Raw genomic sequence first — 57671 nt, 5'->3', positions numbered from 1 at the left:
AGAGCCGTCTTCACGCCATCATAGCCCATGCGATAGGGGTCCTGCACGACGAGGCCGGCCAGCACACCTTCCTTGAGGAAGCCGACGGTCTTGTCGTCGCTGTCGAAGCCGATCACCTTGATCTTGTCGCCGAGCTTGTTCTCGGCGATCGCCTGGCCGACGCCCTGCGCCATGATCAGGTTCGAGGCAAAAACGCCGACGAGGTTGGGGTTGGCGGTGATCAGATCGGTCATGATGTTGAGACCGGTCGTCGCCTGGCCGTCGGCATATTTGTCGGCGACCACTTTAAGCCCGGGATATTTCGTCTTGACCTGATCGAGAAAGCCTTCGCGGCGCTGGTCCAGAGAGCCGACGCCCGGAAGGCTGGTGATGATCGCGATGTCGCCCTCTTCCTTGCCGGTTGCCTCCTTGATGGCAGCAGCAAGACCGTCGGCGGCGATGCGTCCGCCTTGAACGTTGTCCGTGGTCAGGAACGACGTGAAGGCCTTCGAATCCGCGCCGGAATCAATGCCGATGACCGGAACCGACTTGGCGGCCTCGTCGACAGGTTTGCCGAGCGCCTTGAACTCCGTCGGGGCAATGACCACCGCTGCCGGCGCGCCCGCGACTGCATTTTCAAGGATCGTGATCTGGCCGTTGATGTCGGATTCCGACTGGGCACCGAGCTCCGGCACGTTGACGCCGAGGTCCTTGCCGGCGGCGCGCGCGCCCGCGAGCACGATCTGCCAGTAGAAGGACGTGGTGTCCTTGACGATGATGGGAATGGTGACGTCCTGCGCGAAAGAGTTCGCAGGTATCATTGCGGCAACGAAAGCGGCGCCGGCCAGGGCATTGAAGGCGCGGCGGGAAAGAATGCGCTTGGCTATGCTCATCGGGGTTCTCCTCTCAGTAACACCTTGTTCCGTTATCGGCACCGGGCCGCCAGGTGCATGCGGGTCCGGTTGCTTATGAAAGGTGACGGGCCGCCATGGCCGGCGGCGGGGCATCAGGCCCTTACCGCCTCCGGTCCCAGCTCGGGCGCGACAAGTGTGTGGGGATCGAAGCCCGCGTAATCCTCCGGCGCGATTTCAAAGCGCGTCAGCTCCATATTCCGCTTGAGGCTCTGCGGTTTGGCGGTTCCGAGCAGGACGGAGGCGACCTGAGGATTGGCCAGCGGAAACTGCAGGGCCGGGGCAGCGAGCGGCATGTCCTTTGCCGCAGCGATGCGTTCCATCGCTGCGACCTTGGCGCGCACCTCCTCGGTTGCGGGCATGTAATCGAAATGCGCTCCCTCGACGGGACCGGTCGCGAGAATGCCGGAATTGAACACGCCGCCGACGATCAGCGACGTGCGCTTATCCGCGCAGAGCGGCAGGAGCTCGGCAACCGCGGAGCGGTCGAGAAGCGTGTAGCGCCCGGCAAGCAGGATGCAGTCGATTTCGGCCCGGCGCATGACGTCGAGGCAGACCGGCACCTCGTTGACGCCGAGGCCATAGGCCGAAATGACGCCGCTCGACTTCAGCTCTTCCAGCGCTTTCAGGCCGGAGTCCAGGAGCTGCCGCAGGTAGACGGCATTTTTCGCCGCGCCGTGCGTATAGCCGCCGATGTCGTGGACATAGAGGATGTCTATCCGGTTGAGACCAAGGCGGGCGTAGCTCATCTCGACCGAACGCATGATCGCGTCGTAGCCGTAGTCATAGGTGACGTCGAAGTTCAGAGGCTTGACGTAGGAATAGTCCGGAACCTTGTCCTCCGGCACCGGATGAAGCAGGCGGCCTACCTTCGTCGACAGCACGAAACCGTCGCGCGGCTTGTCGCGCAGGAAATCGCCCACACGCCGCTCGGCAAGACCGAGCCCGTAGAAGGGCGCCGTGTCGAAATAACGGATACCTGCTTCCCAGGCGGCGTCGAGCGTTGCCATCGCCGCATCACGGGTACATTCGCGATAGAGACCGCCCAGTCCGGCCGTGCCGAAGCTGAGTTCGGTCACCGCAAGTTCGGTCCGTCCGATCCTTCTCGTCTGCATTCCTTGTCTCCTCCCCAAGGAAAATCTGCCCCTCACCCTAAAGCGTCGCCCCCAGATGCCATGGCACGAATTCGTTGTCACCGTAGCCGAAAAGCTCGCTCTTTGTCTTTCGGCCCGAGGCCGTCTCTATGATGAACTCGAAAATCTCCCGGCCGAGGCCGGCGATCGTCGCCTCACCCGAGGCGATGACGCCGCAGTCGATATCCATGTCCTCTTCCATGGCCCGATAGAGCGCCGTGTTGCTGGTGAGCTTGATCGATGGCGCCGGCCGACAGCCGAAGCAGCTGCCGCGCCCGGTCGTGAAGGCTATGACATTGGCGCCGCCGGCGACCTGGCCGGTTGCCGATACCGGATCGTAACCCGGCGTATCCATGAAGACGAGGCCCGGCTCCGTCACGCGTTCCGCATAACTGTAGACGGCGGTCAATGGCGAGCGGCCGCCTTTGGCGACCGCCCCGAGCGATTTTTCGAGGATCGTCGTCAGGCCGCCGCGCTTATTACCCGGCGAAGGATTATTGTCCAGCGAAGCGCCATGCATCGCCACATAGTCCTCCCACCAGGCGATAAGTCCGTCGAGCTTCACCGCGACTGTCTCATTGATCGCGCGGCTGCGCAGCAGATGCTCGGCGCCGTAGATCTCGGAGGTTTCGGATAGGATGGCCGTGCCGCCGGCGCCTGCGAGGATATCGACCGCCGCGCCGAGTGCCGGATTGGCGGTGATGCCGGAAAGCCCATCCGAGCCGCCGCATTGCAGGCCGACGATGATCTCGCTGACCGGGATCGGCACGCGCCGGGCGGTTGCCACCTCTTTCGCGATCTCGTCGAGAATGCCGAGTGCACGCTCGACCGAGCGGCGCGAACCGCCGGCCTCCTGGATGTTGAAATGCCGCTTCTCGGCTCCGGCCCCACTCTGGCCGTAGAGCGTCAGCTGATTGACCTCGCAGCCGAGGCCGACCATCAGCACGCCGCCGAAATTCGCGTGGCGCGCATAGCCGGCGAGCGTCCGGTGCAGGTTCTTCATTCCGTCGCCCGTGGACGACATGCCGCATCCCTGGTCGTGCACGATCGGCACGAAGCCGTCGATGCCTTCATATTTCGGCAGAACACGCCGGTTGGCCTCGTCGGCGATCGCGCGACAGACCGTGGTGGAACAGTTCACGCTGGCGACGATGCCGATGTAGTTGCGCGTTGCGGCACGGCCGTCCGCCCGGCGATAGCCGAGGAATGTGCGCGCCTTGTCCGTTGCGCTCGCGGCCTCCGGCGGCACGGGAGCGCCGATGGCGAGCCGGCCCTGGTCGAAGGCGAGGTTATGCGAATGAACGTGCTCGCCGGGGGCGATGGTCGATGTGGCCCGACCGATCGCCTGGCCGTATTTGACCACCGGCTCACCCGCATCGATCTTACGGATCGCGGCCTTGTGGCCTGCCTCGATCCGAGCAACCGCCGGCACGCCGCCAGCCAGCCGTTCGCCCGGCGCAATCGCGGCGGTGGCGACGACGACGTTGTCTTCCGGCGAAAGAAGGATCGAAGACGGTGCGGGCAATTCAAGCTCCTCGCATGTAAAAGCACCCTTCTGTCTTTTATCTACAATAGACAGATGTTCGTCAATGACTATTATGTGGCTATTGCGGCCGTCGCGGATTGGGAGCCCGGCGCGCCGTCACGACCAACCCGAGCCGGGCCGGATCTCGTCATGGCGAAGCAGAACACCGTCTTCAAGGATGCCTTCAACCGCTGCCTCGACCTCTTCGCCGAGACCGCCACGCTGCCCTCGGAACCGGAGCTCGGCCAAGCGCTCGGCGTCAGCCGCACAACCGTGCGCGCCATTCTCACTCGCTGCGAGGAACTGAGCCTCATCGCTTGGGACAAGCGTCTGAAGACCGTGCTGAGAAGACCCGAGCCCTCGGATTATTTCCCGACCGAGGAGACCGATTCGCTCGCCGAGCGAATCGAGCGGAGCTTCATGCGCCGGATTCTCGCGGGCGGCGCCGAGCCCGGCATGCAGATCAACGAGCTCGAACTTGCCCGCGAGATCGGCGCCGGCACGACGAGCGTTCGCGAATTCCTGATCCGCTTCAGCCGCTTCGGGCTGATCGAGAAACGGCCGAACAGCCATTGGGTTCTCAAGGGGTTCACGCGCGATTTCGCACTCGAACTGACCGAAGTGAGGGAGATGTTCGAGCTGCGATCGGCCGCCCGCTTCGTTTCTCTTCCCGAACAGGACCCGGCCTGGGAGGAACTGAAGACGATCGAGGCGGAGCATCGGGAAATCCTCGCCGACATCGACAAGCGCTACGGCGAGTTTTCAGAGCTCGACGAACGCTTCCACCTCCTGGTGCACAAATCGTCGAGCAACCGCTTCATCATCGACTTCTACGATGTCATCGCCATCGTCTTCCACTATCACTACCAGTGGAACAAGGCGAATGCACGGGAGCGCAACGCCCGGGCACTGGAAGAGCATCTCGACTATATCGCCGCGCTGCAATCGCGCGATCCGACGCTCGCCGAACAGGCCTGCCGGCGACACCTGAAATCGGCGCGCGAGACTCTGCTGCAATCGATCCCCTAGGGTCACGATGATTCAGTCGGACGACCCAGGACCATGAACATGATCGGGTCCAATGGAGCGCGTCAGCTTTCTGAAACGCTCCAGCCGGAAAAACCGATCAGTAGCCGGATTCACGTCTTATCGGTCCGGCTTCTCCAAGAAACTCCCGGCGCAACCGTTCCGTTGCGCTGACGAGAAGCGTCACATCGGTGCCGATCGCCAGGAAGTCGGCCCCAAGGTCACGATAGTCCCGCGCCTGGGCGGGATCGAGGGTCATGATGCCGCGCGCCTTGCCGGCGCGATGGATTCGCGCGAAGGCCTCGATGATGACTGCCCGCACCTCCGGATGGCCGGGATTGCCGAGATGGCCCATGTCCGCGGCAAGATCCGCCGGACCGATGAACAGTCCGTCGACGCCGTCCAGCGAAGCGATGGCGTCGATCGCCTCCAGCCCTGCCCGGCTCTCGATCTGCAAAAGCAGACAGATTTCGTCATTGGCGTTTTCGAGATAGTCGCCGATGCGGCTGAAATTCGTGGCCCGGCCCAGAGCGGCACCGACGCCGCGAATACCATGCGGCGGGTAACGCACGGCGCGCACGAGCTGCCGCGCCTGCTCGACATTGTCGACCATCGGGATCAGAAGCGTCTGGACGCCGGCGTCGAGAATCTGCTTGATCATGACCGTGTCGCCGACCGGCAGGCGGACGATCGGATGGCTGCCTCCGCCAGCGACCGCGCGATACTGTGCCGCCAGCATGGGAAGATCGTTCGGAGCGTGCTCGCCATCGATCAGCAGCCAGTCGTAACCGCTGCCGGCCACCACTTCGGCCGCATAGGGACTGGCGAGCGCCACCCAGAGCCCAAGCTGGAACCGGTTTTCGCGGATCGCCGCTTTGAAGGTGTTTTTCGGGGCGGGCATCGTCGGTCTCCTTTGGAGTGGGCTGCTTTACGCGGAATAGACGGCGGCCGCCCAAGTCCCCTCTCCCCGCAAGCGGGAGAGGGAGGGTGACGGCGATCCTCATCCTGCAACAAGAATCGATGACGAAGACTAATGTCTTCGCAACAAAAGAAAACCGCCCAGCGCTGCCGAGCGGTCTGTTTGATGGGGCTCCTGCTCAGGCAATACCGCCGAGGCAGACATATTTGATCTCCATGAATTCCTCGATCCCGTATTTCGAGCCTTCGCGTCCGAGGCCCGAAAGCTTGACACCGCCGAAGGGCGCCTCGGCCGTGGAGATCAGCCCGGTATTGACGCCGACCATGCCGTATTCCAGGGCCTCGGCCACGCGGAAGACGCGGGCGAGATCCGTCGCGTAGAAATAGGAGGCAAGACCGAACTCGGTGTCGTTCGCCTGCGCGATCACGTCCGCTTCGTCCTTGAAGCGGAAGAGCGGCGCCACCGGGCCAAACGTCTCTTCCCGTGCGACCGCCATCGCCTGGGTCACGTCGGCCAGCACCGTCGCCTCATAAAAGGTGCCGCCGAGCGTATGGCGACGACCGCCCTGCACCACGCGCGCGCCCTTCGAGAGCGCATCGGCCACGTGCTCCTCGACCTTCTTCAGCGCCGGCTGGTCGATCAGCGGCCCGAGAATGACACCTTCCTCCAGGCCGTTACCGGTCTTGAGCTTGCCGACGGCCTGGGCAAGCTTCTCGGAGAAGGCCTCGTAAACGCCGTCCTGCACATAGATGCGATTGGCGCAGACGCAGGTCTGGCCATTGTTGCGGAACTTGGCGATCAGCGCCCCTTCGACCGCCGCATCGAGATCGGCGTCGTCGAAAACGATGAATGGAGCGTTGCCGCCAAGCTCCAGACCGAGCTTCTTGATCGTGGCCGCGCTCTGGCGATAGAGCTCGGCACCGACCTCGGTGGAGCCGGTAAAGGTCAGCTTTCGTACGGTCGGATTGGAGGTCATCTCGGCGCCGATCTCGCGCGCGGAGCCTGTGACGACGCTGAAGAGACCCTTCGGGATGCCTGCGCGCTCTGCGAGGACGGCGATGGCGATTGCCGAAAACGGCGTCTGCGCGGCCGGCTTGAGGATCATGGCACAACCCGCGGCAAAGGCCGGCCCGGCCTTTCGGGTGATCATCGCATTCGGGAAGTTCCAGGGAGTGATCGCCGCGACGACGCCGATCGGCTGCTTCATTACCAGAATGCGCTTGTCCTTCTGATGGCCGGGGACGAGATCGCCATAGACGCGGCGCGCCTCTTCCGCGAACCATTCGATGAAGCTCGCTCCGTAGACGATCTCGCCTGTCGCTTCCGCAAGCGGTTTGCCCTGCTCCATCGTCAGGATTCGGCCGAGATCGTCCTTGTTTTCGATCATCAGCTCGAACCAGCGGCGCAGTACAGCCGAGCGCTCCTTCGCCGTTCTTGCGGCCCAGTCCTTCTGCACCCGCGCCGCAGTCTCGATGGCGGTGCTGGTCTCGGCGGCGCCGAGCTTCGGGACACGGCCGATGATTTCGCCGGTGGCCGGATTGTTCACCTCGATCGCATTCTTGGGATCGGCTTCGATCCAGGTATCTCCCACGAGAGCGGCCTGGCGAAACAGCGACGGGTCTTTCAGATTCATGGCGCGTCCCTTCCTCAAAATTCTACAGAACTTATACAACTTTTTTCGCCAGTTCGACAATCACATGATTGCCGTTTAGGGATCCTTCTCGCATGTGCTGAACTGAAGCGCACGGATGGCCATGCGTCACACAGATGCTATCTGCGAAAATAAGGATGTTTCGTTCGTGACAGAAATCAACCGTAGAAGAGCCGATCACCCCATCCACTCTGTTTTTCTGGAACGCTGGTCGCCGCGCGCCTTCACCGGCGAGGAGATTGAGGAAAAGGATCTGCTCGCGCTTTTCGAGGCGGCGCGCTGGGCGCCTTCGGCCAGCAATCTTCAACCCTGGCGCTTCGTCTATGCCCGCCGCGGCACCGAGGATTTCGGCCGTCTGCTGTCGACGCTCGACGAAGGCAACCAGCGCTGGGCTAAAAACGCCTCTGCCCTCGTGATCATCCTTTCGAAGACCCACAGAGCCACATCGACCGGCGAGCTGAGGCCGGCCTATACGCACGCCTTCGATACGGGAGCGTCCTGGTTCGCGCTCGCGCTGCAGACGCAGCTTGCCGGTTGGCATGCCCATGCAATGGCGGGAGTCGACAGGGAAAAGGCAATGCAGGTGCTCGGCGTGCCGGAGCACTACCGTGTCGAGGCAGCCGTCGCGATCGGCAGGATCGCCGATCCTTCCACCCTGCCGGAGGATCTGCGCGAACGGGAAAAGCCGAGCCAGCGCAGGCCTGTCGGCGAGTTCGTCTTCGAAGGACACTTCAAGGGCGAATGAGCCAAAGTCGCCGAACTTCGGCAACGACAAGAGCAGGACGGAAGTCGCCCTGCTCCTGTCGAGGTTGCGCAGCAGATAAACGCCCTAAGCGTCAGATATCGAGGTTGGCGACGCTCAGCGCATTTTCCTGGATGAAGTCGCGGCGCGGCTCCACTTCGTCGCCCATCAGGCGCGAGAACAGGCCATCCGCATCGGTCGCATCGGCAACCTTAACCTGCAGCAGCGAACGGACGTTCGGATCGAGCGTCGTCTCCCACAGCTGCTCGGCGTTCATTTCGCCCAGGCCCTTGTAACGCTGCATGGTGAGCCCCTTGCGACCGGCGGCGAAGATCGCGTCCAGGAGGGCGCGCGGGCCGCTGATCTCCTGCGTGCCGTCGCGGCGGCGCAGTACCGGGGGCGCACCGTAAACTTCCTTCAGCCGTCCCTTGAGCTGATCGATGTGGCGCGCATCGGAAGAACCGATCAGCGCCATGTCGAGCATGGCCGCTTCCTTGACGCCGCGCACCATGCGCTCGAGCTTCAGCCCGCCTTCGGCCGTAACCGTTGCCTCCCAGCCGCGCTCGGTCTCCTCGGCGATGACATCGAGCCGGCGGGCCACTTCGGCGGCGATCTGCTGGTATTCGTCGCGTTCGCCGTTGAGCTCAACGTTGAGCGCCCCGGCGATCGCAGCCTGCTCCACGACCGAGCGATTGTAGCGGGAGTGGAGCCCATCTATCAGCGAGCGCAGTCGCAGCGCGTCGTTGATGACCTCGCGAAGATCCTGGCCGGCGCGCACTTCGCCCGAAGCGAGTTCGAGCGACGCCTCCTCCAGGCCCATGCCGATCAGATAATCTTCGAGCGCCTTCTCATCCTTGAGATACTGGACGGATTTGCCGCGCGCCACTTTGTACAGCGGCGGCTGGGCGATGTAGAGGTGGCCGCGCTCGATCAGCACCGGCATCTGCCGGAAGAAGAAGGTGAGCAGCAGCGTGCGGATGTGGGCGCCGTCGACGTCGGCATCCGTCATGATGATGATCTTGTGGTATCGCAGCTTGTCGGCGTTGAACTCGTCCTTGATCGACGTTCCGAGCGCGGTAATCAGCGTGCCGATTTCCTGGCTCGACAGCATCTTGTCGAAACGCGCGCGCTCGACGTTGAGGATCTTGCCGCGCAGCGGCAGGATCGCCTGGTTTTCACGCGAGCGGCCCTGCTTGGCCGAGCCGCCTGCCGAGTCGCCCTCCACCAGGAAGAGTTCGGATTTGGCCGGGTCGCGCTCGGAACAATCGGCGAGCTTGCCGGGAAGCGACGAGATGTCGAGCGCGCCTTTTCGGCGCGTCAATTCGCGCGCCTTGCGTGCGGCTTCGCGTGCGGCGGCCGCCTCCACGACCTTGCCCACGAGAATCTTGGCATCGGAAGGATGTTCTTCGAGCCAGACGCTCAGGGCCTCGTTGACCAGACTTTCGACGACCGGGCGGACTTCCGAGGACACCAGCTTGTCCTTGGTCTGCGAGGAGAATTTGGGATCGGGAACCTTCACCGACAGCACAGCCGTCAGCCCCTCACGGCAATCGTCGCCCGTGAGCGATACCTTTTCCTTCTTGGTGACGCCGGACGTCTCGGCATAGGAGGTGATCTGACGCGTCAGCGCGCCGCGGAAGCCGGCCATATGCGTGCCGCCGTCGCGCTGCGGAATGTTGTTCGTGAAGCACAGCACGTTCTCGTGAAAGCTGTCGTTCCACCACATCGCCACTTCGACGGTGATGCCGTCCTTCTCGCCGCGGATCGACACCGGCTTGTGCACGAGCGGCTTCTTCGCCCGGTCGAGATAGGCGACGAAAGCCTCGAGGCCGCCGTCATACATCATCTCCTCACGGCGAATGTCCGAATGGCGCTTGTCGGTCAGCACGATGCGGACGCCGGAATTCAGGAAGGCGAGTTCGCGCAGGCGATGCTCGAGCGTGGCGAAGTCGAACTCGACGTTCGAAAAGGTCTGTTCGCTCGGCGTGAAAGTGACCTCCGTGCCGGTCTCGTCGCCGGCGTCTCCCGTCACCTTCAGCGGCCCGTCGGCAACGCCGTGGGTGAAGCTCATTTCGTGGATCTTGCCGGCCCGGCGAATCCTGAGCTTCAGCGACACGGAAAGGGCGTTGACGACCGAAACGCCGACGCCGTGCAGGCCGCCGGAGACCTTGTAGGAATTCTGGTCGAATTTTCCGCCGGCATGAAGCTGCGTCATGATGACTTCCGCCGCCGAGACGCCTTCTTCCCGGTGGATGTCGGTCGGTATGCCGCGGCCGTTGTCTGTCACGGTCACGGATCCGTCGGGATTGAGCGTCACCGTGACGATGTCCGCGTGCCCCGCCAGAGCCTCGTCGATCGCGTTGTCCACCACCTCGTAGACCATGTGGTGCAGACCCGAGCCGTCGTCCGTGTCGCCGATATACATGCCCGGGCGCTTGCGAACGGCATCGAGGCCTTTCAGCACCTTGATGGAATCGGCACCATATTCGGCGATTGCGCCGGCTTCGGTTTCAGAAATATCGGTCATTCGGGCTCAGGTCTTTCCAGGTTTTCGGACGTCGCGAGTCATTGCGAATCACAGCGCGAGATGCCTCGCGGACTATAGAAAATTTGTCCAATGGTTCCAAATCCCGACGCAAGGATCTCGGCCGGGACGAGCTTTCATCCCCTGTCCTTATCAGGAAATGCGGCTTTTTCCAAAACATCTTCCAGTGCCCGTATCGTCTCCGCCGGCAGGTCCCGGATCGCCATGCTCAAACGGTTGGCGAATGCGGTGTGTCCGGGCGGAAGGCCAGACGTGTCGAGCACGACTTTCGGGTCTGAAATATGCGCGATCCGGAAGAGTTCGTCGGCCTCGTCCCAGATCACGTTGAAATAGCCGGCCACGCGCTGGAGGAAATCGAAGCTCGGCGCCCCCCGCTTGCCGTGTTCGAGAGCCGAGAGGTAGGCGGGGCGAAACCCCGATCGCCGCAGCCATCTCCTTCTGAGAGACGCCCTTGCGCCGGCGCAGTTCGCGCACGGCCTCACCGAAGGGAGTCATGATGCGCTTCCCTTCGCCCGCGCCAGCCGCACATAGAGCGCACCCTCGCCGCCGTGGTTGCGGGCCGCCGGTTCGTAGGACGAGATCAGCGGCCGAAACTCCGGCAGCGAGAACCAGAGCGGTACGGCGCGCTTCAGGGCGCCGTCGCTGCCGAGCGATGTCCCCTTGCCGGTGATGACAAGGACATGCCTCAAGCCGCGCTCGCGCGCCCTGAGGAGAAACTGCAGCAGCAGACCATGCGCCTCGCTCTGGATCATCCCGTGCAGGTCGATCCGCGCCTCGAGTGTCAGCCTGCCCTTGGCAAGCTTGCGTTTGACCGGCCGCTCCAGCGGATGATGAGGGCGGTGTTCTGCCCTGTCGCGGCTGAGCGACAAGCCGCTGTCGGCCCTTTCGGGCGAGCTCGGGGCCGGCGCCGGCTCGGGGCCGGATCCAGCCTTGGTCTCAGCCGCCTCGCCCAGCAGCTCCTCGAGATCGTCCAGCCGCCCCGGCATGGGCCGCGCCGAACGCGCGACCTTCCCCCAGAGAATGCGGTCCTCGGTGGAAAGCTTCTTCTCCTTAGCCATGGCTATACTGGGAGCGATAGCGGGCCGCGGCTGCACGAGGCACGAGAATGAAGAAGTCTGCGTCGTTGCGCACGGAGCCGGCCAGAAGCCCCGCCTCGTCGCCGGAGCCGGTGAAGATATCGCCACGCGCCGGGCCGACGATCGCCGAACCGGTGTCGAGGGCGAGCATCAGCCGACCGAAGGGATGTCCGCCGTCGAGATGGGTCAGCGTCCGGCTCGCGATGTAAAAGGGGACGCCGAAGGTGTGAATGAGACGGTCGACGGCAAGCGATCGTCCCGGCGCGAGCGGCACCTTGGCGGCCGCAACGGGGCCGAGGTCCTCTTCGTCAACGGGTGCCTCGCGGAAAAAGATGAAGGATCGGTTGTGCCACAGGACTTCGTCCACCCTGTCGGGATGGGCCGCCAGCCAGCCGCGAATGCTCGCCATCGACACGGTTGCGGAGTCGATCTCGCCGCGATCGACCAACAGCTTCCCAATCGCGGAAAAGCGATGTCCGGTTTTCGCGGCATAGGTGATGCGCCGGCGCGCTCCGTCCGGATAGATCAGCCGCGCTGCCCCCTGTACATGGACGAAGAATACGTCGCTCTTCGAGCGGGCAAAGGCGATCTCCAGGCCGCGACCGGCGAGAAAGCCCTCTTCGATCGCACGGCGATCGGGATATTCCTCGATCCTGCCGTCGCGAAGGCGGCCAAAGGCGAAATAGGGGTCCATTCCTTCCGGGCGGTTTTCGTCATCTATGTCAATGAGGTCGGAGGGGCGCCGATAAAAGGGAAAACGGAACTGCGCATCCGGCTGAGCCCGTACCTCGATCTCGGGCTCGTAGAACGCGGTGACGAAGCCGGTGCCTTTCTCTCGCGGGCAGATTCGGAACGGAAGGAACTCGCCTTCGAAAAAGGCACGTGCTGACTCCGCATCAGCGAATTCTCCGCCCGCCGCCTCGAAGGCGGGCAGGAGGTCGCCCACCGAAATACCGAGAGAGCCGGTCTTATACGGTTTCACCGCCGTTACATGCCGGTGACAACGGCGAAGCGAAGCGATCACCGGCGCCGGGTCGTCCGCAGTCCATCCGGGCAATTCCGAAAAGGAGACCGGCTCGAGATGAAAGGCCATGGCCGTCCGCTTCCCGGTCAGTTTTCCGATTCGGTGGCGATCAGCTTCCAGTTCGGGTCGCGTGAGCGGATATCGCGCGCAAAAGTCCACAAGTCGTTCACTTCGGCAACCGAGTCGGCGTCTCCGTCAACCAGTTTGCCCTGCTTGTCGTAGGTCGCGGAAATCAGCTGGCTGATGATCCTGACCGTTATGTTTTCCTCGGCATCCTTGATCTCCGCGTGCACGATATCGGCCTTGTCGATGCCGACGAAGGTCGACTTGACGACTTCGCCCTTGGCCTCGCGCTCCGCAATTGCGGCCTCGAACCCCTCATAGACTTCGCGGGACAGCAATCCCTTAAGGGTTTTGCGGTCGCCATCGGCAAAGGCCATGACGATCATCTCGTAGGCCATCTTCGCACCGTTGAGAAATTCGGCGGGATTGAAGTTGGGATCCGCATCGGTCACGGCCCTGAGCTGGGCATTCAGCGGGGTTCCGGCCTTTGCTACGCTCTCGATCGCGGCATACCGCGACTCGTCTTCCGCCGTGCTCTCGCGGCGGGGAAGCTGTACGACCTTGCCGTTATCCTTGGCCTCCGGCCCCTGGGCGACATCCCTTGGAGAGTACGGATCGAAAGGAGGCCGCTCGCTGCCGGTCCTGCGACCAAGGACGCTCCGCAATTGCAGGAAGATGACCACGGCAGCGATCAGGAAAAAAAATGTGATGAAATCAAAAGAGCCCATTTCCACCCGGAACCGCTGTTAGAATTTCTCGTACTGTTCCATATAGTCCGGAAGGATAGACCATTCAAACGACGATGTCGCACCCATAAACCGGAGACCGGACAATTGCACTCACCTTCTTGCGAGCACGGGCGATGCGTTTCCTGATCCCGCTCCTCATTCTCGCGCTGCCGCTTGCCGAAATCGCCGGCTTCGTCGCCGTCGGCAGCGAGATCGGCGTGGCGATGACGCTTCTCCTTGTTTTCGCAAGCGCCGTCGCCGGCATCCTGCTCTTGCGCATCCAAGGCTTCGGTGTGCTCCGGCGCCTGCAGGAGGCGGCGCGGACAGGGAATGACCCGGGACTGGACGTTGTCGGCGGCGTGCTGGTCTTCATCGCCGCGATTCTCTTGATCGTGCCCGGTTTCATCAGCGACGTCGTCGGTCTTCTCATCTTCCTCCCCCCGGTCCGACGCGCCATCGCAGCCTTTCTGCGCAGCCGGATGACAATTCTGAGCAGCGCAACGGGCTTCTATCGCTCCTCCGGCCCCCGTCCTGCTGGCCCCCAAGCCTCTGATCCCCGGCGCGAGGAGCGCCGCGGCCCGCTGATCATCGATCTCGACGAGGATGAATTCTCGCGCAAGAAAAAGGACGAGGACGACCGTTCACCGCCCCCGGATCGTCTGTCCCATTGATTCGAGCCCCCACTTTTTCTCATTCCGGCTCCAATCGGGTCTATAATGCGACTCCGAGACGAACCGTCGGACGCACCGCTGCGTCGGGCCGGTCCCGGCCACCAGGGTTGTAAGCCAAGGCCCTAGATGCTAGATGGCCTCACCATTTCGAAGTCCGAGGAAACTCTTATGACGACTGATACCGCATCCAACGGCAACGGCAGTGCCCAGCAGCCGAGCCCGTCGCTCAACATCCTGGCCCAGTATGTCAAGGACCTCTCCTTCGAGAACCCCGGCGCACCGCGCTCGCTGCAGGCGCGCGACCGCTCGCCGTCGATCAACATCAATGTCAATGTCAACGCCAATCCGCTCGCGGAGAATGATTTCGACGTCGTCCTCTCGCTGAGCGCCCAGGCAAAGGACGGCGACAAGATGCTCTTCAACGTCGAACTCGCCTATGGCGGCGTCTTCCGCGTCGCCGGCTTCCCGCAGGAACATATGCTGCCGCTGCTCTTCATCGAGTGCCCGCGCCTGCTGTTCCCCTTCGCGCGCCAGATCGTAGCCGACGCAACCCGCAACGGCGGTTTCCCGCCGCTGATGATCGATCCTATCGACTTCGCGCAGATGTTTGCCCAGCGCATGGCCGAGGAAAAGGTCCGCGCGCAGGTTGCCAACACCAACGACACGGCCAACTGATCGGTCCGAAGTTTCTGGAAAGCCCGGCTCGGCGAGCCGGGTTTTTTGTGTCCGCCCTAAGCAATTCAAATTCGCCGGTACAGCTTGTGAATGGATCCTCAATCCTGAGGATGACGGAGGTGCGAGGCCGGCGTTCGCAGGCAGCGTACTTAACCGTCCTCCCCACGGGCTGTAATCTCGACGGCCTAAACCGCTTCCGATCTGAGGACGTATTCGGCTTCGCTGTATTTGGCCCAGATCGCATTCGCGCCGATCTTCGCGACGAGCGCCGCATGGGCGGCGATTTCGACCTCCGTCAGCCGTGGTCGCAAAGGCCGGTCCCTTCCGATGACGACGACCGGGCCGTCGTCGGCTTCGATCGAGCGGCCTCCCGTCTCCGCCACCACGAGACCAAGCGCCGCCTGGCGGCCGCCGATCATCTCGATATAGACCTCGGCGAGCAGCTCGGAGTCGAGCAGCGCTCCGTGCCTTGTTCGATGCGAGTTGTCTATGCCGTAGCGGCGGCAAAGCGCATCGAGCGAATTCGGCCCCATCGGGTGTTTGCGCCGGGCAAGCGCCAGAGTGTCGATGACCCTGTCGCTGCCAATTGGCGGCAGGCCGAGCCGCTCGAACTCCGCATTGATGAAGCCGATGTCGAATGTAGCGTTGTGGGCGACCCAGCGCGCATCGCCGAAGAAATCGACGATTTCCTGGGCGACGTCGGCGAAGGGCGGCTTGTCCTTCAGGAACTCGTCCGTGATGCCGTGGACGGCAAGGGCTTCCGGATGAACCTTGCGCTCCCCTGGATTGATATAGATATGGATCGTGCGCCCGGTCGGAAACTGGTTCTCGAGCTCGACGCCGCCGATCTCGATGACCCGGTCTTCGCGGTTGTCGAGGCCGGTCGTTTCCGTATCGAAGATGATTTCACGCATGCGGAAGCCCTGTGGACGACGTTTCGGAGCGAATCACCCGAAGCTGACCTCCATTCCTAATGTTATTTTCTGCGCAATTGAAGGCCGTTGCAGCCCTCATCCAGCCTGCTGGCTGTCTTCTCCCCGCAGGCGGGGCGAAGGGGTAAGCGGCAGCGTCGTCCTCCGAAGACTATCCGGCCCGCAAATCATCGACGATCGACCGGATCTGCTGCCGCGTGACGTCAAAGCTGTCGCTGGTGTCGACGATATAGTCGGCGCGGGCGCGTTTCTCGCTGTCGGGCACCTGCCGTTTTAGGATCATCGCAAATTTTTCGTCGGTCATTCCCGGGCGCTTCATGACACGCTCCTTCTGCTTTTTCGGATCGCAGGTCACGACGACGATACGGTCCAGGCGCGCCTCGGCCCTGGTCTCGAAGAGGAGCGGAATATCGAGAAGCACGAAAGGCGCGCCTTCAGCTCTGTGCCGGGCAATGAACTCCTGCTCCTTGGCGCGCACGAGGGGATGGACGATCCGTTCCAGCTCGGCAAGCCGGTCAGGTGCCGCAACGAGCCGGCGCGAAAGCTCCGACCGGTCGATTACGCCGTCCCTGGCGACGCCTGGAAAGGCCGCTTCGACCGGAGCCACCGCTTCGCCGCTATAAAGCAGGTGCACCACTTCGTCGGCATCGTTCACCGGCACGCCGAATTCCCGGAACATCCCGGCAGCGGTCGTCTTTCCCATCCCGATGGAGCCGGTGAGCCCGACGATGATCATGCGTGCTTATCCATGTCGCTGATGATGACCTGCCTGAGCCTTTCGTCGACGATGGGCCTCAAACCGAACCATTTCTCGAATCCGGGCACAGCCTGATGCAGGAGCATGCCAAGTCCGTCGACAATGCGGAAGCCTTGCCCTTCCGCCTGCCGCAACAGCGGCGTCTTCAAAGGCACATAGACGATGTCGGTGACAACGGCGTCGGGCGCCAAGCCCGAAAAATCGATCGCCGGCGCCGGCCCGCCGTTCATGCCGAGCGAGGTCGTGTTCACAAACAGGCCGGCGTCGGAAATGACTTCAGGAAGCGCCGCCATCGAATGCGCGTGCACCGCCGTCCCGAAGCGATCGGCCAGTTCCCTCGCCCGCTCGGGCGTGCGGTTCACCACATGGATCGCCTTGACCCCGCGGTCGCGGATGGCCTGGATCACGGCGCGGCTTGCGCCGCCGGCGCCGAGAACCACCGCGGTCGAAATGCGGTCCCATCCTTTGGCGTGCTCATCGAGATTGGCGACGAAGCCGCGCCCGTCGGTATTGGTCGCACGGATTTCCCCATTCTCGAGCCAGAGTGTGTTGGCCGCTCCGAGTTCGGCGCTGAGTTCGTCCGGCCGATCGGCCAACCGGAAAGCGTCCTCCTTGTGCGGAATCGTGACGTTGCCGCCGCAGAAGCCGGTTGTTCCTTCCTTGATCTGCCGCATGAAATCCGGAAAGGCCTCGGGCGTAACCTCGTGAGCCCGGTAGCTCCCCTGAATTCCGAACTGCTTCAGCCAATAGCCGTGAATGAGCGGCGAACGCGAATGCTTCACCGGAAAGCCGGTAACGAAGGCATGCTTAATAAATGTTTCACGTGAATCATGCATCGATCGCACCCAGTTCGCGAAGTTTGGAGAGAAGAGGCAGCATCGGCAGGCCGAGTATGGTGAAATAATCGCCTTCGATCTTTTCGAAGAGCTGGATGCCCTCGCCCTCGAGCTGATAGGCGCCGACGCTCGTCAGCGCCTTTTCGCCTACCCTTGCAAGATGCCGATCGATGAAACCGTCGGTCAATCGCCGCACGGTCATGTTTGCGGTCGAGACATGCCGCCAGACGACCTCGTCGTCGCGCACGAGAACGATGGCGCTGTTGAGGCTGTGCACCTTGCCGGAGAGCGACAGGAGATGCCCGGCGGCTTCGGCCATGCTCCGGGGCTTGTGATAGACTCGGTTTTCGAGCGACATCGTCTGATCCGAACCGATCACGAGAGCCCGCGGAAAATATCGTGCGACATCGCGCGCCTTTGCCTCGGCAAGCACCAGCGCGACATCAGAGGGCGAAGCGCCCGACGCTTCCAGCGGCTGCTCCAGCGCACGCTCGTCGATTTCAGCCGCCCGAGCCTTGAAGGCCAGCCCAGCATTGTCGAGGAGGGTGTGGCGGAATGGACTGGCCGATGCCAATACGAGCGAGGATCTCATTGTTTCGTTTCCCGATTCGTTTCCGCGATCTCAAGCTCGAGCATCTCCACTTTCGCCGAAAACGCGGAAATGCTCCAACTGTATTTGCCGCAATTCCGAACGGAGAACCGTTTCACTTCTGGAATTGCCTGACGGTCCGCTCTATCTGAGCCGCGGCCGCAGGGCAACGATGGCAGCGGCGGTCTCTTCTATCGAGCGCCGCGTCACGTCGATCAGCGGCCAGTTGTTGCGCGCGCAAAGCGAGCGGGCATATTTCAGCTCCTCGGCGATCGCCGCCCGGTCGGTGTAGTCTTCCGCGTGGAAGCTCTGCGTCGTTCCGAGCACGCGGTGCTGACGCACCTGGGAGAGTCGCTCGGCCGAAGCGATGAGGCCGACGATCAGCGGCTTTGTCGCCTTCAGAAGCGCATCGGGCAGCGGCACGCCCGGTACGATCGGAATATTGGCAGTCTTTATACCGCGATTGGCGAGATAGATGCTCGTCGGCGTCTTCGACGTACGGCTCACGCCGACAAGGACCACGTCCGCCTCGTTGAAATCCGTGGGGATTTGACCATCGTCGTGGTCCATCGTGAAGTTCAGCGCCTCGATCCGTGCGAAATACTCGGCGTCCATGACATGCTGTGCGCCCGAGCGGCGGCGGGAGGGCGAGCCGAGATAGGACTGGAACAGCTCGATGATCGGGTCGAGCACCGAGACGCAGGGTACGCCGATCTCGCGGCACCTTTCATCGATAAGACCCGCAAGCTCCCGGTCGACGATCGTGTAGAGAACGATGCCCGGTGCGCCATCGACCGCATCCATGACCTGCATCAGCTGCTTCCGGTTCCGGATCAGCGGATAGACATGCTCCAGCGCATGAGAGGCCTGGAATTGCGCAGCAGCCGCACGACCGGCGGCAATCAGGGTTTCGCCGGTCGAATCGGAGATAAGGTGCAGGTGGAAGTAGTTTTTGCGGTTCTCCACGCAATTCTCCGCGGTCTGTTGAAAAGGCGGGATAAAAACAGCTAACGGCGGCGACTGCTCTCAGGCAAGTGGAAAAGCGACGACTTGTTCACATCATGCCCTTCGCCGGAAATCGTTTGGAGGGCCATGTGGACAAGACTCATGGCCAAGACAAATTGTCACGCGGATCGACTCCCAATCCACAGGAAGCGCAACCCGCCGATCACCCGCAAGCTGCTGACTCTGCAATCTTTTCCCGAGTTTCCCCGTTTGCTGCGCGATCTGAACGGAATCTCTCCCGGCTCTTCGTCACGGATTGAGACGGACTGGATAGGATGAGGAGCGATTTTAATCCTTGATACCCACCGACTCTAAGAAATAGAAACCTCATAAATTCAGTTTTATTTTTAGATTGGGAACCGGCAAGTGAGTGAACCGCATCGCAGAATGTTGGAGGTCTTGAACGGGAAGACGCTCACCCCTCCCCCGATCTGGCTGATGCGGCAAGCGGGACGCTATCTTCCCGAATACAGGGCGACGCGCCTGAAGGCCGGCAACTTTCTCGACCTCTGCTACACGCCCGACCTCGCGGTCGAAGTGACATTGCAGCCGATCCGCCGCTACGGCTTCGACGCCGCCATCCTTTTCTCCGATATCCTCGTCGTACCCGATGCGCTCAAGCGTAACGTGCGCTTCGAAGAGGGCCAAGGTCCACGGATGGATCCGATCGACGAGGACGGCATTGCCCGGCTGAACCCCGACGGCGTCATCACTCATCTCGCTCCGGTCTTCGAGACCGTCTCCCGGCTGAGGAGGGAATTGCCGACCGAGACCACGCTTCTCGGCTTCTGTGGGGCGCCTTGGACGGTAGCGACCTATATGATCGCCGGCCGCGGGACGCCGGACCAGGCGCCCGCACGTCTTTTCGCCTATCGGCATCGCAAAGCCTTCGACCGGCTTTTGGCGCTGCTCGCCGACATTTCCGCCGACTATCTCGTTGAACAGATCGATGCCGGCGCCGATGCGGTGCAGATCTTCGATTCCTGGGCCGGTGTGCTCGGTGAGGAAGAGTTCGAACGTTACGCGGCCGAGCCTGTCCGGCGCATGATCGCTTCCGTGCGGTCGCGGCGTCCCTCGGCAAAGATCATAGCCTTTGCGAAGGGCGCGGGTCTTCTGCTGAAGAACTATCGGCAAGCGACCGGGGCGGACGCGATCGGCCTCGACTGGTCTGTGCCGCTCTCCTTCGCCGCCGAATTGCAGAAGGACGGGCCCGTTCAGGGCAATCTCGACCCGGTGCGGGTCGTGGCCGGCGGCGCGGCTCTCGAGCATGGAATCGACCGCATCCTGGACGTGCTCGGCAAGGGGCCGCTGATCTTCAATCTCGGTCACGGCATCACGCCGGATGCCGATCCGGACCATGTCGCCACGCTCGTCGCCCGCGTGAGAGGACGGCGATGAGGGGGCAGCGGTGATGGGGGAACGTCAAACCGACGGCGGCCCGGGCGAACGGGCTCGCTTTCGTGCGGCGATCGCGATCGGCGCTTTTGCGGCATTGCTGATAGGTCTCTTTGCCTGGCAGCCGGACGATCTGTATCTATGGATAAAGGCGCTTCACGTTATCGCGGTGATCTCCTGGATGGCGGCGCTTCTCTACATGCCGCGCCTCTTCATCTATCACACCGACGCGGCCCCCGGATCGCAGCAGTCCGAGACCTTCAAGATGATGGAACTGCGCCTGCTCAAGGTCATCATGAATCCGGCCATGATGATCTCCTGGGTGCTTGGTCTCTACCTCGCATGGAGCGCCTATGGCTTTGGCGGAGGCTGGCTGCATGCGAAGATTTTCTGCGTGTTTCTGCTGACCCTGGTGCATGTGCGTTTCAGCCGCGCGGTGAAGGCCTTCCAGCGGGACGAGAATCGCCGGAATGCTCGCTACTGGAGGCTGATGAACGAGGCGCCGACCCTGCTGATGATCCTCATAGTCATCCTCGTCGTGGTGAAACCATTTTGAATTCAATCGATTCGCAGCCGCAATAGTTGCCGCTAATTTGCTGCGACCCCTTGCGGCGTTTCACGTGAATCGCTATTTTCCCTCATCTCCTTCTTCCTGTGGCCTGTGACGAAGTTTTAGAGCCTGCCTTCCCCCTCGCAGCTCCCTTACAAATCGCGCCGGCTACCAATCCCCTATCAAGCACGGACCCTTCATGGCTGAAATGAAGCTTCAAGAACTTAAAAACAAGACGCCGACCGACCTCCTGGCCTTTGCCGAAGAGCTCGAGGTCGAGAATGCCAGCACGATGCGCAAGCAGGAGCTGATGTTCGCGATCCTCAAGATGCTGGCGCAGCAGGAGATAGAAATCATCGGAGAAGGCGTCGTCGAGGTCCTGCAGGACGGGTTTGGCTTCCTGCGCTCCGCGAATGCGAACTATCTCCCGGGTCCCGACGACATCTACATTTCGCCGTCGCAGATCCGCCGTTTTTCGTTGAAGACCGGCGACACGGTCGAGGGCCCCATTCGCGGCCCGAAGGAAGGCGAACGCTATTTCGCACTTCTGAAGGTCAATACGATCAATTTCGACGATCCGGAGAAAATCCGCCATAAGGTTCACTTCGACAACCTGACGCCGCTCTACCCGAACGAACGCTTCAAGATGGAACTCGAGGTTCCGACATCCAAGGACTTGTCGGCCCGCGTCATCGATCTTGTCGCACCGCTCGGCAAGGGCCAGCGCGGCCTCATCGTTGCGCCGCCGCGCACCGGTAAAACGGTGCTTCTCCAGAACATCGCGCATTCGATCACGGCAAACCACCCGGAATGCTACCTGATCGTTCTCCTGATCGACGAGCGGCCGGAGGAAGTCACGGACATGCAGCGCTCCGTCAAGGGCGAAGTGGTGTCCTCGACCTTCGACGAGCCGGCGACGCGCCACGTACAGGTCGCCGAGATGGTGATCGAGAAAGCCAAACGGCTCGTGGAACATGGACGCGATGTGGTGATCCTGCTCGACTCGGTCACCCGCCTCGGCCGCGCCTACAACACGGTCGTCCCCTCATCGGGCAAAGTTCTGACCGGCGGCGTCGACGCGAACGCTCTGCAGCGCCCGAAGCGCTTCTTCGGCGCAGCACGCAATATCGAGGAAGGCGGGTCGCTGACGATTATTGCAACGGCTCTGATCGACACCGGCAGCCGCATGGACGAAGTCATCTTCGAAGAGTTCAAGGGCACCGGCAACTCCGAAATCGTGCTCGACCGTAAGGTGGCCGACAAGCGAATCTTCCCGGCCATGGACATTCTGAAGTCCGGCACGCGTAAGGAGGATCTCCTGGTTCCGCGCCAGGACCTGCAGAAGATCTTCGTGCTTCGCCGCATTCTTGCGCCGATGGGCACGACGGATGCGATCGAGTTCCTCATCGACAAGCTCAAGCAGACGAAGACCAATAGCGACTTCTTCGACTCGATGAACACATAGCCGCCCGCCGTCCACGGCGCGGGGCGCGTCATTGCACGCAAGGCCGGTGCAGGCATGCGCCGGCCTTGTTGCTTTATCGCTGATCAGTCCCTTGACCGGCGCATGCCAGGGCCCGGTGCAGATCCAGGGCTTGGAGTGTTCCATCGAATATTGGAGTCCAGCAGTTTGGACCCCGTGCACTTCCGGGCGGAGGTGCCGCTAAGCGTTTTCCCTCGAAGTGCTGCGATGATTCACGTGAAACGCGTGACCCCCTTGCCGGTGAGCAACACTTGATTTCATACCCGACCCGGTGCATAAGGCGCCACTCGTCGGTCGAGTGCCGCTGTAGCTACAGGCGCACCGGATGTGCTTCCCATCGGCGCCGCCGAGATTCCCGATCAAAGACGTCGAAACGGCGCTGGCGCCGAACGTCGCTTCGCAAGCGGTGAACCAATGCTTTCTACCGATACGATCTACGCTCTTTCGAGCGGCTCGCTACCCGCCGGCGTTGCCACGATCCGCGTCAGCGGTCCGGCAACAGCCGACGTGCTTACACTGCTGTGCGGAACGCTTCCGTCAGAGCGCATCGCGACCTTGCGAACGATTCGGACTCGAAACGGTGAAATGCTGGACCGTGGTCTGGTGCTTCATTTTCCCGCGCCCGCGTCCTTCACGGGGGAGGATTGCTGCGAACTGCAGGTTCACGGCGGACGGGCGGTGGTGAGCGCCATCCTGGACGAGCTGGCCGGGATCGACGGGCTGAGGCATGCGGAAGCCGGAGAGTTCGCGAGGCGTGCCTTTCAGAACGGCAAGCTGGACCTGGTCGAGGTAGAGGGGCTGGCGGACCTGATCGCGGCGGAGACGGAGATGCAGCGCCGCCTCGCTGTGGAGCAGTCGGGCGGCGGCCAGTCAGCGCTTTATAGCGGCTGGGCTCGACGCCTGACCCATGCGCGTGCGATGATCGAGGCAGAGCTCGACTTTGCCGATGAGGAAGATGTTCCCGGTTCCGTCAGCACGAAGATCTGGGAAGATGTGGAAAGGCTTCGCGAAGAAATCGACGGGCATATCGCGCGCGCGGGGCTGGCCGAGATAATCCGGGATGGCCTCAAGATCGTGATTGCCGGTGAACCCAATGCGGGCAAATCGAGCTTGCTCAATGCCCTGGCTCGAAGGGATATCGCGATCGTCACCGAAATTGCCGGCACGACGCGCGACGTTTTAGCCGTAGATCTTTCCTTAGCCGGATTCTCAATAAAACTGTTCGACACTGCTGGGCTTCGCGAAACGGAAGAAATCGTGGAACGGGAAGGTATACGGAGGGCGCGCGAGGTTATCGCCGATGCCGATCTTGTGCTTCTATTATCGGAAAAACCGGGCGCCTTCGAAGTTGGTGAGGGTTTTCCGGAGGGTATCCCCGTCATCCGCGTTGCGACCAAAATCGACCGCACGACACCAAGCTGGGGGGCATCCGATGCGGACATTTTTCTTTCGACCAGGACAGGCGAGGGTATGGCCGAGCTGCTGACCGTCCTGCAATCCTACCTCCCTGACCTGGCCGGTAAGACAGCACTGGCGATGCCCTCGCGAAAGCGCCACGTCGACTGTCTGCGGCAGGCGAGTGCCGCACTGGAGCACAGCCTGGACGCCGGCGACCTCGAACTGCGAGCAGAGCAGCTTCGCCAAGCGGCGGACGCACTCGGCAGGATCACCGGGCGGGTCGATGTCGAGAACCTTCTGGATGTCATATTCTCCGAGTTCTGCATCGGAAAATAGGCTTGACGCTGAAGAGATACAACGTCTGCGAGTCATTCGGTGCGTTTCACGTGAAACGCTCTTGACTCGAATGACTGAACTGACAATCAAGGGCCTGGAGCTCGCAACGGAATGCTGGAGCATGTCTATGACGGACTGTGATGTCATTGTGATCGGTGGCGGTCATGCGGGCTGCGAAGCCGCTTCGGCTTCCGCACGCCTCGGCGCCCGCACGATCCTGATCACGCATAAGCGGGATACGATCGGGGTGATGTCCTGTAATCCTGCGATCGGGGGTCTCGGCAAGGGTCATCTGGTCCGCGAGATCGATGCCCTCGACGGCCTCATGGGACGTGTGGCCGATGCCGCGGGAATCCAGTTCCGGCTTCTCAACCGGCGCAAAGGGCCGGCGGTGCGCGGTCCGCGTACGCAGGCGGATCGCAAACTGTACCGCCAAGCGATGCAGCGCGAGATCGAAGCAATCAAGAACCTCACGGTCATCGAAGGTGATGCCTTCGATCTGTTGACCGAAGGTGGTGTGGTCCGCGGTGCGGTGATGAAGGACGGCCGGACCTATCGCTCTTCCGCCGTTGTCCTCACGACCGGCACATTTCTCAAAGGCCTCATCCACATCGGCAACCGTAAGATGCCGGCCGGTCGTGTGGGCGAAGACCCGTCCCTGGGTCTCTCCGACACGCTACAGCGTGCTGGCCTGCAGCTTGGTCGGCTGAAGACCGGCACGCCGGCGCGGCTGGACGGCCGTACGATCGACTGGGACCGCGTCGGGCGCCAAGGCCCGGATGATAATCCCGTACCGTTCTCATTCATGACCGATGCAATCGCCAACCGGCAGATCGATTGCGGCGTAACGCGGACGACAGCTGCGACGCATAAGATTATCGCTGATAATATAAACCAATCCGCAATGTATTCGGGCCAGATCGAAGGGGTCGGTCCGCGCTATTGTCCATCGATCGAGGATAAGATCGTTCGGTTCGGCGAGCGGGATGGTCACCAGATATTTTTGGAGCCCGAAGGGTTGGACGACCATACCGTCTATCCGAACGGAATTTCGACGTCACTTCCCGAGGATGTGCAGGAGGCTTTCATTCGGACCATTCCGGGCCTCGAGCAGGTGCAGATTCTTCAGCCGGGCTATGCAATCGAGTACGACCATGTCGACCCGCGGGAACTGGAATTATCCCTGGGCGTGCGCAAGATGCCCGGTCTATTTCTGGCGGGTCAGATCAACGGCACGACGGGATATGAAGAGGCCGGAGCTCAGGGTCTCGTTGCGGGTGTGAATGCCGCGCTGCGGGTGAGCGGCCGTGCTCCTTATCAGTTCAGCCGAACCGATTCCTATATCGGCGTGATGATCGATGACTTGACGTCTCGAGGGATAACCGAACCCTATCGCATGTTCACCTCCCGGGCCGAGTACCGGTTGTCGCTGCGTGCAGACAATGCGGATATGCGTTTGACGCCGGTGGGCATCGAACTTGGATGCGTGGGTGACGCGCGTCGCCAGCGCTTCGAAACATGGAGGCATTTCTACGCGGCCGGGCGTTCGCTCCTGCGTTCCCTCTCGGTGACACCGAGCGAAGGCCAGCGTTTCGGCCTGAAGCTCAATCAGGATGGTCAGCGCCGAACGGCCTTCGAAATCCTCTCCTATCCCGGTCAATCGATCGATGCGTTGACCCGGCTTTGGCCTGAGCTTCAAGCTATTTCACCGGGGGTTGTTGAGGCGTTGGAAATCGATGCGGCCTATGCCGTCTACATGGAGCGCCAAGCCTCAGACATAGCCGGCGTCCGACGCGATGAAACTACGGCCATACCGGATGACTTCGACTATGACATGTTGCCCGGGCTTTCGAATGAACTGAAGCAAAAGCTGGCGCAGCATAAGCCGCGAAACCTCGCCCAGGCGACGAAGGTCGACGGTATGACACCAGCGGCGATCTCGCTCATCCTTTCCTGGTTGCGACGGCAAGAGCGCCATGCGCAACGTGTGGCTGGGTGAGGTCTGCAATGCAAGCGAGTCTCGCCGAAGCCCTGAACGGATTGCGTGTTTCACGTGAAACGGTCACTAGACTGGAGCACTTCGCCGCACTTTTTCAGAAATGGGCCCGATCCATCAACCTTGTCGCGCCCTCCACGCTGGAGGATCTGTGGCGCCGTCACATCCTCGATAGCCTTCAGCTTTATCAACTCTCCCCGTCACCGAAGACGTGGGTAGATCTCGGAAGCGGCGGCGGCTTCCCTGGCGTAATTATGGCCATTTGCCTCTCGGAGGCAGAAGACGGGTGGGTTCATCTGGTCGAAAGCAATAACAAGAAGGCCGCGTTTTTACGCGTTGCCCTCAGGGAGACGGGAGCAAGGGGGTCCGTTCATCCGATTCGAATCGACGCCGCACCCGCTGAGATTCCGGAATGCGACGCGATTTCGGCACGTGCGCTCGCCGATTTAAGCCAGTTGCTCGATTATTGCGCTCCCTGGATGCTTGCGGAGGGCTCCAAAACCGTCGCTTTCTTTCACAAAGGGCGGGATTACCAGCAAGAAGTCGACAAAGCCGTTAGTCGCTTTCAATTCGATCTGATAAAACATGCAAGTGTTGTCGAGCCAGATTCGGTTGTGCTCGAGATTGCAAATCTTTCACGTCGGACGAAGTGATAGGCGAGCGAAAAATGTTTGGTCCAAAGAATCGGATTATCACTATTGCCAATCAGAAGGGCGGCGTCGGCAAGACGACGACGGCCATCAATCTTGCGACAGCTCTGGCCGCAATCGGCGAAAAGGTGCTGATCGTCGATCTCGATCCGCAAGGCAATGCCAGCACCGGGCTTGGGATTCAGCGCCGCGCACGGCATCTATCCTCCTATGAGCTGATGATGGGAACCCACGCCATTGGCCAGATTGCGCAGGATACCGCGGTACCAAATCTAGCCATCGTACCCTCGACCATGGACCTGCTGGGCGTCGAGATGGAGATTTCCAAGGAACCGGATCGGGTTTTTCGACTCCGCAAGGCCCTGGCCTCCGCGGATGCGCTCGCCTATTCCTACGTGCTGGTCGACTGCCCGCCCTCATTTAACCTTTTGACAATGAATGCGATGGCAGCGGCACATTCGGTTCTTGTCCCGCTGCAGTGCGAATTCTTCGCTCTGGAGGGTCTGAGCCAGCTATTGGAGACAGTCGACCAGGTGCGTCGAACGGTCAATCCGGGCCTCGATATTCAGGGGATAGTCCTGACCATGTTCGACTCGCGGAATAACCTGGCGCAGCAGGTGGTCAGCGACGTTCGGACGCATCTGGGGGACAAGGTTTATCATACCCTGATTCCCCGCAACGTTCGGGTCTCCGAGGCGCCGTCCTATGGAAAGCCGGCTATACTCTACGATCTGAAATGCGCCGGAAGTCAGGCATATCTCCAATTGGCTTCGGAAGTCATTCAACGCGAAAGGCAGCGGAAGGCCGCCTAATCGTTTCGGTATCGTAATTAATCAGGTGTCAGATGAACGATGACAGCTCCAAAAGGCGTCTGGGTCGCGGCCTAGCCGCCTTGATCGGTGAAATGGATCAGCCGCTGCAAGGCGGCTCAGCTCCGGCCTCCCCCGTCAGCGCCGATCGGCGAATTCCAATCGAGTTCGTATCCCGCAATCCGCGCAACCCTCGTCGGCAGTTCGACGAGGCCGAGCTTCAGGACCTGGCAAGCTCGATCCGTCAGCACGGGATCGTACAGCCGGTGGTCGTTCGTACGATCGGTCACGATCGCTATGAAATCATCGCCGGCGAAAGGCGCTGGCGCGCGGCGCAGCTTGCCGGCTTCACCGAAATACCGGTCATTGTACGGGACGTCGACGACAGGACCGCCCTTGAGATAGCCATTGTCGAGAATGTTCAACGTTCCGACCTCAATCCTCTCGAGGAGGCATTGGGCTACGAGCAACTGATCGCCGAACACGGCTATACGCAGAACGATCTCGGCGACATCATCGGTAAGAGCCGAAGCCATGTTGCGAACAGCCTGCGGCTCTTGAAGCTGCCGGAGCCTGTGCGCGACATGCTTTCCGACGGCAGCCTTTCGGCGGGCCATGCCCGCGCTCTCATACCCACGTCGGATCCGACAGCGCTAGCGCGTGCGGTCGTCGCCAAGGGGCTTTCGGTTCGCGAGGCCGAGCGGCTGGCGCAGAACGATATCAAATCGCAGAACGACCCCAACTACGCGAAAGGCCGTCAACGCGATGAAAAGGACGCCGATACGCTGGCGCTGGAGCGCACCCTGTCCGATAGTCTCGGCCTGGAGGTCACCGTCAACCACAAGGCCAGCGGCGGGCATCTCAAGATTACCTACAAGACGCTTGACCAGCTGGAAGAGATCTGCCGGTTGCTCGAACGGCGTTGACCATGGCGCCGCGCACCGCAGATCTTTTACGGCGCGAAGCGTGTAACCGCTGATCGGGGTTTACCTCAGCGGCGCGCCGACTGGATCGTGATCGCCAACAGGTTTTGTATGACCAGGCTCTCCTCCAAGCTCTGGCGGCTGCGGCTCTGATAGATGGTCGCCTGCAGGCGGTTCAGTTCGCGCCGGATCGCCGGTCCCGTCCAGTGTTTCAGCGCCGCTTCGACGACCGGCTTGCGCCGGAAATGCAAACCGCGTCCGAGGCTCGCGACCACCTGACCGGGGGGCTGGCGGCTCGCATCCATTTCGGCACGCATGATGTCGAGTTGCTGAAACTGCCTGAGACAAGCCTGAAGCACGAGAAATGGCGGAGTCTTGGACGTCGTGATCTTCTTCATCGCGTGCAGCAGCGCGTCCGCATCGCCCTTCAGCACCGCATCCACCGCTTCGTCGACCGAAATGGCGCTGGCGTCACCGACGATGCCGAGCACGTCGTCCTCGTCGACCATATCCTTGCCGCGGCAATAGAGGGCGAGCTTGCGAAGTTCGTTGCGCGAGGCCATGCGGTCTCCGCCAAGAGCATCCACGAGGCGCTGTCGCGCCGCAGGGCTAATCCGCAAGCCGGCCTCCGAAAGTTCCTTGTCGACAAGCGCTTGCAGACCTCTGATGTCGTCGCTGTAGCAGGCGACCGAAGCGACGGACCGGGAAGATTCGCCTACTTTCCTGAGCAGCGCCCCCTTTTTAAGGTCGCCTGCTTCGACGATGAGGCGGGCGCCGGGCGGCGGATCGGCAGCAAGGATCTGCAGCGCTTCGGCTACGGCCTTCTCCGCCGAGGCGCCGCGCACCCAGACCAGTTTCTCGCCGCCGAAAAGGCCGATGGCGTTGACCTCGTCGAGTATGCTTCCGGCGCCCTGCAATGCAGCGGCATCCAATTTGACGACGGCGAAAGGGTCATCGAGAGGTATGCCGAACCTGCCCGCGAGCTCCGACGCTCTTTCCGAGACGAGGCCGCGATCGGGACCGTAGAACAGGAAGAGTCGGTAGCTCGCCGCAGACCGCTGCAGGAAACCGTCGAATTCGTGCGACTTGACTTCGCTCATCGGACCATCGGATCAGCGGCCAAGGGCGGCTGCGAGATCGGCGCCGATGATCTCCGCCAACTCCTTGGCGGCGCGATTCTCGCCATCGCGCACCGCGCGGATCTTGGCGAATTCCTGCCGGGGGAAGTCGACCAGCGCGACGGCCGTTCGCCTGCCTGCCTTCACCGTTTCGCCGGTGGAGGTCTTTGTGAGGTTATAGTCGGCCTTTACGACTACCCGACCGGCTCCGGCACGGTCGTCGTCGTCTTCGACATCCGACGTCTCGTAGAGCACGCCCATCGTCCGGTGAGAGACGCTAAGCGCCAGATGGTATTGCGGATTGACCGGTTCACCCTGGCCGCGCGACGTCAGAAAAACGAGAGCATTGCGGACTTCCTGCTCGACGCGGTCTTCGGCTTCCGAAATCTCGATGGCGGCGAGCGCCGTCGAGGTCGAACCGGTGGGGCCGTCGGAATAAAGGGGTCTGACCTGGCAGCCGCCGAGTGCCGCGAGCGACAATGCGCCGGCTACGAAGGCCAGAGACCGAAGACGGAAGCCAGCTATATCAGACAACGACATTGACGATCCTTTGGGGCACGACGATGATCTTCTTCGGGCTGCCGCCGTTGAGCGCGGTCTTGACGACGTCCAGTGCGAGCACGGCGCTTTCGATCGCACTCTGATCTGCATCGCGCGCGATTGTCAAATCGGCGCGCTTCTTTCCGTTGATCTGGACCGGCAGCGTGATCTCGTTCTCGACGACGAGTGCCGCATCGAATTTCGGCCATGGTCTTTCGGCGATAAGCCCCTCACCGCCGATCTCCCGCCAGCATTCCTCTGCCAGATGCGGCATCATCGGCGCGATCAGGTTGATCAGGATCGCGCTGGCGTCCTTTACGGCTGCGGTCAGAGCCTTGTCGGCCTTGCCGCTCGCAACCTGCGTCAGGGGTGCCGCCATGGTATTCACCAGCTCGTAGATGCGTGCGACCGCCTTGTTGAAGGCAAGCTTGTCGTAGTCGGCTTCCACCGCCTTGAGAGTGCGGTGCGCGGCCTGGGACACGGCAAGTCCCTCGCCGTCGCTTGCCGGCGCGGCATCGACGGCACGCAGCTTCTCCGCGGCCTCAGTCAGGAGGCGCCAGACGCGCTGAACGAAGCGATGAGCGCCTTCGACGCCCGCTTCGGACCAGATGACGTCGCGATCGGGCGGCGAATCGGAGAGCACGAAGAAGCGTGCCGTGTCGGCACCGTAGGAGCTGATGATGTCGTCCGGATCGACGACGTTCTTCCTCGACTTCGACATCTTCTCGATCGAGCCGATGGCAATCTCCTCGCCGGTCTCGATATGCACCGCGCGCCGCTGACCGTCTGCTTCCTCGATGCGGATCTCGGCAGGGGTGACCCATTCCCGCTGCGCACCTTCGCCGCGGCTATAGGTCTCATGGACGACCATGCCCTGCGTGAACAGCCCGTTGAAGGGTTCGTCCAGCGCCACATGGCCCGTCGCCTTCATCGCGCGTGTGAAGAAGCGCGAATAAAGCAGATGCAGGATCGCGTGCTCGATACCGCCGATATACTGGTCGACCGGCAGCCAGTGATTGGCAGCCTTGGGGTCCGTCGGGTTGTTCTCCCACGGCGCCGTAAAGCGGGTGAAGTACCAGGACGAATCGACGAAGGTGTCCATTGTGTCGGTTTCCCGCCGCGCGTCCTTGCCGCATTGAGGGCAAGCGACGTGCCGCCAGCTCGGATGCCGGTCGAGCGGATTGCCGGGCTTGTCGAAGGTCACGTCCGGCGGCAGCGTCACCGGCAGGTCCGCCTTGGGAACAGGCACGACGCCGCAGTCGTCGCAATGAATGACCGGGATCGGGCAGCCCCAGTAGCGCTGGCGGGAAATCCCCCAGTCCCGCAGGCGGAAATTGACTTTGCGCTCGGCGCGCGGCGTACCGTTCAGCAGATCGTTTTCGAGCCTGGAAGCGACGGTCTCGAACGCCTTTTCCACCGGGAGCCCGTCGAGGAAGCGCGAATTGATCATCACGCCGTCCCCGTCATAGGCCTCGTCCTTGATCGTGAAGGTCTGCGGATCGGCATCCTTCGGCATCACCACCGGAACGACCGGCAGACCGTATTTGCGGGCAAAATCCAGGTCGCGCTGGTCGCCTGAGGGGCAGCCGAAGATGGCGCCCGTGCCATAGTCCATCAGCACGAAATTGGCGACGTAGACCGGCAGCTCCCAGGCCGGATCGAAGGGATGCCGCGCACGTATGCCCGTGTCGATGCCTTTCTTCTCCGCCGTCTCCAGTGCGGCGAGCGACGTGCCGGCGCGCCGGCATTCCTCGCAGAAGGCTTCGATCTCGGCGCTCTTTGCCGCAGCATCCCTGGCGAGCGGATGATCGGCGGAGATCGCCAGGAAGGAGGCGCCGAACAGCGTGTCGGGCCGCGTCGTGTAGACCGTGACTTCCTTTTCCTCACCGGGGACCGTCGACGGATCGAGCTCCCACCGGAGCGAAAGCCCTTCCGAACGGCCGATCCAGTTCTTCTGCATCAGCCGTACCTTCTCCGGCCATTCGTCGAGCGCGTCGAGGGCGTCGAGCAGATCCTGGCTGAAGTCGGTGATGCGGAAGAACCATTGCGTCAGCTCGCGCTGCTCGACGAGCGCGCCGGAGCGCCAGCCGCGGCCGTCGATCACCTGCTCGTTGGCGAGCACGGTGTTATCGACCGGGTCCCAGTTGACCTTCGACTGCTTGCGGTAGACCAGTCCCTTTTCCAGGAAATCGAGGAACAGGTGCTGCTGGCGCTGGTAATATTCGGGATCGCAGGTCGCAAATTCCCGGCTCCAGTCGAGCGAAAGCCCCATGACCTTGAGCTGCGCCTTCATCGAGGCGATGTTCTGGTACGTCCAGCTCGCCGGATGGACGCCGCGCTCCATGGCGGCGTTTTCCGCCGGCATGCCGAAGGCGTCCCAGCCCATCGGATGCAGGACGTTGAAGCCGCGGGCGCGTTTGTAGCGGGCGACCACGTCGCCCATCGTGTAATTGCGCACGTGGCCCATGTGAATCCGCCCGGACGGATAGGGGAACATCTCCAGGACGTAATATTTGTCGCGCGGATCGTCGTTCTTCGTCTCGAAGACCTTGCCCGCTTCCCATTCCTGCTGCCAGCGCGGTTCGGCATCGCGCGGATTGTATCGTTCGGTAGCCATGTTTTTGTCGATGTTCCGGAAATTCTGCCGGGCGCGAGCGCCCGCGCGTGATAGCTGGCGTGACCTTCACCACGAAACGCCCCAAGCGTCAAGTTTTGAGGGATCCGCCAGGCGGTCTCCTCGATCTGCGGCGGTTCGCCGGCAGAAAGATGCTGCAGCCGGACCGAAGTCCTCCGCTCCGGCTTCCGCTGGACTTGGCAAGCGGCGCAAGTTTCAATAAGCCGCAGGGTAACGGTCGAGACGATCTTGAACAGGAGCATGGGGATGGAAGTCGAAGAGCGGCTGAACGAAATCCTAAGCCGGATTCGCGCAAGCGAGAAGTCGGCGAAACGCCCGGAAAACGCCGTCAGCCTGATCGCCGTATCGAAAACCTTCGGCGCCGAGACGATCGAGCCGGTGCTCGAGGCCGGCCAGCGCATTTTCGGCGAGAACCGCGTGCAGGAGGCACAAGCCAAATGGCCGGCGCTCAAGCGTGAGATCCCCGACGTCGAACTGCACCTGATCGGCCCTCTGCAATCCAACAAGGCCGCCGACGCCGTCGCGCTTTTCGACGTCATCGAGACGATCGACAGGGAGAAGATCGCGCGCGCAGTTGCCGCCGAAATGAAGCGCCAGGGCCGCGAAGTCCGCCTCTATGTTCAGGTGAACACCGGCCTTGAGCCGCAAAAGGCAGGCATCGCCCCCGAAGACACCGCCGCCTTCGTAACCTTCTGCCGCGAGGAACTGCGCCTGAACATCGAAGGGCTGATGTGCATTCCGCCGGTCGACGAAAATCCGGGCCCGCATTTCGCCCTGCTTGCGAAGCTTGCGGCCCAGTGCGGTCTTTCCGGGCTTTCCATGGGGATGTCCGGCGACTTCGAGACCGCAATCGCCTTCGGCGCCACGAGCGTACGGGTCGGCTCCGCCATCTTCGGAGCGCGCTGACCACCTTGCTTCCATTACCCTTTCGTCGGGGTTCCCGTTTACCTTCGTTTGCCTATCCTTCGAAGTGGAGGAGCCGGGCTTCCCGCCCGGAGCGCGAATGGGAGGAAACGGATATGGCGAGTCGCTATTCCGAAGTGTATGGCGCGTGGAAAGCCGATCCGCACGGCTTCTGGGCAGATGCCGCATCGGCGATCGACTGGTTCAGGCCGCCGGAACGCATTTTCGAGCCTGGGGGCGGCACCTACGGCCACTGGTTTTCAGACGGCATCACCAATACCTGTCACAATTGCCTCGACCGGCATGTCGAGGCCGGCCGCGGCGAGCAAGCGGCCTTCATATATGACAGCCCCGTCACCGGCCGGGTCGAGAAGATCTCCTATGCGGACCTCCTCGCCGATGTGAAGGCGATGGCCGCGATCTACCGCAAACTCGGCGTCGACAAGGGCGATCGCATCGTCATCTACATGCCGATGATCCCGCAGGCCGCGATCGCCATGCTCGCGGCGGCGCGGATCGGCGCGGTGCACTCCGTCGTCTTCGGCGGTTTTGCCGCCAACGAACTCGCCGTCCGCATCGACGACTGTGAGGCGAAGCTCGTCGTCTCGGCAAGCTGCGGGCTGGAGCCGGGGCGCATCGTCGCGTACAAGCCTCTGCTCGATCAGGCGATCGAAACGGCCAGTCACAAGCCGGCCCACTGCCTGATCTATCAGCGCGACATGGCAGCTGCCTCGATGGTTGGCGGGCGCGACATCGATTTCGCCGAGGCGCTTGCGGCGGCCAGGGAAGCCGGCGATGAAGCCCCTTGCGTGCCGGTCGCCTCCACCGACCCGCTTTATGTACTCTACACATCAGGAACGACGGGCCAGCCGAAAGGCGTCGTGCGCGACAATGGCGGCCACATGGTCGCGCTCAAATGGTCGATGGAGCACTTCTTCGGCGTCAGCGCCGGCGAGGTGTTCTGGGCGGCTTCCGACATCGGCTGGGTGGTTGGCCATTCCTATATCGTCTACGGGCCGCTGCTCAACGGCTGTACCTCGGTCCTCTTCGAAGGAAAGCCGGTCGGGACGCCCGACCCCGGAACCTATTGGCGCGTCATCTGCGAACACGGCGTCGCCGTCATGTTCACTGCGCCGACGGCGCTGCGCGCAATTCGCAAGGAGGATCCCGAAGCCGCATATCTGGGCCGTTACGACCTGTCGCGGTTCCGGGCGCTCTATCTCGCGGGCGAGCGGGCCGACCCGGATACGATCCGCTGGGCGGAACAGGCGCTTGGAGTCCCCGTGATCGATCACTGGTGGCAGACGGAAACGGGCTGGCCCGTCGCGGGCAATCCCTTGGGGCTCGGCCTCCTGCCGGTGAAGTACGGCTCCCCGGCGGTTCCGCTTCCCGGCTATGATGTGCAGGTCGTCGACGACGCGGGCCTTCCGGTGGCGCCCGGCACGCTGGGCAACGTCGTGATAAAGCTGCCGCTGCCGCCCGGCTGCCTGCCGACGCTCTGGAATGCCGATCACCGCTTCCATGCGGCCTATCTCGAGGAGTATCCCGGCTTCTACAAGACGGCGGATGCCGGCTATCTCGACGAGGAGGGCTATATCTTCATCATGGCCCGGACCGATGACATCATCAACGTCGCGGGGCACCGGCTGTCGACGGGCGCCATGGAGGAGGTTTGCGCAAGCCACCCGGACGTTGCCGAATGCGCCGTGATCGGTATCGCCGATCCGCTCAAGGGGCAGGTGCCGGCGGGCTTCCTGGTCATCAACGCCAATGTTTCCCGTGAAACAGAGGAAATCGAGAAGGAGGTCATCGGCCTCGTGCGCGAGCGTATCGGGCCGGTCGCCGCCTTCAGGACGGCGATCTGCGTCAAGCGGCTGCCAAAGACGCGGTCCGGCAAGATCCTGCGTTCCACGATTCAGAAGATCGTCGACCGTCAGCCCTGGAAAATGCCCGCAACGATCGACGACCCTGCAATTCTGGACGAGATCACCGAGGCGCTGCGGTCGAAGGGTATCGGATGAGGAAGAGCGAGGGCAACTGCCCTCATCCCGGTGGCGCCGGCGTCGATCCGGTAAGCGACGGCCAATAAAAAACCCGGATCCTGCGACCCGGGTTTCTCATCTCGTCGATGGCGAGGCGATCAGTAGTCGTCTTCTTCGTCGTCCTTGCGGTCCGACTTCAGCGACTTCAGCTTGGCGAAGACGGCATCGGCGTCGATTTCCTTTTCCTCTTCGCGATCCTGGCCGTAGTTGAGCTTCTCGGTTTCCTGCGCGGATTCGAGCGTTGCGCCGCTCTCGGCCGCCGAAGGCAGCGGACGGCCCTTCGAAGCGCGCTCTACCTCGAGATCCAGGTCGATCTGCGAGCAGAGGCCGAGCGTCACCGGGTCCATCGGCGTCAGGTTGGCGGAGTTCCAGTGGGTACGCTCGCGAATCTGCTCGATCGTCGCCTTCGTCGTGCCGACCAGACGCGAAATCTGTGCGTCCTTCAACTCAGGATGATTGCGGACCAGCCACAGAATGGCGTTCGGGCGGTCCTGACGCTTGGAGACCGGCGTATAGCGCGGGCCCTTGCGCTTGGAGTCCGGCACGCGGACCTTCGGCTCCGAAAGCTTGAGCTTGTGATTGGGATTTCCCTCGCCGCGCACGATCTCGTCGCGCGACAGCTGACCGGTTGCGATTGGATCAAGGCCCTTGATGCCCTGCGCCGATTCACCGTCCGCTATCGCCTTGACCTCGAGCGGGTGCAGCTTGCAGAACTGCGCGATCTGGTCGAACGAGAGTGCGGTGTTGTCAACCAGCCAGACGGCTGTTGCCTTGGGCATAAGCAGTTGCTGAGCCATGGATATAGTCCTTTTGTCCGTCCGCGCCGGTGTCGCGGGCCGTGGAGTCTACCACTGATTTCCGGGAATTGGGGGTTCTATACCGTTCTTGTCTCGAAATTGCAATTCTTCACTTTCAAATGTGCTTTTGTCTAATTGCGGACCGGAGGCGACCTGCTTATGAATTGTCACAAAGGAACGGTGGGAGCCGGTCCAGAGCGGGATGAGGAGAACTGTGCGCGGTTTCCGCCGGTATTCCGCTCATGATCTGACCAGAAATGCGCAGGGAGGAAAATATGGACGTCAAGACCTACCCGGTCCTGGAAGCGGCCAAGAACCGCACGCTGCTCGACAATGCGACCTATCTCAAATGGTATCGGGAAAGCGTCGCCGACCCGGAGGCGTTCTGGGGCGAACACGGCAAGCGGATCGACTGGTTCGAACCCTACACCCGGGTCAAGAATACGTCCTTCGAGGGCGATGTCTCGATCAAGTGGTTCGAAGACGGACTGACCAACGTCTCCTACAACTGCATCGACCGCCATCTGAAAACGCACGGCGACAAGACGGCGATCATATGGGAGGGAGACAATCCTTATCTGGACAAGAAGATCACCTATAACGAGCTCTACGACAAGGTGTGCCGGCTTGCCAACGTCTTGAAAAAGCACGGAGTCAAGAAGGGGGACCGCGTCACCATCTACATGCCGATGATCCCCGAAGCGGCCTATGCGATGCTTGCCTGCGCCCGGGTCGGCGCCATCCACTCGGTGGTCTTCGGCGGCTTCTCGCCCGATGCTCTGGCCGGGCGTATCGTCGACTGCGAATCGACCTTCGTAATCACCTGCGACGAGGGCGTGCGCGGCGGCAAGCCGATTCCGCTCAAGGAGAATACCGATAAGGCGATAGACATCGCCGCCAGGCAGCAGGTCATGGTCAGCAAGGTCCTGGTCGTGCGCCGCACCGGCGGCAAGGTCGGCTGGGCTGCGGGCCGCGATCTCTGGTATCATCAGGAAACGGCGACGGTGGAGCCGCATTGCCCGCCGGAAAAGATGAATGCGGAGGATCCCCTCTTCATCCTTTATACGTCAGGCTCTACCGGAAAGCCGAAGGGCGTGCTGCACACCACCGGCGGCTATCTTGTCTATGCTTCGATGACGCATCAATATGTGTTTGACTACCAGGACGGCGACATTTACTGGTGCACGGCCGATGTCGGCTGGGTTACCGGCCACTCCTACATCGTCTACGGACCGCTCGCCAATGCGGCGACGACGCTGATGTTCGAGGGCGTGCCGAACTTTCCGGATGCAGGGCGCTTCTGGGAGGTGGTCGACAAGCACAAGGTCAACATCTTCTATACGGCGCCGACGGCGATCCGCTCGCTGATGGGCGCCGGCGACGATTTCGTCAAGCGGTCCTCGCGCTCCTCGCTGCGCCTGCTCGGAACCGTCGGCGAACCGATCAATCCGGAAGCCTGGGAATGGTATTATCACGTCGTCGGCGACGAGCGTTGTCCGGTCGTGGACACCTGGTGGCAGACGGAAACCGGCGGCATACTGATCACGCCCCTGCCGGGCGCTACCGATCTCAAGCCTGGTTCCGCGACACGGCCGTTCTTCGGCGTCCAGCCGCAGATCGTCGACAGCGACGGCAATGTCGTCGAAGGGGCGGCCGACGGCAACCTTTGCATCACCGATAGCTGGCCCGGGCAGATGCGGACGGTCTATGGCGATCACGAACGCTTCATTCAGACCTATTTCTCCACCTACAAGGGCAAATATTTCACGGGCGACGGCTGCCGCCGCGACGAGGACGGTTATTACTGGATCACCGGCCGCGTCGACGACGTGCTCAATGTTTCGGGACACCGACTCGGCACGGCCGAGGTCGAATCGGCATTGGTCTCGCACCAGCTTGTTTCCGAGGCGGCGGTCGTCGGCTATCCGCACCCGATCAAGGGTCAGGGCATCTATTGCTACGTCTCGCTTATGGCGGGCGAGGTCGGAGACGACGAACTGCGGCAGGCGCTCGTCAAGCACGTCCGGTCGGAAATCGGACCGATCGCGACTCCGGACAAGATCCAGTTCGCACCCGGTCTGCCGAAAACGCGCTCGGGCAAGATCATGCGCCGGATTCTGCGAAAGATCGCGGAAGACGACTTCGGGTCGCTCGGCGACACCTCGACGCTAGCCGACCCGACGGTCGTCGACGATCTGATCGCCAATCGTCAGAACCGCGCTTGATGTGAGCTGGGGTATGGGTTGCAACAGCCCCTCATCCCGCTGCCGCGACCTTCTCCCCGCAAACGGGGAGAAGGGATTTTGCGGCCAACGCACTCCCTCGCATTTGCTGTAACCGCATCAGCATTCTCGTCCCCTCTCCCTGCGAGCGGGGAGAGAGGGTTAGGGTGAGGGGGGAAGCGCAAAGCGCTTTACGGGTGGAACGCAGCGGCCGATTCGCCACCGAAACGAAAACCCTGACGGCATACCCTCAGAAATCGATCGCCCTGCCCTTGATCTCCCAATCGCCGAAGCGAGCCGGGTCTAGGCCGCCGCGTCCGCCCAGTTCGGCCGGCATATTCTGGGGCGCTTCTGCGCGCCGCCTCTCTTCGGCCTCCTTCAGAGCGCGCAGGGCGGCGGGGGAAAGCGGACGCTTGGGTCGGTCGGGCGAGTTGTCGTTGTCGTTCTGCATACGGTTCGCGGTTTCCGTAACGATATTGAAGAGCGGACGGTTTATCCCCATCATATAGGCACTTCCGTGCGGACGGAAAAGCTGATTCACGTGAAACGCTCGCGCGGCGCCGAATGGAGCGAAGCGGCGGTAAGCGGCTTTCCACGAGGCCCGGAACGGAGACTGATATGGTTGGAGCTCATTCATGAACCTCATGCGCACCGCAATGCTGCTTGCCTTCATGACCGTCCTCTTCATGGCCGTCGGCTATGTCATCGGCGGCCGGGGCGGCATGATGATCGCCCTCGTCATCGCCGCGGGCATGAACTTCTTCTCCTACTGGAATTCCGACCGGATGGTGCTTGGCATGTACCGGGCGCAGGAGGTGGACGAGCGCAGCGCGCCGGAGTATTACGGAATCGTCCGTGATCTGGCGAAGAATGCCGGTCTGCCGATGCCGCGCGTCTATGTCATAGACAGCCCGCAGCCGAATGCCTTCGCCACCGGGCGCAATCCCGAGAACGCTGCGGTCGCCGCTTCGACGGGACTGCTGCACTCGCTCTCCTATGAGGAAGTTGCGGGCGTCATGGCGCACGAGCTCGCCCATATCCAGTATCGCGACACGCTGACGATGACGCTGACGGCGACGCTGGCCGGGGCGATTTCCATGCTGGGCAATTTCGCTTTCTTCTTCGGCGGCAACCGCGACAACAACAATCCTCTCGGCTTCATCGGCGTGCTGATCGCGATGATCGTCGCCCCCCTCGCGGCCATGCTGGTGCAGATGGCGATCAGCCGCACACGCGAATATTCCGCCGACCGGCGCGGCGCGGAAATCTGCGGCAATCCGCTCTGGCTCTCCTCGGCACTTCGCAAGATCGCCGGTGCCGCTCAGGTCATTCATAACAATGACGCCGAGCGCAATCCGGCAACGGCCCATATGTTCATCATCAATCCCCTCTCGGGTGAGCGGATGGACAATCTGTTCTCGACCCATCCGAACACGGAGAACCGGGTGGCGGCACTGGAAAGAATGGCCCGCGAGGCTTCCGCGGCCTCGACGGCACCGGTCCGCCCTGATAGTGCAGGGCGCAGATCGCGCTCTGTCCCGAGAACGGGCTGGGGTCGCGGTGGTTCCGAACCGCCGAAAGGCCCCTGGTCCTGATGCCCGAAGACAACAAGAACGATTCACATCCGAAACGATCCCGCGAGCGCGCTCGCTCCCGGGCGGGGACCGGGCCTGGCGCGCCTGCTGCCGCCAAAGCGGGCTTGAGGAGCCGACAGGCGGCCGCCAAGCTTCTGGCGGCGGTGATCGACCGAAAGACGCCGCTCGACGGCATGCTCGACCCGGAGCGCGGGAACCCTGCCTATCGCGAGCTGAACGAAGCCGACCGCGCACTGGTGCGTGCCATTCTAAACTCGGCACTCCGCCATCTGCCGCGCATCCGCGCCGCCATCGATTCCCTGCTGCAGACTCCCCTGCCGGAGGGTGCACGGGCTCTCGAACATGTGCTGACCGTTGCCGCCGCGCAAATCCTCTATCTCGACGTTCCTGATCATTCGGCCGTCGACCTCGCGGTGGAACAGGCCCGGTCCGATCCGCGCAACCGCCGTTTCGCAAGCCTCGTCAACGCCGTGTTGCGGCGGCTTTCTCGTGAGAAGGACGAAATTCTCGAGAAACTGAGACCGGTGCCGGCAATGCCCGGCTGGTTCTTCGACAGGCTCGTCGCCTGTTACGGCAGAGACCAGGCGGAGCGGATATCCGAAGCGCAGCTCGTACCCGCTGCCATCGATGTGACCGTGAAATCCGAGCCAACATCCTGGGCGGAACGGCTCGATGGCACGGTGCTGCCGACCGGCTCGGTTCGTCTTCGGGATTTCTCAGGTTCGATTCCGTCGCTGCCCGGCTTCTCGGAAGGCGCCTGGTGGGTCCAGGACGCGGCTGCCTCCATTCCGGCGCGGCTTTTCGGGGAAGTTTCCGGCAAAAGGCTTGTCGATCTCTGTGCCGCGCCCGGCGGCAAGACGGCGCAGCTCATCCTCGCAGGAGCGGAGGTGACCGCGCTTGATCAGTCGTCCAGCCGCCTGCGGCGGCTCAGGGCCAATCTCGGGCGGCTTGGCTTCGAAGCCCGGACGAAGGAAACCGACATGGCCGATTTTCGGCCGGAAGAGCTGTTCGATGCGGCCCTTCTCGACGCTCCCTGCTCGTCGACGGGCACGACCCGGCGGCATCCCGATGTGCTCTGGACGAAAGGTCCGGAGGACGTCGCGAAGCTTGCCAGACTGCAGGAACGGCTGTTGCGGCACGCGCTGACCGTCGTGAAGCCCGGCGGCCTCGTCGTCTTCTCCAACTGCTCCCTGGACCCGCTGGAGGGCGAGGAGGTCGTCGCGCGCGTGGTCGCTGACGGCGGATGCGAACGGGTGCCCGTCGACGCGGCCGACTGGCCGGAGCTCGAAGAGGCGATCACCCCGGTCGGGGAGTTCCGCACGACACCTGCGATGCTGCCGCTGGAGGCGCCCTTCGCCGGTGGCCTCGATGGATTCTATGCGGCCGTGCTGCGCCGTGCGGGTGCCTGAGAGCGCTCATCAACAGACTGTTTTGCCGAGACAATTGACGCCTTCGGACGGCCCGCCTATCAATGACGGCAGGATTGATAAATATTTAATGATCTTTCCCGCACGATTCCGATCTTCTGCATGATCCTCGAATCGGCTCCGGTTCAAGAATCTGCAGCAACTCTGTAACGACCGTTTTGCGTCTTGAAGACGCATTGGCTGCAGCAGCGCTACAGCCGCGATGCGCTGCAGTGCCCGGAAGAGTCGTCGCGGTCATGAGGAAACCCACGGGCGCCGATGCCGTTTTCCAGTAAATCGAGGCTCCTATATCTATACTTGAGCGAAAGCCGGCGCCGGCTTTCGCGCCGGCTTTCACTTGCGCGGATGACGGCGCTGCGCTTGGCCGGCTCTACGCCGGCCCGGCTGATCGTCGCACCCACGGATCTTCGGGCAATCGATCCCTTCGTCGCGGAAGAGATCCTTGCGGGTCGCTTTCCGCTTGCCGGCCGGGTTCTGGATACCGAAGGCGAGTCGCCTTTCGAAATCGACCTGCCGTCGCACGAGTTTGCGGTCCGTCTGCATTCCTTCGGCTGGCTGCGTCACATGCGGGCCATACAGGATGAGGCCGGCTCGACCAGGCTGCGCCAGATCATGGACGATTGGATGGGCAGCCATGGCCGAAGGACCGGCGAAATCTCCTGGGAGGCGGATGTGGTCGCGCAGCGCGTCATCGCCTGGCTGTCCCATTCGCCCGTGGTGCTGCGCAACGCGGAGCACGGTTTCTATCGCCGCTTCTTGAAAAGTCTCGCCTTTCAGGTTCGCTATCTCCGCCATGTCGCCGAGGCTGTGGCCGACGGAGAAGCGCGCCTGAGGGTCCGCCTGGCGCTCGCCGTGGCCTCCGTGTCGATGCCGGCCACGGCTTCGGCAATTCGCAAGGCATCGCGTAATCTCGACCTGGAACTCGAACGGCAGATCCTGCCCGACGGGGCGCATTTCTCCCGCAACCCCCGGGCGGGGCTCGAGCTGCTGCTCGATCTGCTGCCGCTGCGCCAGACCTATGTCAATCTCGGACATGACGTGCCCGCCAGGCTCATCCCCTGCATCGACCGTATGTATCCGGCGCTCCGCTTCTTTCGTCACCAGGGCGGCGAACTTGCGCTCTTCAACGGCGCCACGTCCGTTCTTGCCCATGAGCTCGCCTCCGTGCTGAGATATGACGAGACGGCCGGCGAGCCGTTCCGGTCGCTGCCGCATGCCCATTACGAACGTCTTTCGCTGGGTGACACCGCCGTCATTATGGACACCGGCCGGCCGCTCTCGGCCGCTCTGTCCCGCAGCGCCCATGCCGGCTGCCTTTCCTTCGAGATGTCCTCAGGCAGGAACCGCTTCATCATCAATTCCGGCGCACCCAAATTCGCCGGCGAACGATTTCGGCAGATGGCGCGCTCCACGGCCGCCCACTCCACCGTCACCGTCAACGACACGTCCTCCAGCCGTTTCTCGCAGTCGCGGTTCCTCGGTCCGATCATGATCAGCGGTCCGGCCCGCGTTGCGGTCGAGAGAAATGACGAGCCGGGAGCGATCGAGCAGGTCAAAGCGAGTCATGACGGCTATCTTGCGCCCTTCGGCCTGATCCACGAGCGCGACATCGGGATTCTCAACGGCGGTCGGCTGATCCGCGGTCGGGACCGCCTGCTGCTGGAGGACGGCAGCGATCCGGACCCGTCGGACGGCGCGATCGCGGTCGCCCGTTTCCACGTCCATCCGGCAATCGGCATGCGCCGGCACAGCGAGAACGAGGTATATCTGACGGCAGCCGATGGAGAGGCCTGGCTCTTCGCCTGCCGGGACGGCGCGCTCGCGATCGAGGAAGACATCTTCTTCGCCGATCCCTCAGGCGTGCGTGCCTCGTCGCAGATAAGCGTGACCTTCTCCGCCGCCTCGCAGCCGGAAATCCAGTGGACGTTCACGCGCGAGGGATGATGCCTGGCGCCGCGCGGCAGGTGGGCGCGCGCCTATTTTCCCCTTGCCGCGGCACCGAAGGTTCCTTCGAAGAACAAGCTATGCTAACGGGCAGCCATCCCAACCGCCGGAACCTCCTCCCACGCGTCCGGCGCTGCCAAAGGAGCAAGGACGATGGCTGTCGCCTCCAAGAAAATCCCCGTCCCCGACGAGGTCCGAATCAAAACCGCCCTCCTCTCCGTCTCCGACAAGACGGGCATCGTCGAACTCGCCCGCGCGCTCACCGACAAGGGCGTGAGGCTGGTATCGACCGGCGGTACGCACAAGGCGCTTGCCGACGCCGGTCTTCCGGTCAGCGACGTTTCGGAACTGACCGGCTTTCCGGAAATCATGGACGGCCGGGTGAAGACGCTACACCCCGGCGTCCATGGCGGCCTTCTGGCCATCCGCGATGACGCGGAGCATGCGGACGCCATGAGCGCGCACGGCATCGCCGCGATCGATCTCGCCGTCATCAACCTCTATCCGTTCGAAGAGGTCCGCGCCAAGGGCGGCGATTACCCGACCACGGTCGAGAATATCGATATTGGCGGACCGGCGATGATCCGCGCATCGGCCAAGAATCATGCCTATGTGACCATCGTCACCGATCCGGCCGACTATTCGCTGCTGTTGGAGGAAATCGCGAGTGGCGCGACGCGCTACGCCTTCCGCCAGAAGATGGCGGCCAAGGCCTATGCGCGAACCGCAGCCTATGATGCGGCGATCTCCAACTGGTTCGCCGAGGTGCTCGATACGCCTATGCCGCGCCACCGCGTCCTCGGCGGCGTGCTCAAGGAGGAGATGCGCTACGGCGAAAACCCGCACCAGAAGGCCGGCTTCTACGTGACCGGGGAGAAGCGCCCGGGCGTGGCTACGGCGGCGCTGCTGCAGGGTAAGCAGCTCTCCTACAACAACATCAACGACACGGATGCAGCCTTCGAGCTGGTGGCGGAATTCCTTCCGGAGAAGGCGCCGGCCTGCGCCATCATCAAGCACGCGAACCCCTGCGGTGTGGCAACCGGGCCGTCGCTCGCGGAAGCCTATCGCCGGGCGCTCGCCTGCGATTCGACCTCGGCTTTCGGCGGCATCATCGCGCTCAACCAGGAACTGGACGCGCAGACCGCGGAAGAGATCGTCAAGCTCTTCACCGAGGTCATCATCGCGCCGTCGGTCAGCGATGAAGCGAAGGCGGTCATCGCCCGAAAGCCGAACCTGCGCCTGCTTGCGGCCGGCGGCCTGCCGGATCCGCGCACGCCTGGCGTCATGGCGAAGACCGTCGCCGGCGGCTTGCTCGTCCAGACGCGCGACAACGGCATGGTCGAGGATCTCGAGCTCAAGGTGGTTACCAGGCGCACGCCGACGGCGCAGGAGCTCGAAGACATGAAATTCGCCTTCAAGGTGGCGAAGCACGTCAAGTCCAACGCCGTCGTCTATGCGAAGGACGGCCAGACGGCGGGCATCGGCGCCGGCCAGATGAGCCGCGTCGATTCCGCACGTATCGCTGCCATCAAGGCGGAAGAGGCTGCCAGGGCGCTCGGCCTTGCCGAGCCGCTTACGCGCGGCTCGGCAGTGGCTTCGGAAGCTTTCCTTCCCTTCGCCGACGGTCTTCTGTCAGCTATTGCTGCCGGCGCCACCGCGGTCATCCAGCCCGGCGGCTCAATGCGCGACGATGAGGTCATCGCGGCGGCGAACGAGCACAACGTCGCCATGGTGTTCACAGGGATGCGCCATTTCCGCCATTGATGGGCGCGGGCGTTTCCGTTGGAAACAGGCCAGAGGGAACGCCTGCCGCAACGTACTTCCGACGGAAGCGGTAAGCTCCTCTCCTGCTCGCCGGCCTCATGCTGGCCGGTGCGCCGGATAGGGGGTGCGCAGCAGAATGACGAGACCGACGGCGAGAAAGGCAGCCAGCGCCATCATGCCGATCCGGGCCGATCCGGTCATCAGCGTGATGGTCGCCACCGAAGCGGGAGCCAGGAACGAGGTGGCGCGGCCGGAAAGGGCGTAAAGGCCGAAGTAACGCCCTGCCTCGTCAGGCGCGATGCTGCGCGCGAGGTAGGACCGCGACGAGGCCTGGACCGGCCCGAAGGCGACGCCGACCAGCAGACCGTAGAGGATATAGGCCTTTTCGGCCGCGGTGCCGAAGAGGCCGCCCGAATCCGTGACAGGAAGCGGGACAAGCCCGAACAGCGTGAAGCCGGGACCGGTCGAGACGATGCCGATGGTCGCGAGCATCAATGATACGAGGCTCGCGACCACGATCGCCTTCGAACCGAGCCGCGTGTCGAGCCTGCTGGCGTAGAGGCAGCCGAAGATGGCCACCACATTCAGGATGATGCCGTAGATGCCGAGCTCCATCGTCTGCCACCCGAACATGCCGGCGGCGAAGGTGCCGCCGAGCGCGAGAAGCCCGTTGACGCCGTCCTGATAGATCATCCGGGCGATCAGGAACCGCAATATGCCGGCCCTGGCCTTCAGTTCGGCGAACGTGCCCTTCAGCTCCTCCAGGCCATGCGCGGTTGCCTTGGCCAGCGACGTCGTTGCCCTGGTTGCATCCGGCGTGAAGAGGAACATGGGCAGAACGAAAACGAGATACCAGGCGGCAGCGATGGGGCCGGTGATGCGGGCGTCTTCGCCCTTTCCCGGGTCGAGCCCGAACAGGGGATCGAGCCCGACCGCCGTCTTGCCGGTCTGCGGGCTCCCGGCAATCAGCGCGACCACGGCGATCAGCACGATCATACCGCCGAGATAGCCGAGCCCCCAGGCGATGTTCGAGATGCGTCCCACGTCCTTTTCGCTCACGAGCCGCGTCATCATCGAATCGTTGAAGACGATGGAGAATTCGGCGGCCACCGTCGCCAGCGCCAGAAGAACAGCCGTGTAGATCAGGGGCGAGCCAGGCGCCGCATACCAGAGCAGGGCGAGTGAAAGGACCTTCACGCCGGCGAAAAAGGCGATCCACGGTTTTCGCGGGCCGGTCGCATCGGCAATGGCGCCCAGGACCGGCGAAAGCAGGGCGATCGCGATCCCCGCCGCGGTCAGCGTGTAGCCCCAGACCGTCTGCCCATGAGCAGGATCGGCCGTTAGCCGGGAAACGAAGTAGGGAGCGAAGATGAAGGTGGTGATGACGGTGAAGAAGGGTTGCGCGGCCCAGTCGAAAAGCATCCAGCCGGCAATGCCGAGACGCGAGGTCCCAGGCCGCTCCTCCATTCGACCAGCCGCGATATCCACTCCATCCCTCCCGGCATTTGCCCTGCCCGCCGTATCGGTGACGGCTGGCAGGGCAATGAAGACAAACTTCAACCGGAAGGCGGAATCGGGTCCTCCGGCGAGCTACGGCCGAAGCGACTGTGTCATTTCGTCCAGCCGCGTGCAAGGTCGCTGAGGAGACCGGCTGCGACGGTGATCTTGGCGAGCGTCGTTTCGCCCTTTTCGGTCAGGAGCCTCAGCTGATCGCCAACGCTCGCGACGCGTTGGCGATCGCGATCCTGCCATGCGAGAACGGGGTTTCGATCGTCCTTGTGCTCGACCAGCGCCGCGATCGTGATATCGCGGCGAGCGGTACCGATATCGCCTACGGCCCGCGATAGGGCCATAGCCTCGAACTGCTCGGTGGCGGGGACGCGGTCGGCGGCCGCAAGCAGGCGGTTGATCCTCAGGCTCTCGGTGACGGTGAAATAGGCCTGGGCGGTGCGGTTCAGCGGCTCGCCGGTCACCGTAGCGATCTGCATGATCTCGGGCACCAGCGTCATGAGCGACAGTTCGGCGATCTCCTCGGCAAGTTTTGCCGGCACGCCATTTTCGATGAAACCCGCGGCCCTGAGGCGTGCTTCCTCCGCACCCTCCCTGGAGATTGCCGCCCGCATGGTGGCCCGCAGCTTCTGCAGACCGTCGCGAAGCCGCGCAACCGCCTCGGCAACGGAGCCTTCGGAGGCGCGGGTGCGCAGCGCCCTTTCCGCGACGAGCGCAAAGATCCGCCCCACCTCCTGATAGAGCCTGTTCTGGATTGCGCCGCTGATCCTGTTGTCGAGCGCATCGATCTCGCCGTAGATGCGCGGCAGGTCGAAGCCGTCCAGCGCCAGGACCGCCGCCTTTACGACATCGGCGGAGAGGAATCCGGTGGCGTCCGTCAGGGTCGAAACGAAAGCAGGCCCGCCGCGGTTTATCGTTTCGTTGACGAGCACGGTGGCGATGATCTCGCGGCGCAGCCGGTGCCCGTGAATGTCGCCCGCATAGGTCTTGCGCATCTTTGCCGGGAAATAGCGCTCCAGCGTCGTCGTGAAATAGGGGTCGTCCGGGAGCTCGCTGACGATCAGTTCGTCGAAGAGCACCAGTTTCGCATAGGAGAGGAGCACGCCGATCTCCGGGCGGGTCAGCGGCCTGCCCGCCTGATAGCGCTCGCTCATCGCCTGATCGGTCGGCAGGGTTTCGACCTTGCGATTGAGGTGGCCATCGGCCTCAAGCCGCGCCATCAGCCGTGCCAGGGGCGTGCGGTTGGCTACGCCCAGCATTTCGGTGAGCGAGATCGCCAGCGACTGCTGATAGTTGTTGCGCAGCACGAGATGGCCCACTTCGTCCGTCATCGACGCCAGAAGCGTGTTGCGCTTCGGCCGTGTGAGGCGACCGTCGCGCATGGCCGAGGCAAGTGCGATCTTGATGTTGACCTCGACGTCGGAGGAATTGACGCCGGCCGAATTGTCGATGGCGTCGGAGTTGCAACGCCCGCCGTTGAGCGAGCAGCCGATGCGGCCCTTCTGGGTGACGCCGAGATTGGCGCCTTCGCCGATCACGCGCGCCCTCACTTCCTCGGCAGCGACGCGGATCGGGTCGTTGGCGCGGTCGCCGACTTCCGCATCGGTCTCGCTGCTGCCGCGCACATAGGTGCCGATGCCGCCGAACCAGAGGAGGTCGACCGGGCTCTTCAGAATGGCGCTCATGATCTCGAAAGGCGTCGCCTTCGGCCTGTCCATGCCGATAGCCGCCATCGCTTCCGGAGTGAGCGTCACCAGCTTTTCCGAACGTGAGATGATCATCGCACCGGGCGAGAGCGCCTTGCGGTCGTAATCCTGCCAGCTGGAGCGCGGCAGCGCGAACATTCGTTGGCGTTCGGCGAAGGAGAGATCGATATCCGGATTCGGATCGATGAAGATGTCCCGGTGATCGAAGGCCGCGATCAGCCGGATCTTCTCCGACAGCAGCATGCCGTTGCCGAAGACGTCGCCCGACATGTCGCCGACGCCGGCGACCGAGAAGGGTGTCGTCTGGATGTCGATGTCCATTTCGCGGAAGTGACGCTTGACGGCCTCCCATGCGCCGCGGGCGGTAATCCCCATCTTCTTGTGGTCGTAGCCGGCGGAACCGCCTGAAGCGAAGGCGTCGTCCAGCCAGAAGTCCGCTTCCTGGGCGAGCGCGTTCGCCGTGTCAGAGAAGGTTGCCGTTCCCTTGTCGGCAGCGACGACGAAATAGGGGTCGTCGCCGTCAAGCCGCAGCGTGTCCTCAGGCGGCACGACCTCCTGGCCGACGATATTGTCGGTGACGGAGAGAAGCGTCCGGATAAAGGTCTTGTACGCTTCGGTTCCCGCCTTGAAGATCTCGTCGCGGCTGCCGCCAGCGGGCAGCTGCTTCGGATAGAAGCCGCCTTTGGCGCCCACCGGAACGATGACGGCGTTTTTCACTTGCTGCGCCTTCACGAGACCGAGCACCTCGGTCCGGTAGTCCTGGGCCCGGTCGGACCACCGAAGTCCGCCGCGCGCCACCTTGCCGAAACGCAAGTGGACGCCTTCCACTTCGGTGCCGTAGACGAAAATCTCGCGGAAAGGCCGCGGCTCCGGTAAGCCTTCGAGTTGCTTCGGATCGAGCTTGAAGGCGAGAACCGCGCGGGGCCCGCCCTCGGTGTCCTTCTGGAAATAGTTCGTCCGGAGCGTCGACTGGACCGCGTTGACGTAGCGGCGCAGGATTCGGTCCTCGTCGAGGCTCGGCACGGCCGCCAGCGCCTCCTCGATCCCCGCCAGCAAGGCATTACGTTTCTTCGTTCGCGCTTTCACCTCCATCGCCGGATCCATCTGCGTGGAGAAGAGGCGGAAGATGTCGGCGGCGATCGCCGGGTATTTGTTCAGCGTATCGGCGATATAACCCTGGGAATAGGTGATGCCGGCCTGGCGCAGATAGCGCGCATAGGCGCGCAGCACCGTGACCTGGCGGGCGGTCAGCCCGGCAAGCAGCACGAGCCGGTTGAAGTTGTCGTCCTCCGTGGTGCCGTTCCAGGCTGCGAGGAAGGCTTCCTCCAGAGCCGGACCGATCTTGGCGAGGTTGAGCGCGTGCCCGTCGCGGTGGATCAGTTCCATGTCGTGGAGGACGACCTCGCAGGGTTCATTCCCATGGACGTGGACGCCGATGTCGTAGGTTTGCTCGCTGATGACGCGGAAGCCGAGATTTTCGAGAAGCGGCACGCGGCGCGACAGCGACACGGGCGTGTCGGCGTGGAAGATCTTCAGTTCCAGCGTGTCCGGCCTCTCCCGGTGCCGGTGATAGAAGGAGATGCGAATCGGGTCGTCGGCCCTGCAGGCGGCGATGTCTCCAAGGTCGGCATAGGCTTCCGCGGGTGTGAAGGCCGCCTGATAGGCCTCACCGACCGAAATCTCCGTGCCCTCCTTGCGGGCGAGCAGGTTGAACCGGTCGATCCAGCGGGTAACGATGGCGCGGACCGCCTCTTCCAGCTTGGCCTGCGGGACCCGTGGCGTCTTGCCGCCCGACCGTCCGATGATGAAGTGGACGCGCGCAAGCCCGCCCTCGGGGAAGGCCGGGTAATAGGCCGAGACGCGGCCGTCATAGACCGTCTTCAGATAATCTCCGATCTTCTCGCGAACATCGGAATCGTACTGTTCGCGCGGCACGAACACGATGACCGAAACGAAGCGGTCGAAATGGTCGATGCGCGGCAGCACCCGCACCCTCGGCCGGTCGCCGAGCTCGTTTATCTGTTCGCAGAAGGCGGCGAGCAGCCCGATGTCGATCTGGAAGAGATCGTCGCGCGGATAGGCTTCCAGCGTGTTCGCCAGCGTCTTGCCGGAGTGGCTCTGCGGATCGTAGCCGAAATGATCGATGATCTTCTCGATCTTGTGCCTGAGCAGCGGGATCTCCGATGCCTGCCGCGTGTAAGCCGTCGAGGTGAACAGACCGACGATCCGCAGCTCGCCGATGACGTTGCCGGAGGGGTCGAAGCGCTTGATGCCGATGTAGTCCATATGCGCACGCCGATGGACGACCGACTTCACATTGGCCTTGGTGACGATCAGGAAATCGGGTCCCTCGAGGAAAGCGAGGATTTCCGGCGTCGTCAGTACCGCATCCTTGCCCTGGCGCAGGACCCGCACGTCCGGATTGGACAGGATGCCGAGGCCCCTGCCCTTTCCGCGCTCGACGGTTGCCTGCTCGCCCTTGCCGGAATAGGTGTATTCCCGCATGCCGAGGAAGGTGAAGTTGTTGTCCCTTAGCCAGCGAAGGAACGCCAGCGCCTCGTCGCGGTCGCTCTTCTTGCGGGACGCGTTGTAGTCTTCGAGCTCCCGCATTGCCTGGTCGAGCAGAGCGGTCATTGCGGGCCAGTCGTGTACGGCCTGGTGCACCTGCTCCAGCACATCCGAGATGCGTTTGCTCAGCGAGCGCGCCTCGAGCGGTGTCAGCCTGCTCAAGTGGATCTGGATGTGGCTGACGCGGTGCTCGGGCGCGCTCTCCTCCTCCGGATCGAACAGCTTTACGGCCTTGCCGGGCTCCATCACCAGGATGGGGTGGATTGCCAGGTGGATGTCGCGGTGGGTACTGGTCACCTCCCCCATCACCGAATCGTAGAGGAAGGGCATGTTGCGTTCGGTGATCGCGATGATGGAAACTTCCATACCGCCCGGCGCAACCCCGGCTACCGTCTCCACCGACACTCTCGGTTTTCCGCCGTCCCAGCGCGCGAGTTCGCTGCGCGCGTGGGCAGCGGTCAGCGCCAACATCTCAGGCGTGTAACGGTCAAGATCGTCGTTGCTCGCGCCGCCGAAGAGGATTTCCGGTGGCAGTGTCTCGGCCCCGAATCTGGACCCTGCCGCCCGGGCTGCATCGATGTGCCGATCCCGCTTCGGATTATACTTCACGCCCATGAAACCGCTCTCCACTCATGATAGATGAACCTATCAGAACCATGACCAATGGCGACCGTTTTTATGATGGATTTCGGCAAAATGGAGCCGGATTCTGGAGAAAAACACGTGGATTCGACCTAAATCCATTTAAATCGAAGGTATTTTTGCAAAAATTTCCCGAAAAACGGCAAAAACGAACGAAAACGCCGACGTTCGTGTCGCGCGCTCTCGCAAGGCGCCTGTTGACAGGCCGTGAGGGGCAGGCGATCACACTGCGAATCGAAGATGGGATCTCCCGATGTCCGAAACGCCTGCCGCGCCTGGTGCCGTCATTGTCATTTCGAGCCATGTGGTGCGCGGTGCGGTCGGCAACCGGGCCGCCGTCTTCGCGCTCGAAACGCTCGGGCACCGGGTCTGGGCCCTGCCGACGGTCGTGCTCCCCTGGCATCCGGGGCACGGCCGCTCGACGCGGGTAACCATGCCGGACGAGGACTTCCGGTCGATCATCGACGATCTCGTCCATGCTCCATGGATCGGCGAGGTGCGCGCGGTCCTTTCCGGCTATCTGGGCTCGCCGGAGCAGGCGGCAGGCATCGCCCGCCTCGTGACGGCACTGCGCGAACGCAATCCCGGCCTGTTCTATGCGTGTGATCCGATCATCGGCGATGCAAGCGGCCTCTACGTCCCCTTGGAGATCGCGACAGCCATCCGTGATATGCTGCTGCCGCTTGCGACGCTTGCGACGCCCAACCGCTTCGAGCTCTCCTGGTTGGCAGGCGCTTCGCTCGAGACGAATGCGACCATTCTCGACGCCGCGGTCGATCTCGGGCCGCCGCGCGTGCTGGTGACATCGGCGATCCCGATGATGAGCGGCGGCACGGGCAATCTCTATCTGTCCGGACGGCATGCGCTGCTTGCCGAACACCGCCTGATCGACAATCCGCCGAACGGCACCGGCGACCTGCTCGCCGCCGTACTCCTGGCGCGTCTCCTGGAAGGGCTCCCGGAGGAACGCGCCCTGCAGATGGCGACCGCCAGCGTCTACGAGATCATCGCACGAAGCCGCAAGCGCGACTCCGACGAACTGACGCTCGAACAGGATGCATCGAGCTTGGCGACGCCGATGGCAATGGTGCAGATGCGCCACCTCATCCATCCGAGCCAGGCACGGAAGAAATAGTGTGAGATACGGAAGAAATGCCTCATAGACGCATTTCGCCCTTTCGGATGGGCGAAGCTCGCTGTAACAGTTCGACGCTTCATGCTTCCCTGGCGTGCGCAAGTCGCGCTACCCGCATGTTTCATTGAATCCCGATTAAAGACACGAGCACCAGGGACGATGCAGCAGGAACGAGTGGATGACACGGGGTTACCGATGGATATACAGGGCTTTCCGGAACATCTCCTGACCGGCTACCGCAATTTCATGAGCGGTCGCTTCAGCGAACAGCACCAGCGTTACAGGACGCTCGCCGAGAGCGGCCAGAAGCCGACGACAATGGTTATCGCCTGTTGCGATTCCCGCGCCGCACCCGAGACGATCTTCGATGCCGGCCCGGGAGAACTCTTCGTCGTGCGCAATGTCGCCAATATGATGCCGCCATACGAACCGGACGGGCACTATCACTCGACTTCGGCTGCGCTCGAATTCGCGGTCCAGTCGCTGCGTGTCACCAACATCGTGGTCATGGGCCACGGGCGCTGCGGCGGCATCAAGGCGGCGCTCGACCCGGATGCCGAACCCCTCTCCCCCGGCGACTTCATCGGCCGCTGGATGAACCTCCTGAAGCCGGCCGCCGAGCAGATCCAGAGCAACGACGTGATGACCCAGGCGGAACGGCAGCGTGCGCTCGAGCGCGTGTCGATCCGCAATTCGATCGCCAACCTGAGGACGTTCCCGTGTGTGAACATTCTCGAGTCGAAGGGAAAACTGCGCCTGCACGGCGCATGGTTCGATATCTCGACCGGCGAGCTGTGGGTCATGGATGCGAAGACCGGCGATTTTGTGCGGCCGGGGACCTAAATGAAAAGCTGATCATGCCTCGGCTCTTCATCCGCTTGCCGGCATCTCCCGCAAGCGGGCGAAGGGAACTCGCGGCGCCGCCCTCGCCCCCTCTCCCCGCATGCGGGAAGAGGTTAGGGCAGGGCAAACTGCAACGGGTTATGCCGGCGGGTCTTTCCGTCACCCGCCGTCGATTGCGGCGCCGATAATGGCGATCGCCTGCTGGTATACGCTTGCGGCGTTCCAGCCCTGGATGGCAGCGAAGTTGACCTGTCCCGGTTGATATCCGCCGCCCGGCTGCCACCCGTGGCCGCGGAGGAAATTTGCTGTCGAGGCAAGTGCGTCCGCCTTGGAGCGGACCATGTCGATATGGCCGTTGCCGTCGCCGTCCACGCCGTATTTCAGAACGTTGAGCGGGAGGAATTGCGTCTGGCCGATCTCGCCGTGGGCCGCCCCGCGGGCGGCCGGGCTAAGGTCGCCGCGTGCGACGAGCTGCAGGGCGGCGTAAAGCTGATTGGTGAAGTAGTCCGAGCGGCGGCAGTCATAGGCAAGCGTCGAGACGGCGGAAAGCGTGTGCTCTTTGCCCATGAACGAGCCGAAGCCGGTCTCCATGCCCCAGATGGCGATCAACGGGCCGGCGGGAACGCCATAGCGCTGCTCGATGCTCTCGAAGAGCCTGGCATTCTGTGCCCGGAGCTTCTTGCCACGCGAAATGATCACCTGGCCGCCGCGCTTCTGCATGAACTGGTCGAGCGACAGCTTGAAGCTCTTCTGGCCCCGATCGGCGCGGATCGTCGCCCTGCTGTAGGAGACGTTGGCGAGCGCCTGGTCGACGACCGAAGGGTTGATGCCGCTCCCGGCGGCTTCGCGCTTGAATTGCGACAGCCAGGCGGAGAAGCCGCTGGCATCATTGCCGCATTGCGCCGCAGAGGCGGCCGCCGGAAGAATTGCGGTTGAGATCAGGGCCGCAAGGCCCGCTGCTGCGCTCTTCACCCTATGCATAAAATACCCCGTCTATTGCCCGAATATGTTGCCTTCGAAATTCCCGGTTCGTGGTCCGCGCCGTCGCCAGAGGGACGGTTTCACGTGAATCCACCGCCCGCCGGAGGAACTGCGAAACCCCGCCAGTCGCGATAGCGGACAGGCGGGGTTTCGCAAATTGCTCGACCGAAACCGATCAAGCCGCCTGCTTGCGCGGCTTTACCAGTCCCCGGTTGATCAGCAGCTCCGCGATCTGCACCGCGTTGAGCGCTGCGCCTTTGCGCAGGTTATCGGAGACGATCCACATGTTGAGCCCGTTTTCGACCGTCGCATCCTCGCGGATGCGCGAGATATAGGTCGCGTCCTCGCCGGCGCACTCGTAAGGCGTCACATAGCCACCGTTCTCATGCTTGTCGACGACCAGGCAGCCCGGCGCTTCGCGCAGGATTTCGCGCGCCTCTTCGGCGGTGATCTCGTCTTCGAACTCAATATTGACCGATTCGGAATGGCCGATGAAGACCGGAACCCGGACGGCCGTGCAGGTCACTTTGATCTTCGGGTCCAGCATCTTCTTGGTCTCGGCCAGAACCTTCCATTCTTCCTTGGTGTAGCCGTCTTCCATGAAGACGTCGATGTGCGGAATGACGTTGAAGGCGATGCGCTTGGTGAACTTCTTGCTTTCGATCGGATCGGCGACGAAGACGGCTCGGGTCTGGTTGAAGAGCTCGTCCATGCCGTCCTTGCCGGCGCCGGAAACCGACTGATAGGTGGAAACGACGATACGCTTGATCCTGGCGCGGTCATGCAGCGGCTTAAGCGCCACGACGAGCTGCGCCGTCGAGCAATTGGGGTTGGCTATGATGTTCTTCTTGGAGAATTGCGAGATCGCGTCTGCGTTCACCTCCGGCACGATCAGCGGAACATCGGCGTCGTAGCGCCAGGCCGAGGAATTGTCGATCACGACGCAGCCCTCGCGGCCGATCTTCGGAGAATATTTCTGCGAGACGGCGCCGCCGGCAGACATCAGGCAGATGTCGGTGTCGGAGAAATCATAGGTGTCGAGATTGGCAACTTTCAGCGTCTTGTCGCCATAGGAGACTTCGGTGCCGACCGAACGGGAGGAGGCGAGGGCCACCACTTCGTCCGCCGGAAAGCCGCGCTCGGAAAGAATATTCAGCATCTCCCGGCCGACATTGCCGGTGGCGCCTGCGACAGCAATTTTGAAACCCATGATCTAAGCTCTCTTTCTGTCTCTCCTCGTGTGGTGGAGGGGAAACCGCGCGGCTCGACCGCGAAGTTCCTGTCCCCGGCCGTACCGGGGAGAGAGCGGAGGGCCAGAGACGTCAGACGGTTTTCGTCGTCGTTTTGGCCGTGGTTTTGCTAGCGAGCGAGAAATGGCTGATCAGCCCGGCGTGGGCCGGCATATTCAGCACAGCGATGGACGAACCGTTCGGTCGCATGGCGGTTTCCTCGTTCGCCGCTGCTCTTACCGGCTTTTCGGCAAGAGTCAAGACGCGGCGGCATCGCCCGGGGCTTCGAGTTAGGGTCAACGCGGCTCGTCACCAACGATCTCGGCGAGTTCGATAGGGCTGAGAGCCTGCGGGCGCAGGATTGGTCGCGATGAGCCTTGGCCGAGGCGCCGCGCGCCAGGAACCGGTCGCCTTTCTCAGAAATTTGCCCATCGTCGCGGCATTAGACGAAAGTCATAAGCCCAAAGCATCCCTGCCTTGCGCACACCTTTTCTGACATGTTGTCACAAAGCGCACCACGCCCGGATGATAAAAGGGGACCCCGACGTTCAGGGAGGAATGTCCGGACCGGGGGAGTGGGCGCTCCAACAGGCCGATTTTGGAGTGGAGGAAATCAAAAATGGCAAACGTCGTGACAGCGGACGGCACAAGAGCCGGCCCAATGACCGGCGAGGAGAAGAAGGTCATCTTCGCCTCGTCGCTCGGTACCGTCTTCGAATGGTACGATTTCTATCTCTACGGTTCGCTCGCCGTCTATATCGGCGCGACCTTCTTCAGCCAGTATCCGGAAACGACGCGCAACATCTTCGCGCTGCTCGCCTTCGCCGCCGGCTTCCTGGTTCGGCCGTTCGGCGCGCTGGTTTTCGGCCGCCTTGGCGACCTCGTCGGCCGCAAATACACATTCCTCGTGACCATTCTGATCATGGGCCTGTCGACCTTCCTCGTCGGCGTCCTGCCCGGTGCCGCCTCGATCGGCATCGCTGCGCCGATCATCCTGATCGCGCTGCGCCTCCTGCAGGGCCTCGCGCTCGGCGGTGAATACGGCGGTGCCGCGACCTATGTGGCGGAACATGCGCCGCATGGTCGCCGCGGCTATTTCACCTCGTGGATCCAGACGACGGCGACGCTCGGTCTCTTCCTCTCGCTGGTGGTTATCCTTCTGGTTCAGTACGCACTGGGCAAGGAAGCCTTTGCCGCGTGGGGCTGGCGCATCCCCTTCCTGCTCTCCTTCGTGCTTCTCGGCGTCTCCGTCTGGATCCGCCTGAAGATGAATGAGTCTCCTGCCTTCAAGAAGATGAAGGAAGAGGGCAAGGGTTCGAAGGCGCCACTGACGGAAGCCTTCGGCCACTGGCGCAACGCCAAGATCGCCCTTCTGGCGCTCTTCGGCGCGGTCGTCGGCCAGGCCGTTGTCTGGTATTCCGGCCAGTTCTACGCGCTGTTCTTCCTGCAGAGCATCCTGAAGGTCGACGGTCAGTCGGCAAACCTGATGGTCGCCGCCTCGCTCCTGATCGGCACGGGCTTCTTCGTCTTCTTCGGCTGGCTGTCGGACAAGATCGGCCGCAAGCCGATCATCATGGCGGGCCTCCTGCTTGCCATGCTCACCTACTTCCCGCTGTTCAAGGCGCTGACCTGGGCCGGCAACCCTGCGCTTGCGGAAGCGCAGCAGAGCGTTCGCGCCACCGTCACCGCGGCTCCGGGCGACTGCAAGTTCCAGTTCAACCCGACGGGCACGGCGAAGTTCACC

The 57671-nt window shown here is 62.6% G+C and carries 45 protein-coding genes and 1 pseudogene (2 of these 46 only partly in view); 22 read left to right on the top strand and 24 right to left on the bottom strand.

What is annotated here, in order from left to right; genetic code table 11:
* The 3 genes from SINAR_RS0127160 to SINAR_RS0127150 form a co-directional block, all read right to left on the bottom strand.
* Positions 1-872: the 5' portion of an ABC transporter substrate-binding protein gene (locus tag SINAR_RS0127160; protein WP_028002009.1), read on the bottom strand. Its footprint begins 118 nt before the window's first position; the window shows 872 of its 990 coding nt (coding positions 1-872); the start codon lies at positions 870-872; its stop codon lies off the left edge, out of view.
* 113 nt (positions 873-985) lie between these two features.
* Positions 986-2005 carry an aldo/keto reductase gene (locus tag SINAR_RS0127155; RefSeq protein ID WP_028002008.1) on the bottom strand — a complete coding sequence of 340 codons (1020 nt, stop codon included), beginning with the start codon at positions 2003-2005 and terminating at the stop codon, positions 986-988.
* Between the two features lie 37 nt (positions 2006-2042).
* Entirely contained in the window at positions 2043-3548 is a 1506-nt protein-coding gene (locus SINAR_RS0127150; RefSeq protein ID WP_028002007.1) for a UxaA family hydrolase, read from the bottom strand.
* 150 nt (positions 3549-3698) lie between these two features.
* Between SINAR_RS0127150 and SINAR_RS0127145 the strand changes: the two genes are divergently transcribed.
* Positions 3699-4577 carry a GntR family transcriptional regulator gene (locus tag SINAR_RS0127145; RefSeq protein WP_028002006.1) on the top strand — a complete coding sequence of 293 codons (879 nt, stop codon included), beginning with the start codon at positions 3699-3701 and terminating at the stop codon, positions 4575-4577.
* A gap of 97 nt (positions 4578-4674) precedes the next feature.
* On the opposite strand, the gene hpaI is transcribed toward SINAR_RS0127145, so the two are convergent.
* Together hpaI and gabD are read right to left on the bottom strand one after the other, a co-directional pair.
* Positions 4675-5475, bottom strand: coding sequence for a 4-hydroxy-2-oxoheptanedioate aldolase (hpaI, locus tag SINAR_RS0127140; RefSeq protein ID WP_028002005.1), 801 nt, complete (start codon positions 5473-5475; stop codon positions 4675-4677).
* Positions 5476-5671: 196 nt separating this feature from the next.
* Positions 5672-7126, bottom strand: coding sequence for an NADP-dependent succinate-semialdehyde dehydrogenase (gene gabD, locus SINAR_RS0127135; protein WP_028002004.1), 1455 nt, complete (start codon positions 7124-7126; stop codon positions 5672-5674).
* A gap of 166 nt (positions 7127-7292) precedes the next feature.
* Here gabD and SINAR_RS0127130 point away from each other — a divergent pair, with 166 nt between their 5' ends.
* Positions 7293-7889 (top strand): nitroreductase family protein, encoded by a 597-nt coding sequence (locus SINAR_RS0127130; protein ID WP_028002003.1) that lies wholly within the window; start codon positions 7293-7295, stop codon positions 7887-7889.
* A gap of 91 nt (positions 7890-7980) precedes the next feature.
* Here the strand turns inward: SINAR_RS0127130 and gyrB are convergent, their stop codons facing one another.
* The 5 genes and pseudogenes from gyrB to SINAR_RS0127105 all read right to left on the bottom strand — a co-directional run bounded on the left by gyrB (position 7981) and on the right by SINAR_RS0127105 (position 13322).
* On the bottom strand, positions 7981-10413 hold the full coding sequence (gyrB, locus tag SINAR_RS0127125; RefSeq protein WP_028002002.1) for a DNA topoisomerase (ATP-hydrolyzing) subunit B: 2433 nt from the start codon (positions 10411-10413) through the stop codon (positions 7981-7983).
* 134 nt (positions 10414-10547) lie between these two features.
* Positions 10548-10926: pseudogene (locus SINAR_RS01000000133940) on the bottom strand (helix-turn-helix domain-containing protein).
* The gene (locus tag SINAR_RS0127115) at positions 10923-11489 is read right to left on the bottom strand and encodes a Smr/MutS family protein (RefSeq protein ID WP_028002001.1); all 567 of its coding nucleotides are present in this window, start codon (positions 11487-11489) and stop codon (positions 10923-10925) included. Before SINAR_RS0127115 ends, SINAR_RS01000000133940 begins: the two are co-directional and overlap by 4 nt.
* Positions 11482-12600 (bottom strand): murein transglycosylase A, encoded by a 1119-nt coding sequence (mltA, locus tag SINAR_RS0127110; RefSeq protein WP_028002000.1) that lies wholly within the window; start codon positions 12598-12600, stop codon positions 11482-11484. Before mltA ends, SINAR_RS0127115 begins: the two co-directional genes overlap by 8 nt.
* A 17-nt stretch (positions 12601-12617) precedes the next feature.
* The gene (locus tag SINAR_RS0127105; protein ID WP_028001999.1) at positions 12618-13322 is read right to left on the bottom strand and encodes a Tim44/TimA family putative adaptor protein; all 705 of its coding nucleotides are present in this window, start codon (positions 13320-13322) and stop codon (positions 12618-12620) included.
* 134 nt (positions 13323-13456) lie between these two features.
* On the opposite strand from SINAR_RS0127105, the gene SINAR_RS0127100 reads away from it, so the two are divergent.
* Both SINAR_RS0127100 and secB read left to right on the top strand, forming a co-directional pair.
* The gene (locus SINAR_RS0127100; RefSeq protein ID WP_028001998.1) at positions 13457-13993 is read left to right on the top strand and encodes an FxsA family protein; all 537 of its coding nucleotides are present in this window, start codon (positions 13457-13459) and stop codon (positions 13991-13993) included.
* 168 nt (positions 13994-14161) lie between these two features.
* Complete coding sequence (secB, locus tag SINAR_RS0127095; protein ID WP_028001997.1) at positions 14162-14668, top strand: protein-export chaperone SecB; 507 nt, start codon at positions 14162-14164, stop codon at positions 14666-14668.
* Positions 14669-14853: 185 nt separating this feature from the next.
* On the opposite strand, the gene dnaQ is transcribed toward secB, so the two are convergent.
* From dnaQ to SINAR_RS0127070, 5 genes are all read right to left on the bottom strand, one after another.
* Positions 14854-15582, bottom strand: coding sequence for a DNA polymerase III subunit epsilon (dnaQ, locus tag SINAR_RS0127090; RefSeq protein WP_028001996.1), 729 nt, complete (start codon positions 15580-15582; stop codon positions 14854-14856).
* A gap of 169 nt (positions 15583-15751) precedes the next feature.
* Complete coding sequence (coaE, locus tag SINAR_RS0127085; protein WP_028001995.1) at positions 15752-16336, bottom strand: dephospho-CoA kinase; 585 nt, start codon at positions 16334-16336, stop codon at positions 15752-15754.
* Complete coding sequence (locus tag SINAR_RS0127080; protein ID WP_028001994.1) at positions 16333-17193, bottom strand: shikimate dehydrogenase; 861 nt, start codon at positions 17191-17193, stop codon at positions 16333-16335. The genes coaE and SINAR_RS0127080 overlap by 4 nt, the downstream gene beginning before the upstream one ends.
* Positions 17186-17785 carry a Maf-like protein gene (locus tag SINAR_RS0127075; protein WP_028001993.1) on the bottom strand — a complete coding sequence of 200 codons (600 nt, stop codon included), beginning with the start codon at positions 17783-17785 and terminating at the stop codon, positions 17186-17188. Before SINAR_RS0127075 ends, SINAR_RS0127080 begins: the two co-directional genes overlap by 8 nt.
* A gap of 141 nt (positions 17786-17926) precedes the next feature.
* Positions 17927-18748: a pyruvate, water dikinase regulatory protein gene (locus tag SINAR_RS0127070; RefSeq protein WP_028001992.1), complete on the bottom strand. Its 822-nt coding sequence runs from the start codon at positions 18746-18748 to the stop codon at positions 17927-17929.
* Between the two features lie 405 nt (positions 18749-19153).
* Between SINAR_RS0127070 and hemE the strand changes: the two genes are divergently transcribed.
* From hemE to SINAR_RS0127030, 8 genes are all read left to right on the top strand, one after another.
* A complete protein-coding gene (gene hemE, locus SINAR_RS0127065) occupies positions 19154-20185 on the top strand; it encodes a uroporphyrinogen decarboxylase (RefSeq protein ID WP_028001991.1) in 1032 nt (343 codons plus the stop codon).
* Between the two features lie 10 nt (positions 20186-20195).
* Entirely contained in the window at positions 20196-20738 is a 543-nt protein-coding gene (hemJ, locus tag SINAR_RS0127060) for a protoporphyrinogen oxidase HemJ (RefSeq protein ID WP_028001990.1), read from the top strand.
* A gap of 193 nt (positions 20739-20931) precedes the next feature.
* Positions 20932-22197: a transcription termination factor Rho gene (rho, locus tag SINAR_RS0127055; protein ID WP_028001989.1), complete on the top strand. Its 1266-nt coding sequence runs from the start codon at positions 20932-20934 to the stop codon at positions 22195-22197.
* Positions 22198-22629: 432 nt separating this feature from the next.
* Positions 22630-23949, top strand: a complete 1320-nt coding sequence (gene mnmE, locus SINAR_RS0127050) for a tRNA uridine-5-carboxymethylaminomethyl(34) synthesis GTPase MnmE (RefSeq protein WP_028001988.1) — start codon at positions 22630-22632, stop codon at positions 23947-23949.
* Positions 23950-24076: 127 nt separating this feature from the next.
* Positions 24077-25948, top strand: a complete 1872-nt coding sequence (gene mnmG / locus SINAR_RS0127045; RefSeq protein WP_028001987.1) for a tRNA uridine-5-carboxymethylaminomethyl(34) synthesis enzyme MnmG — start codon at positions 24077-24079, stop codon at positions 25946-25948.
* Between the two features lie 8 nt (positions 25949-25956).
* Positions 25957-26598 carry a 16S rRNA (guanine(527)-N(7))-methyltransferase RsmG gene (gene rsmG, locus SINAR_RS0127040; RefSeq protein ID WP_028001986.1) on the top strand — a complete coding sequence of 214 codons (642 nt, stop codon included), beginning with the start codon at positions 25957-25959 and terminating at the stop codon, positions 26596-26598.
* Positions 26599-26612: 14 nt separating this feature from the next.
* Positions 26613-27407, top strand: coding sequence for a ParA family protein (locus SINAR_RS0127035; protein WP_028001985.1), 795 nt, complete (start codon positions 26613-26615; stop codon positions 27405-27407).
* A gap of 32 nt (positions 27408-27439) precedes the next feature.
* Positions 27440-28330 carry a ParB/RepB/Spo0J family partition protein gene (locus SINAR_RS0127030; protein WP_028001984.1) on the top strand — a complete coding sequence of 297 codons (891 nt, stop codon included), beginning with the start codon at positions 27440-27442 and terminating at the stop codon, positions 28328-28330.
* 65 nt (positions 28331-28395) lie between these two features.
* Here the strand turns inward: SINAR_RS0127030 and holA are convergent, their stop codons facing one another.
* Genes holA through leuS form a run of 3 tightly spaced genes read right to left on the bottom strand, consistent with a single transcriptional unit; the run spans position 28396 to position 32602 of the window.
* Entirely contained in the window at positions 28396-29427 is a 1032-nt protein-coding gene (gene holA, locus SINAR_RS0127025; RefSeq protein WP_028001983.1) for a DNA polymerase III subunit delta, read from the bottom strand.
* A 12-nt stretch (positions 29428-29439) separates the two neighbouring features.
* Positions 29440-29985, bottom strand: a complete 546-nt coding sequence (locus SINAR_RS0127020) for an LPS assembly lipoprotein LptE (protein ID WP_028001982.1) — start codon at positions 29983-29985, stop codon at positions 29440-29442.
* Positions 29972-32602 (bottom strand): leucine--tRNA ligase, encoded by a 2631-nt coding sequence (gene leuS, locus SINAR_RS0127015; protein ID WP_028001981.1) that lies wholly within the window; start codon positions 32600-32602, stop codon positions 29972-29974. Before leuS ends, SINAR_RS0127020 begins: the two co-directional genes overlap by 14 nt.
* Positions 32603-32866: 264 nt before the next feature.
* Here leuS and SINAR_RS0127010 point away from each other — a divergent pair, with 264 nt between their 5' ends.
* Positions 32867-33526 (top strand): YggS family pyridoxal phosphate-dependent enzyme, encoded by a 660-nt coding sequence (locus tag SINAR_RS0127010; protein ID WP_028001980.1) that lies wholly within the window; start codon positions 32867-32869, stop codon positions 33524-33526.
* 113 nt (positions 33527-33639) lie between these two features.
* Positions 33640-35544, top strand: coding sequence for an AMP-binding protein (locus SINAR_RS0127005; protein ID WP_028001979.1), 1905 nt, complete (start codon positions 33640-33642; stop codon positions 35542-35544).
* 119 nt (positions 35545-35663) lie between these two features.
* On the opposite strand, the gene SINAR_RS0127000 is transcribed toward SINAR_RS0127005, so the two are convergent.
* A complete protein-coding gene (locus SINAR_RS0127000) occupies positions 35664-36362 on the bottom strand; it encodes a DUF1013 domain-containing protein (protein ID WP_028001978.1) in 699 nt (232 codons plus the stop codon).
* A gap of 275 nt (positions 36363-36637) precedes the next feature.
* Here SINAR_RS0127000 and acs point away from each other — a divergent pair, with 275 nt between their 5' ends.
* The gene (gene acs / locus SINAR_RS0126995) at positions 36638-38587 is read left to right on the top strand and encodes an acetate--CoA ligase (RefSeq protein WP_028001977.1); all 1950 of its coding nucleotides are present in this window, start codon (positions 36638-36640) and stop codon (positions 38585-38587) included.
* A 247-nt stretch (positions 38588-38834) separates the two neighbouring features.
* On the opposite strand, the gene SINAR_RS0126990 is transcribed toward acs, so the two are convergent.
* Positions 38835-39089, bottom strand: coding sequence for a DUF1674 domain-containing protein (locus SINAR_RS0126990; protein WP_028001976.1), 255 nt, complete (start codon positions 39087-39089; stop codon positions 38835-38837).
* A 130-nt stretch (positions 39090-39219) separates the two neighbouring features.
* Between SINAR_RS0126990 and htpX the strand changes: the two genes are divergently transcribed.
* The 4 genes from htpX (at position 39220) to purH (ending at position 45314) form a co-directional block, all read left to right on the top strand.
* Positions 39220-40179 carry a zinc metalloprotease HtpX gene (gene htpX, locus SINAR_RS0126985; protein WP_028001975.1) on the top strand — a complete coding sequence of 320 codons (960 nt, stop codon included), beginning with the start codon at positions 39220-39222 and terminating at the stop codon, positions 40177-40179.
* The gene (locus tag SINAR_RS0126980) at positions 40179-41588 is read left to right on the top strand and encodes an RsmB/NOP family class I SAM-dependent RNA methyltransferase (protein WP_028001974.1); all 1410 of its coding nucleotides are present in this window, start codon (positions 40179-40181) and stop codon (positions 41586-41588) included. Before htpX ends, SINAR_RS0126980 begins: the two co-directional genes overlap by 1 nt.
* A gap of 276 nt (positions 41589-41864) precedes the next feature.
* Positions 41865-43550: a heparinase II/III family protein gene (locus SINAR_RS0126975; RefSeq protein WP_028001973.1), complete on the top strand. Its 1686-nt coding sequence runs from the start codon at positions 41865-41867 to the stop codon at positions 43548-43550.
* A gap of 153 nt (positions 43551-43703) precedes the next feature.
* On the top strand, positions 43704-45314 hold the full coding sequence (purH, locus tag SINAR_RS0126970; RefSeq protein ID WP_028001972.1) for a bifunctional phosphoribosylaminoimidazolecarboxamide formyltransferase/IMP cyclohydrolase: 1611 nt from the start codon (positions 43704-43706) through the stop codon (positions 45312-45314).
* A 96-nt stretch (positions 45315-45410) separates the two neighbouring features.
* Here the strand turns inward: purH and SINAR_RS0126965 are convergent, their stop codons facing one another.
* On the bottom strand, positions 45411-46802 hold the full coding sequence (locus SINAR_RS0126965) for an MFS transporter (RefSeq protein ID WP_028001971.1): 1392 nt from the start codon (positions 46800-46802) through the stop codon (positions 45411-45413).
* Between the two features lie 122 nt (positions 46803-46924).
* Complete coding sequence (locus SINAR_RS0126960) at positions 46925-51712, bottom strand: NAD-glutamate dehydrogenase (protein ID WP_028001970.1); 4788 nt, start codon at positions 51710-51712, stop codon at positions 46925-46927.
* 280 nt (positions 51713-51992) lie between these two features.
* Between SINAR_RS0126960 and pdxY the strand changes: the two genes are divergently transcribed.
* Together pdxY and SINAR_RS0126950 are read left to right on the top strand one after the other, a co-directional pair.
* Positions 51993-52874 (top strand): pyridoxal kinase PdxY, encoded by an 882-nt coding sequence (gene pdxY, locus SINAR_RS0126955; RefSeq protein ID WP_028001969.1) that lies wholly within the window; start codon positions 51993-51995, stop codon positions 52872-52874.
* A 159-nt stretch (positions 52875-53033) separates the two neighbouring features.
* Entirely contained in the window at positions 53034-53717 is a 684-nt protein-coding gene (locus SINAR_RS0126950) for a carbonic anhydrase (protein ID WP_028001968.1), read from the top strand.
* 159 nt (positions 53718-53876) lie between these two features.
* Here the strand turns inward: SINAR_RS0126950 and SINAR_RS0126945 are convergent, their stop codons facing one another.
* Both SINAR_RS0126945 and SINAR_RS0126940 read right to left on the bottom strand, forming a co-directional pair.
* Positions 53877-54698 carry a lytic murein transglycosylase gene (locus tag SINAR_RS0126945; protein ID WP_028001967.1) on the bottom strand — a complete coding sequence of 274 codons (822 nt, stop codon included), beginning with the start codon at positions 54696-54698 and terminating at the stop codon, positions 53877-53879.
* 175 nt (positions 54699-54873) lie between these two features.
* Positions 54874-55908 carry an aspartate-semialdehyde dehydrogenase gene (locus tag SINAR_RS0126940; protein ID WP_028001966.1) on the bottom strand — a complete coding sequence of 345 codons (1035 nt, stop codon included), beginning with the start codon at positions 55906-55908 and terminating at the stop codon, positions 54874-54876.
* Positions 55909-56546: 638 nt separating this feature from the next.
* Between SINAR_RS0126940 and SINAR_RS0126930 the strand changes: the two genes are divergently transcribed.
* Positions 56547-57671: the 5' portion of an MFS transporter gene (locus SINAR_RS0126930; RefSeq protein ID WP_028001965.1), read on the top strand. Its footprint extends 765 nt past the window's final position; 1125 of the gene's 1890 nt are visible here — the first part of the coding sequence; it begins with the start codon at positions 56547-56549; its stop codon lies beyond the right edge, outside the window.

Origin of the sequence: Sinorhizobium arboris LMG 14919 (assembly GCF_000427465.1) — a bacterium.
In the GTDB taxonomy this organism is placed as follows: domain Bacteria; phylum Pseudomonadota; class Alphaproteobacteria; order Rhizobiales; family Rhizobiaceae; genus Sinorhizobium; species Sinorhizobium arboris.
Note: the sequence above shows the minus strand (reverse complement) of the source record. Positions and strands in the feature narration are given on the sequence as shown.

What these genes read in the sequence shown, in the direction of transcription:
- coaE (WP_028001995.1), bottom strand. Translation starts at nt 16,336, where the DNA reads ATGATCATCGTCGGGCTCACCGGCTCCATCGGGATGGGAAAGACGACC.
- SINAR_RS0126990 (WP_028001976.1), bottom strand. Translation starts at nt 39,089, where the DNA reads ATGATGGGGATAAACCGTCCGCTCTTCAATATCGTTACGGAAACCGCG.
- gabD (WP_028002004.1), bottom strand. Translation starts at nt 7,126, where the DNA reads ATGAATCTGAAAGACCCGTCGCTGTTTCGCCAGGCCGCTCTCGTGGGA.
- SINAR_RS0127035 (WP_028001985.1), top strand. Translation starts at nt 26,613, where the DNA reads ATGTTTGGTCCAAAGAATCGGATTATCACTATTGCCAATCAGAAGGGC.
- holA (WP_028001983.1), bottom strand. Translation starts at nt 29,427, where the DNA reads ATGAGCGAAGTCAAGTCGCACGAATTCGACGGTTTCCTGCAGCGGTCT.
- SINAR_RS0127005 (WP_028001979.1), top strand. Translation starts at nt 33,640, where the DNA reads ATGGCGAGTCGCTATTCCGAAGTGTATGGCGCGTGGAAAGCCGATCCG.
- leuS (WP_028001981.1), bottom strand. Translation starts at nt 32,602, where the DNA reads ATGGCTACCGAACGATACAATCCGCGCGATGCCGAACCGCGCTGGCAG.
- SINAR_RS0127145 (WP_028002006.1), top strand. Translation starts at nt 3,699, where the DNA reads ATGGCGAAGCAGAACACCGTCTTCAAGGATGCCTTCAACCGCTGCCTC.
- SINAR_RS0126945 (WP_028001967.1), bottom strand. Translation starts at nt 54,698, where the DNA reads ATGCATAGGGTGAAGAGCGCAGCAGCGGGCCTTGCGGCCCTGATCTCA.
- secB (WP_028001997.1), top strand. Translation starts at nt 14,162, where the DNA reads ATGACGACTGATACCGCATCCAACGGCAACGGCAGTGCCCAGCAGCCG.
- pdxY (WP_028001969.1), top strand. Translation starts at nt 51,993, where the DNA reads ATGTCCGAAACGCCTGCCGCGCCTGGTGCCGTCATTGTCATTTCGAGC.
- SINAR_RS0127075 (WP_028001993.1), bottom strand. Translation starts at nt 17,785, where the DNA reads ATGAGATCCTCGCTCGTATTGGCATCGGCCAGTCCATTCCGCCACACC.
- acs (WP_028001977.1), top strand. Translation starts at nt 36,638, where the DNA reads ATGGACGTCAAGACCTACCCGGTCCTGGAAGCGGCCAAGAACCGCACG.
- mnmG (WP_028001987.1), top strand. Translation starts at nt 24,077, where the DNA reads ATGACGGACTGTGATGTCATTGTGATCGGTGGCGGTCATGCGGGCTGC.
- SINAR_RS0127105 (WP_028001999.1), bottom strand. Translation starts at nt 13,322, where the DNA reads ATGGGCTCTTTTGATTTCATCACATTTTTTTTCCTGATCGCTGCCGTG.
- SINAR_RS0127100 (WP_028001998.1), top strand. Translation starts at nt 13,457, where the DNA reads ATGCGTTTCCTGATCCCGCTCCTCATTCTCGCGCTGCCGCTTGCCGAA.
- mnmE (WP_028001988.1), top strand. Translation starts at nt 22,630, where the DNA reads ATGCTTTCTACCGATACGATCTACGCTCTTTCGAGCGGCTCGCTACCC.
- SINAR_RS0127000 (WP_028001978.1), bottom strand. Translation starts at nt 36,362, where the DNA reads ATGGCTCAGCAACTGCTTATGCCCAAGGCAACAGCCGTCTGGCTGGTT.
- htpX (WP_028001975.1), top strand. Translation starts at nt 39,220, where the DNA reads ATGAACCTCATGCGCACCGCAATGCTGCTTGCCTTCATGACCGTCCTC.
- SINAR_RS0127155 (WP_028002008.1), bottom strand. Translation starts at nt 2,005, where the DNA reads ATGCAGACGAGAAGGATCGGACGGACCGAACTTGCGGTGACCGAACTC.
- mltA (WP_028002000.1), bottom strand. Translation starts at nt 12,600, where the DNA reads ATGGCCTTTCATCTCGAGCCGGTCTCCTTTTCGGAATTGCCCGGATGG.
- SINAR_RS0127080 (WP_028001994.1), bottom strand. Translation starts at nt 17,193, where the DNA reads ATGCATGATTCACGTGAAACATTTATTAAGCATGCCTTCGTTACCGGC.
- SINAR_RS0127115 (WP_028002001.1), bottom strand. Translation starts at nt 11,489, where the DNA reads ATGGCTAAGGAGAAGAAGCTTTCCACCGAGGACCGCATTCTCTGGGGG.
- SINAR_RS0126975 (WP_028001973.1), top strand. Translation starts at nt 41,865, where the DNA reads ATGCCGTTTTCCAGTAAATCGAGGCTCCTATATCTATACTTGAGCGAA.
- SINAR_RS0126950 (WP_028001968.1), top strand. Translation starts at nt 53,034, where the DNA reads ATGCAGCAGGAACGAGTGGATGACACGGGGTTACCGATGGATATACAG.
- SINAR_RS0126940 (WP_028001966.1), bottom strand. Translation starts at nt 55,908, where the DNA reads ATGGGTTTCAAAATTGCTGTCGCAGGCGCCACCGGCAATGTCGGCCGG.
- hpaI (WP_028002005.1), bottom strand. Translation starts at nt 5,475, where the DNA reads ATGCCCGCCCCGAAAAACACCTTCAAAGCGGCGATCCGCGAAAACCGG.
- dnaQ (WP_028001996.1), bottom strand. Translation starts at nt 15,582, where the DNA reads ATGCGTGAAATCATCTTCGATACGGAAACGACCGGCCTCGACAACCGC.
- rsmG (WP_028001986.1), top strand. Translation starts at nt 25,957, where the DNA reads ATGCAAGCGAGTCTCGCCGAAGCCCTGAACGGATTGCGTGTTTCACGT.
- SINAR_RS0127010 (WP_028001980.1), top strand. Translation starts at nt 32,867, where the DNA reads ATGGAAGTCGAAGAGCGGCTGAACGAAATCCTAAGCCGGATTCGCGCA.
- rho (WP_028001989.1), top strand. Translation starts at nt 20,932, where the DNA reads ATGGCTGAAATGAAGCTTCAAGAACTTAAAAACAAGACGCCGACCGAC.
- gyrB (WP_028002002.1), bottom strand. Translation starts at nt 10,413, where the DNA reads ATGACCGATATTTCTGAAACCGAAGCCGGCGCAATCGCCGAATATGGT.
- purH (WP_028001972.1), top strand. Translation starts at nt 43,704, where the DNA reads ATGGCTGTCGCCTCCAAGAAAATCCCCGTCCCCGACGAGGTCCGAATC.
- SINAR_RS0126960 (WP_028001970.1), bottom strand. Translation starts at nt 51,712, where the DNA reads ATGGGCGTGAAGTATAATCCGAAGCGGGATCGGCACATCGATGCAGCC.
- SINAR_RS0127030 (WP_028001984.1), top strand. Translation starts at nt 27,440, where the DNA reads ATGAACGATGACAGCTCCAAAAGGCGTCTGGGTCGCGGCCTAGCCGCC.
- SINAR_RS0127020 (WP_028001982.1), bottom strand. Translation starts at nt 29,985, where the DNA reads ATGTCGTTGTCTGATATAGCTGGCTTCCGTCTTCGGTCTCTGGCCTTC.
- SINAR_RS0126980 (WP_028001974.1), top strand. Translation starts at nt 40,179, where the DNA reads ATGCCCGAAGACAACAAGAACGATTCACATCCGAAACGATCCCGCGAG.